The organism is Clostridium sp. L2-50 (assembly GCF_000154245.1).
Lineage (GTDB): Bacteria > Bacillota > Clostridia > Lachnospirales > Lachnospiraceae > Coprococcus.
The window spans coordinates 1-51,020 of sequence record NZ_DS480320.1 but is presented as its reverse complement, the minus strand read 5'-3'; the positions used below and the strand labels follow the sequence as shown (position 1 = coordinate 51,020).

The 51,020-nt window shown below is 42.2% G+C and carries 40 protein-coding genes; 36 read left to right on the top strand and 4 right to left on the bottom strand.

Annotated features, from left to right (window positions below):
- The 11 genes from CLOL250_RS14175 to CLOL250_RS07330 all read left to right on the top strand — a co-directional run.
- Positions 1-2,077 (top strand): hypothetical protein (locus tag CLOL250_RS14175; protein WP_274922258.1); only part of this gene is annotated, 2,077 nt, incomplete at its 5' end.
- A 26-nt stretch (positions 2,078-2,103) separates the two neighbouring features.
- On the top strand, positions 2,104-2,871 hold the full coding sequence (aroD, locus tag CLOL250_RS07375) for a type I 3-dehydroquinate dehydratase (RefSeq protein ID WP_008401660.1): 768 nt from the start codon (positions 2,104-2,106) through the stop codon (positions 2,869-2,871).
- 101 nt (positions 2,872-2,972) lie between these two features.
- A complete protein-coding gene (locus CLOL250_RS07370; RefSeq protein ID WP_274922257.1) occupies positions 2,973-4,508 on the top strand; it encodes an aminotransferase class I/II-fold pyridoxal phosphate-dependent enzyme in 1,536 nt (511 codons plus the stop codon).
- 87 nt (positions 4,509-4,595) lie between these two features.
- Positions 4,596-5,222, top strand: coding sequence for a dTMP kinase (gene tmk / locus CLOL250_RS07365; protein ID WP_044945510.1), 627 nt, complete (start codon positions 4,596-4,598; stop codon positions 5,220-5,222).
- Positions 5,223-5,241: 19 nt separating this feature from the next.
- A complete protein-coding gene (locus CLOL250_RS07360) occupies positions 5,242-6,234 on the top strand; it encodes a DNA polymerase III subunit (RefSeq protein WP_008401656.1) in 993 nt (330 codons plus the stop codon).
- A complete protein-coding gene (locus CLOL250_RS07355; RefSeq protein WP_008401654.1) occupies positions 6,234-7,142 on the top strand; it encodes a PSP1 domain-containing protein in 909 nt (302 codons plus the stop codon). The genes CLOL250_RS07360 and CLOL250_RS07355 overlap by 1 nt, the downstream gene beginning before the upstream one ends.
- Entirely contained in the window at positions 7,135-7,890 is a 756-nt protein-coding gene (locus CLOL250_RS07350; RefSeq protein ID WP_008401653.1) for a tRNA1(Val) (adenine(37)-N6)-methyltransferase, read from the top strand. Before CLOL250_RS07355 ends, CLOL250_RS07350 begins: the two co-directional genes overlap by 8 nt.
- A gap of 24 nt (positions 7,891-7,914) precedes the next feature.
- Entirely contained in the window at positions 7,915-8,754 is an 840-nt protein-coding gene (gene rsmI, locus CLOL250_RS07345; RefSeq protein ID WP_008401651.1) for a 16S rRNA (cytidine(1402)-2'-O)-methyltransferase, read from the top strand.
- Between the two features lie 103 nt (positions 8,755-8,857).
- Positions 8,858-9,610: a prepilin peptidase gene (locus CLOL250_RS07340; protein ID WP_008401650.1), complete on the top strand. Its 753-nt coding sequence runs from the start codon at positions 8,858-8,860 to the stop codon at positions 9,608-9,610.
- A gap of 109 nt (positions 9,611-9,719) precedes the next feature.
- Entirely contained in the window at positions 9,720-11,354 is a 1,635-nt protein-coding gene (locus tag CLOL250_RS07335) for a class I adenylate-forming enzyme family protein (protein WP_044945506.1), read from the top strand.
- A gap of 129 nt (positions 11,355-11,483) precedes the next feature.
- Positions 11,484-12,749 carry a diaminopimelate decarboxylase gene (locus tag CLOL250_RS07330; protein WP_008401646.1) on the top strand — a complete coding sequence of 422 codons (1,266 nt, stop codon included), beginning with the start codon at positions 11,484-11,486 and terminating at the stop codon, positions 12,747-12,749.
- A gap of 118 nt (positions 12,750-12,867) precedes the next feature.
- Here the strand turns inward: CLOL250_RS07330 and CLOL250_RS07325 are convergent, their stop codons facing one another.
- Positions 12,868-13,398: a peptidylprolyl isomerase gene (locus tag CLOL250_RS07325; RefSeq protein WP_008401645.1), complete on the bottom strand. Its 531-nt coding sequence runs from the start codon at positions 13,396-13,398 to the stop codon at positions 12,868-12,870.
- Between the two features lie 132 nt (positions 13,399-13,530).
- On the opposite strand from CLOL250_RS07325, the gene mltG reads away from it, so the two are divergent.
- The 15 genes from mltG (at position 13,531) to CLOL250_RS07250 (ending at position 34,893) form a co-directional block, all read left to right on the top strand.
- Positions 13,531-14,583 (top strand): endolytic transglycosylase MltG, encoded by a 1,053-nt coding sequence (mltG, locus tag CLOL250_RS07320; protein ID WP_044945499.1) that lies wholly within the window; start codon positions 13,531-13,533, stop codon positions 14,581-14,583.
- A gap of 142 nt (positions 14,584-14,725) precedes the next feature.
- Complete coding sequence (locus CLOL250_RS07315) at positions 14,726-16,471, top strand: FHA domain-containing protein (RefSeq protein ID WP_008401642.1); 1,746 nt, start codon at positions 14,726-14,728, stop codon at positions 16,469-16,471.
- Positions 16,472-16,559: 88 nt separating this feature from the next.
- Positions 16,560-18,575, top strand: coding sequence for an FHA domain-containing protein (locus CLOL250_RS07310; RefSeq protein WP_044945496.1), 2,016 nt, complete (start codon positions 16,560-16,562; stop codon positions 18,573-18,575).
- A gap of 29 nt (positions 18,576-18,604) precedes the next feature.
- Positions 18,605-19,375 (top strand): PP2C family protein-serine/threonine phosphatase, encoded by a 771-nt coding sequence (locus CLOL250_RS07305; protein ID WP_044945493.1) that lies wholly within the window; start codon positions 18,605-18,607, stop codon positions 19,373-19,375.
- Between the two features lie 12 nt (positions 19,376-19,387).
- Complete coding sequence (locus CLOL250_RS07300; protein ID WP_008401639.1) at positions 19,388-21,529, top strand: serine/threonine protein kinase; 2,142 nt, start codon at positions 19,388-19,390, stop codon at positions 21,527-21,529.
- 17 nt (positions 21,530-21,546) lie between these two features.
- Complete coding sequence (locus CLOL250_RS07295) at positions 21,547-22,371, top strand: hypothetical protein (RefSeq protein ID WP_008401638.1); 825 nt, start codon at positions 21,547-21,549, stop codon at positions 22,369-22,371.
- A 16-nt stretch (positions 22,372-22,387) separates the two neighbouring features.
- Positions 22,388-28,189, top strand: coding sequence for an Ig-like domain-containing protein (locus tag CLOL250_RS07290; protein ID WP_044945491.1), 5,802 nt, complete (start codon positions 22,388-22,390; stop codon positions 28,187-28,189).
- Positions 28,190-28,253: 64 nt separating this feature from the next.
- Positions 28,254-28,910, top strand: coding sequence for an HAD family hydrolase (locus CLOL250_RS07285; protein ID WP_008401636.1), 657 nt, complete (start codon positions 28,254-28,256; stop codon positions 28,908-28,910).
- A gap of 116 nt (positions 28,911-29,026) precedes the next feature.
- Positions 29,027-29,389: a TIGR04086 family membrane protein gene (locus CLOL250_RS07280; protein WP_008401635.1), complete on the top strand. Its 363-nt coding sequence runs from the start codon at positions 29,027-29,029 to the stop codon at positions 29,387-29,389.
- Between the two features lie 86 nt (positions 29,390-29,475).
- A complete protein-coding gene (scfA, locus tag CLOL250_RS07275; RefSeq protein ID WP_008401634.1) occupies positions 29,476-29,625 on the top strand; it encodes a six-cysteine ranthipeptide SCIFF in 150 nt (49 codons plus the stop codon).
- Positions 29,626-29,728: 103 nt separating this feature from the next.
- Complete coding sequence (gene scfB / locus CLOL250_RS07270; protein ID WP_008401633.1) at positions 29,729-31,093, top strand: thioether cross-link-forming SCIFF peptide maturase; 1,365 nt, start codon at positions 29,729-29,731, stop codon at positions 31,091-31,093.
- Positions 31,094-31,113: 20 nt separating this feature from the next.
- Entirely contained in the window at positions 31,114-33,357 is a 2,244-nt protein-coding gene (locus CLOL250_RS07265) for a protein translocase subunit SecDF (RefSeq protein WP_008401632.1), read from the top strand.
- A 188-nt stretch (positions 33,358-33,545) separates the two neighbouring features.
- A complete protein-coding gene (locus tag CLOL250_RS07260; protein WP_008401631.1) occupies positions 33,546-33,866 on the top strand; it encodes a type II toxin-antitoxin system RelB/DinJ family antitoxin in 321 nt (106 codons plus the stop codon).
- Entirely contained in the window at positions 33,863-34,210 is a 348-nt protein-coding gene (locus CLOL250_RS07255; RefSeq protein ID WP_008401629.1) for a type II toxin-antitoxin system RelE/ParE family toxin, read from the top strand. Before CLOL250_RS07260 ends, CLOL250_RS07255 begins: the two co-directional genes overlap by 4 nt.
- A gap of 26 nt (positions 34,211-34,236) precedes the next feature.
- Entirely contained in the window at positions 34,237-34,893 is a 657-nt protein-coding gene (locus tag CLOL250_RS07250) for an HAD family hydrolase (RefSeq protein WP_008401628.1), read from the top strand.
- On the opposite strand, the gene CLOL250_RS07245 is transcribed toward CLOL250_RS07250, so the two are convergent.
- Positions 34,886-35,755: an AraC family transcriptional regulator gene (locus tag CLOL250_RS07245; protein WP_008401627.1), complete on the bottom strand. Its 870-nt coding sequence runs from the start codon at positions 35,753-35,755 to the stop codon at positions 34,886-34,888. The genes CLOL250_RS07250 and CLOL250_RS07245 overlap by 8 nt on opposite strands.
- 219 nt (positions 35,756-35,974) lie before the next feature.
- Between CLOL250_RS07245 and CLOL250_RS07240 the strand changes: the two genes are divergently transcribed.
- The 5 genes from CLOL250_RS07240 (at position 35,975) to CLOL250_RS07220 (ending at position 43,869) form a co-directional block, all read left to right on the top strand.
- Positions 35,975-39,013: a glycoside hydrolase family 2 TIM barrel-domain containing protein gene (locus CLOL250_RS07240; RefSeq protein WP_044945488.1), complete on the top strand. Its 3,039-nt coding sequence runs from the start codon at positions 35,975-35,977 to the stop codon at positions 39,011-39,013.
- 16 nt (positions 39,014-39,029) lie between these two features.
- Entirely contained in the window at positions 39,030-40,403 is a 1,374-nt protein-coding gene (locus CLOL250_RS07235) for an MFS transporter (RefSeq protein WP_008401624.1), read from the top strand.
- A 214-nt stretch (positions 40,404-40,617) separates the two neighbouring features.
- The gene (locus tag CLOL250_RS07230) at positions 40,618-41,058 is read left to right on the top strand and encodes an Hsp20/alpha crystallin family protein (protein ID WP_008401623.1); all 441 of its coding nucleotides are present in this window, start codon (positions 40,618-40,620) and stop codon (positions 41,056-41,058) included.
- 335 nt (positions 41,059-41,393) lie between these two features.
- Positions 41,394-42,749 (top strand): ATP-binding protein, encoded by a 1,356-nt coding sequence (locus CLOL250_RS07225; protein ID WP_008401621.1) that lies wholly within the window; start codon positions 41,394-41,396, stop codon positions 42,747-42,749.
- A 157-nt stretch (positions 42,750-42,906) separates the two neighbouring features.
- On the top strand, positions 42,907-43,869 hold the full coding sequence (locus tag CLOL250_RS07220) for a beta-ketoacyl-ACP synthase III (RefSeq protein ID WP_008401620.1): 963 nt from the start codon (positions 42,907-42,909) through the stop codon (positions 43,867-43,869).
- A gap of 435 nt (positions 43,870-44,304) precedes the next feature.
- Here CLOL250_RS07220 and CLOL250_RS07215 read toward each other — a convergent pair whose 3' ends face one another.
- Positions 44,305-45,663: a citrate synthase gene (locus tag CLOL250_RS07215; RefSeq protein WP_008401619.1), complete on the bottom strand. Its 1,359-nt coding sequence runs from the start codon at positions 45,661-45,663 to the stop codon at positions 44,305-44,307.
- A 152-nt stretch (positions 45,664-45,815) separates the two neighbouring features.
- Here CLOL250_RS07215 and CLOL250_RS07210 point away from each other — a divergent pair, with 152 nt between their 5' ends.
- From CLOL250_RS07210 to CLOL250_RS07200, 3 genes are read left to right on the top strand one after another with little or no spacing between them, the layout of a single operon-like run.
- Entirely contained in the window at positions 45,816-47,168 is a 1,353-nt protein-coding gene (locus CLOL250_RS07210; protein ID WP_008401618.1) for an esterase/lipase family protein, read from the top strand.
- 28 nt (positions 47,169-47,196) lie between these two features.
- A complete protein-coding gene (locus tag CLOL250_RS07205) occupies positions 47,197-48,105 on the top strand; it encodes a hypothetical protein (RefSeq protein WP_044945485.1) in 909 nt (302 codons plus the stop codon).
- A 46-nt stretch (positions 48,106-48,151) separates the two neighbouring features.
- Positions 48,152-48,847: a hypothetical protein gene (locus tag CLOL250_RS07200; RefSeq protein WP_008401616.1), complete on the top strand. Its 696-nt coding sequence runs from the start codon at positions 48,152-48,154 to the stop codon at positions 48,845-48,847.
- A 229-nt stretch (positions 48,848-49,076) separates the two neighbouring features.
- Here the strand turns inward: CLOL250_RS07200 and CLOL250_RS07195 are convergent, their stop codons facing one another.
- Positions 49,077-49,406 carry a helix-turn-helix transcriptional regulator gene (locus CLOL250_RS07195; RefSeq protein ID WP_008401615.1) on the bottom strand — a complete coding sequence of 110 codons (330 nt, stop codon included), beginning with the start codon at positions 49,404-49,406 and terminating at the stop codon, positions 49,077-49,079.
- 146 nt (positions 49,407-49,552) lie between these two features.
- Here CLOL250_RS07195 and CLOL250_RS07190 point away from each other — a divergent pair, with 146 nt between their 5' ends.
- Positions 49,553-50,275, top strand: coding sequence for a TraX family protein (locus tag CLOL250_RS07190; RefSeq protein WP_044945482.1), 723 nt, complete (start codon positions 49,553-49,555; stop codon positions 50,273-50,275).
- Between the two features lie 39 nt (positions 50,276-50,314).
- Positions 50,315-50,941, top strand: coding sequence for a class I SAM-dependent methyltransferase (locus tag CLOL250_RS07185; RefSeq protein WP_008401613.1), 627 nt, complete (start codon positions 50,315-50,317; stop codon positions 50,939-50,941).
- Positions 50,942-51,020: the final 79 nt, after the last annotated feature.

Below are 51,020 nucleotides of genomic sequence, written 5' to 3'. Positions count from 1 at the left end.
ATATGCACAGCCGGACATGAATGAATTTGGTGACCAGACACCATATCAGGCGACTGTGCCAAAGAAGAAAAAAGGTGGAAAGATCGCATTATTTACATTTATAGGTGTTGTGCTGGTTGCAGCTATTGTTACTGCAGTTTATTTCTTTGTAAGAAAGACTCCTGCCGAGGCAATTAAGGCGGCAATGAAGAATACAGTTACCGAGTCGGTAGATTCATCACCGTTAGAAGATGTAATCGGCGTATCAGAGTTCAGTGAAGATAAGATGGATTTTGATATGAACCTGAAGGTGAACAGTATTTATAAAATGGATGGTTTATCCGGATCTACATACGGAATAAGCGGAGCATTTGAGAAGCAGAAGGATAATTCATATAATCTGAATCTGAATGGTTCCCTGACTATTGCCGGCGAGACCGTAAACGCAAATCTTTATGGCATTGACAAGGTTTTCTATTTTGAGATTCCTGAGCTGTATGATTCTGTGTTCAAGATGGATCTTGCGGCTATGCTGAAATCACTTGATACATCAGATATGGACGAAGCAACCCAGAATGAAGTAAAGGCGCTGTATGAGAAGTATATGGAGCCTGCTACAGAGGATTTGAAGAAAGCAGTTACCTATGACAGAGTAGGGAGCGCAGAGATTGAGAATCACAACGGCGACAAGGAAAAATGTAAGCAGTATACAGTTACACTTCCGACTGCTGATGTAAAGGCATATGTGACAGCACTCTGTAATTATCTGAATGCTTATGCATCTGATTATATTACTGATGATCAATTAGATGAGATCGGAGTTACAAGAGCTGAATTATCACAGGCATTTCAGTACATTCCAACTTATTATGGAATGATGTTCTCAAAAGATTTTGTTGTAAATATATATGTTAAGAAGAATCAGTTAGCAAGAATCAGTATGGATTATAAGTTTACTGCTCTTGGTGGAACTGCATCTGTTGTATGGGATTACATGGGTGAAGAACACCCGGCGGATGATGTTTATTTCTGTGCATCCGTAAAGAAGGACGAGAAGGAACTCGGATCCGTATCATTCAGTAAGAAGAAAGAGAACACAAAGGGCTCTTATGTATATAAATTAACAGACAGCGTTGTTGTAAATGATAAGGCTGTTGCCGGTCTGGAACAGACAGCGACCTTCACAAAATCGACAAATGCATTTGAAAGTCATCTGACATTGACTGCAAATGATGAGGCTGTATTTGCATATGATCTGACAGGAAGCCTGAAGGATGTCCGGAAGGGTAAATCCTTTGGCGCAACAGTTGATTCGTTTAAGGTTACGGATGGTGGCGATACCGTATATGCGGATCTTTCCGGTGATGTACAGTTTGGTGATCTTGGAAAAGAGATCGGGAAGCCGGACGAATCCAAGCAGGTTGTAGATTATACTGAGATGACAGATGAATATATGGAATCAAATATCAATCAGGAAGCAGCACAGAGAATTGTGTCAGCATGGGGTTCGGCACTTGGTTCTGCAGTTGATAACGGAGATATAGACATTGACGATTTTATTACATCGGATGCAACTACTGATGATGGTGACAATGATGATGAATATGTAATTGACAGTTCTTCCATTGATGATGTAGATTATTCCGGTTATGTCATGAAGGGTGAAGGCTATACAGTTGCCCTGAATGATCCGGCAGGTTACGACAGAGGATATGCAGATGATGAAGAGATAGATATCTACAATGACAAATATAATGCATATTATACATTGACACCGAACTGCGACAAAGAGAAGGAATGCGAGAACTTTATGACATATTTTGACTATCTTGGAGAAGATGGCAGCGTTCTTGATAAAAAGATGGAGCAGGTGACCGGAACTGATGGCAAGACAATGGACTGTTATGTAATAGATTCAGATATCTACGATATAAAGGTTCGTGATTATTACTATTTCTATCCGATCAACGATAAAGATTATATAGTTGTAAATGTAAATGTCTGGGCAAACGGAAAGGATCAGGAGGTTGATGCCGATATCACAGCCATCGCCAATGAGCTTGTCAATGGCCAGATCATAAATGTACAGGAGCAATAGGATAAAGGTATTCCGGGAGCACATATATGAATGTTGTAGAAGTAAAAAATGTAAGAATCGGTGAGGGTATGACAAAGATCTGCGTACCTATGGTAGCACCGACTGAGTATGATGTGGATATGCAGATACGAACGATCAAGAAATCTAAGACGGATCTGGTAGAATTCAGAGCAGACTGTTTTGAGGATTGTCTGGATATGGATGTATTGCTAAAAATACTTGAGAAGATTCAGGATGAGTTAGCAGAGTTTCCGATCGTATTCACATTCCGGACCAGAAGTGAAGGCGGAAGTCATGATATTACACCGGATCAGTACAGAGAAATGTTGTTACGAGTGGTTGAAAATGAACTGGTTGATCTGATCGATGTTGAATATTTCTATGATATTCCTTTTGTTACAGAAGTAATTGAAGCAGCGCATGATCATGGTATCAAGGTGGTTGTATCCAATCATGATTTCAAGACGACGATACCGATGGAACAGATTGTGGGCAGATTCAAGGAAATGATAGACACAGGTGCAGATATTGCGAAGATCGCAATGATGCCTGAGGATGGCTCACAGGTTGTCGACATGATGCAGGCTGCAAAGGAATTGCAGGAGTATGGGAATCAGACACCGCTTATCGTTATCTCTATGGGTGAGCTTGGCGTATCAACCAGAACAACCGGAGAAATGTATGGCAACTGCATCTCATTTGCAACTGCGGGTATTCCTTCTGCACCGGGCCAGATCGATGTGGAAGCACTTCGCAGTCAGCTTGAGATGATCCACAATATAATCGGCAGCTAGAGATGAAGGATGGAGACTGGATAGTTTTATTTGCAGAGGACAGAGATTTTCTGCGGATAAGATTCTCCGGTCTTTATTCTTATAGAACAGGAGAGATTGGCTTGAAAGAATATATTAATAAATATCTGGACAGATACAGTAAAAGAGACTATTATCCCTGGCATATGCCGGGACATAAAAGGCAGGATGTATTTGCGGATGATTTCTGGGAGATATTATTCCGTCGGGATTTTACGGAGGCGGAAGGGCTGGACGACCTTCATGAACCGGAGCTGTTCATGAAGGACAGTCTGGAGCAGATGAGACGATTCTACGGCACAAAGAAGACATATATGATGGTGAATGGTGCGACCGGTGGGATACTGGCAGCACTCTTTGCATGTGCACCGGAGCACGCAAGGATTCTGATGGGAAGAAACTGTCACAAATCTGTCTGCCATGCAGTAAGCCTGTTGAATCTGGAACCGGAGTACATTGTGCCGGAGCTTTTGCCGGGAACAGATATATTTGCAGATATTACACCGGAACAGATCGGGCAGAAGATACAGGAGATGAAGCAGAGAGGTGAGCTGCCTGCTGCTGTGGTTATCACTTCGCCGACTTATGAGGGCGTGATCTCGGATATCTGCGGAATTAAGAATGTACTTGTTCCGTATGATATCCCATTGATCGTGGATGAAGCACATGGAGCACATCTTCCGTTTATGCCGAAGCGGAATCTGTCAGCAGTTGCGGCAGGAGCGGATCTGGTTATCCAGAGCACACATAAGACACTTCCGGCATTGACGCAGACCGCACTTCTTCATGTGAATCGGAAAGATCTGATTCCGAGGGTGGAACGCTATCTGCATATTTTTCAGACGTCATCACCATCGTATCTGTTCACACAGAGCATGGAGAAAGCGGTCGTATATGCAGTGAATCACCCGGAAGTATTTGACGCATATCGAAAACGGCTAAAGCATTTTAGAAAAAAATGTAAGGAATTGAAGCATATCAGACTGTTACAACCGAAGCAGACATGTTATGCTTATGATAAATGTAAGCTGGTATTCACAGTGACGGGCATATACCCGGAGAATATGGATAATACAGATGGCAAAAAGTATGAAAAGGCGACCGGCCCATGGCTTGCCCATGTACTGGCAGAGAACTTTCATCAGGTGGTTGAGATGGCAGGAGCACAGCATGTGATCGTCATGACATCATTTGCGGATAAGAGAAAAGCGCTTGATCGTCTGTATGAGGTCTTAAAACAGATAGATTCAGAACTGGAAGAGGCGTCTGATGAAGCGGGAAGAGATGCAATCCGGGAGTATGATACAGATTCGACACTGTCGGAGACGGAGGATGCCGTTTTGTTTAATACAAGGTTTCATCTGCCGGAGCAGATTATGACGCCGGGCAGGGCGTGGACATTTGACAGTAGCAGAAAGAAGCTGACAGAGGCAGAAGGATGCACAGCGGCTGATTATGTGTATGCGTATCCGCCGGGAACTTCGGTTATCGTACCTGGTGAGAGGATTGACGCGCAGGTGATCCGGGATATCATACATATGGTGGAAACCGGGCTTAACATGATCGGAGTGGAATGTCCGCCGGATGGTATATATATACAGGTTATAAAAATGTTATAGTACAATAACATTTGGGGCTGTCAAAAGGGTTCGGTAATTGGATCCGGATTGGCGATATGATAAAACAGATAAAGGAGTATGGAACATATGCAGGGAATATTTATAACGATGGAAGGACCGGACGGAGCCGGCAAGACAACACAGATCGAGCTGTTAAAGGACTATCTGAATAAAAAAGGATATGACGTACTCATAACCAGAGATCCGGGCGGAAATGCGGTTAGCGAAGCGATCCGTGAAGTCATTTTGAATAAAGATTTTACAGAGATGGGATATATGACAGAGTTGTTATTATATGCGGCAGCGAGAGCACAGCTTGTAAAAGAGAATATCAAGCCGGCATTATCTGCAGGCAAGGCAGTTATCGCTGATCGTTTCGTAGATTCGTCAGCTGTATATCAGGGAATCGGACGGGGACTCGGAATTGATACTGTTTATAAGGTGAATGAATTTGCCTTACAGGGTATCCTGCCGGATATGACATTTTTAATGGATCTGGATGCGGAAGCCGGCATTGCCAGAAAGAAAAACCAGGCAGAGCTTGATCGTATGGAGCAGGAAAGTCTGGAGTTCCATAAGAAGGTTGTCGAGGGTTACAGATGCCTTGCTGAGATGAATCCTGACCGTATCGTAAAAGTTGATGCGGCTTTGCCAAAAGAAGCAATACATGATATAATAATTTCGTATGTAGAAAAATGGCTGGCAAGACCATAGCATAAGCAAGGAGAAGAGCATGATAGAATTTTCTGAAATTATCGGACATGAAGATATAATCCAGCATTTTAAGAGAAGTATAGAGATGGGAAAGGTATCCCAGGGCTATATTATAAATGGAGAAGAAGGCAGTGGTAAAAAGACTCTGACGCGTGCCATAATCAAGACTCTGGAGTGTGAAGAAGGCGGAACGGAGCCATGCTGCAAGTGCAAATCATGCAAGCAGATGGATACGGATAATCAGCCGGATGTTACATGGGTCACACATGACAAACCAAATGTGATCTCTGTAGAGGAAATCCGTGATCAGGTAAATAAGGATATAACGATCAAACCGTATAGCAGCCGGTATAAGATCTATGTGATCGACGATGCACAGCTTTTAAATGCAAATGCACAGAATGCTCTGCTTAAGACGATCGAGGAGCCACCGGAGTATGCGATCATTTTCCTGTTGACCAGCAATATTGACAAGATTCTTCCGACGATCATTTCCAGATGTATCGTACTGAATATTAAGCCTGTCAGAGAGCGGGATGTACTGGACTATCTGATGAATGAGCTGAAGCTTCCAAAGGAAAAAGCGGATTTCTGTATGGACTTTGCACAGGGTAATCTGGGTAAGGCGATCCGACTTGCGACCAGTGACGAATACAAGGAAATCATAGAGGATGTAACAGGTGTTCTTCGCAAGATCCCGGATATGACAGTCGACGATATTATGTTTGCGATCAAGAATATGAACCATCACAAGTTAAAGATCGGTGATTATATTGATCTGATGATGATGTGGTATCGCGATATCCTGATGTTAAAGATCACCGGAAATGCCGGACGGCTGATGTTCAAGGAATATTATACGGATATCCGCAAGCAGTCATCCCACATCTCCTATGAGGGAATTGAGGATGTCTTAAAGGCAATGGATAAGGCGAAGATCCGTCTGGAAGCAAATGTTAACTTTGATGTGGCTATGGAACTTATGCTTCTGACTATAAAGGAGAATAAATAATGAAAGAGATCATTGGAGTTCGGTTCAGACCGAATGGTAAGATTTATTTCTTTTCACCGGGAGACCATGATGTTGAGTGTGGACAATTTGTTATCGTAGAAACTGCCCGTGGTGTAGAATTCGGAAAAGTTGTACTGGGTAAGCGGAACATAGACGATGGTAAGATCGTATCCACTTTAAAGACGATCATAAGAGTAGCTACTGATGAAGATAAGAAAAGACACGAAGATAATAAAGAAAAGAGCAAGAAGGCATTTGCTATCTGTAAAGAGAAGATTGCAAAACATAAGCTTGATATGAAGCTGATCGAGGCCGAGTATACATTTGACAATAATAAAGTACTGTTCTACTTTACCGCAGATGGAAGAATTGATTTCCGTGAACTGGTAAAGGATCTGGCATCTGTATTCAAGACAAGGATCGAGCTCCGTCAGATCGGTGTTCGTGATGAGACGAAGATGGTTGGCGGTATCGGTATCTGTGGCAGGGAGCTGTGCTGCCATGAGCATTTGTCAGAGTTCGTTCCGGTATCGATCAAGATGGCAAAGGAACAGAATCTGTCATTGAACCCGACAAAGATATCCGGAGTATGCGGAAGACTGATGTGCTGTCTGAAACATGAACAGGACACATATGAGTATCTGAATGAGAAGCTTCCAAATGTCGGAGATTTTGTTCGGACAGTGGATGGAAATAAGGGTGAAGTCTTATCTGTAAGCGTACTTCGTCAGAAAGTAAGGATCGTGGTTACGGATAAGGATGATAATAAAGAGGTTATGGAGTATCCGGTCAGTGAACTGAAGTTCAAACCGAAGAAACGAAGAAATACAGAGCGTATCAGTGACGAGGAATATAAAGCACTGGAGGCGCTGGAAGATAAGGGAGGAAAATCCAAATTTGATGATTGATCTTCTCCCTGATGAACGTATAGATGATCTGCAATGCAAGGGGTATCAGATCATACAGAATCCCAATATGTTCTGCTTTGGCATGGATGCTGTACTGCTGGCAAATTTTGTAAAGCACAGACGGGATGGCATGTACATGGATCTTGGAACGGGAACCGGTGTTATACCGATCCTGCTGGCAGCAAAGGAACCGCCTGACGGAACCTGTCAGTTTGTCGGTCTGGAGATTCAGGATGCCTGTGCAGAGATGGCAGGAAAGAGTGTCAGATTAAATGATCTGGAACAGAAGGTTCGAATCGATCATGGAGATATCAGAGAGGTCTCCTGTAATTACAGGAAGGCCTCTTTTGATATCGTTACATCGAATCCGCCGTATATCAGCGGGAATCATGGACTGACAAATCCTGACGAGCCGAAGAATATTGCCAGACATGAGATCTGCGTGACGCTTTCAGATGTGATAGAGGCAGCGGCATATCTGCTGAAACCGGGTGGCAGCTTCTATATGATACATAAGCCGTTCCGGCTGGCAGAGATTTTTGAAGGGCTGCTGGCAAATGGACTGGAACCGAAACGGATGCAGCTTATTCATCCATATATTGATAAAGAACCGAATATGGTGATCGTAGAGGGCGTAAAGGGCGGTAATTCCAGAATCAAGATCGAGCCGCCGCTGATCGTCTATAAAGAACCGGGTGTTTACACGGAGCAGCTTCTCGATACATATGAAGGGGAAGCAAAGAAATAAAACAGACAGAACAGGAGAATCTACATGGCAGGTATATTATATCTGGTCGCTACGCCGATCGGGAATCTCGAAGATATGACATTCCGGGCGGTACGCACACTGTCAGAGGTGGATCTGATCGCAGCAGAGGATACGAGAAACAGTATCAAGCTGTTAAATCATTTTGAGATAAAAACACCGATGACCAGTTACCATGAATTTAATAAATATGATAAAGCAAAGGTTCTGGTGGACAAGCTTCTTACAGGAACAAATATTGCAGTTATAACGGATGCCGGAACACCGGGGATCTCAGATCCGGGTGAGGAACTGGTACGGCAGGCACTTGCGGCAGGAGTGACGGTAACAGCAGTACCGGGGGCATGCGCCTGTATCACGGCACTGATCTCATCGGGACTGCCGACCAGACGGTTTGCATTTGAAGCATTTCTGCCACAGGATAAGAAAGAAAAGGCAGAGGTTCTTGCAGAGTTAAAGGATGAGACCAGAACGATGGTGATCTATGAAGCACCACACCGATTACAGAAGACACTTGCGGAATTATTTGATACACTTGGCGACCGGAAGATTACACTTTGCCGGGAACTTACGAAACGGCATGAAACAATCGAGCAGTTCGTGTTGTCAGAGGCAATCAATTATTATGAAGAGCATGAACCGAGGGGCGAATATGTAATGGTGATCGAGGGAATGGATGTGGCTGCGGCAAAAGCAGAGAGGCAGCAGGAGTTCCTTTCGATGACGATAGAGGAACATGTCGCTATGTATGAGAAACAGGGCATGACGAAAAAGGACGCGATCAAACAGGCGGCAGCAGACCGTGGCGTTCCAAAGCGTGAAGTATATAATGTGGTTATGCGATAGAAATAAACAGTTGTAAAGCTCATGCCGGAATTATTCATGAGAGATAGAAATGATGATTTGCAGGCAGTTATAAACAGATGAAAGGTGAAAGGGGTATAAACATATGGCGTGGTTGGAGATATCAGGAACAGTTGGCAGGGTGGCAGTCTGCCTCGGATTTTTTATTGCAGGTATGGCGATTTTCTATCTGTTGACAAAGGTGATCTACCGGATACCGGAGAAGCAGCAGTTAGAGCGGTTGCACGAACCGGGAAAATTCAGAAATGCAGGGATTGTTATATTTGGCGGTGTGGCAGCGGTTTTATTTACCGGATTTTTCGGTATGGGATTACAGGGGATTATTTATTTTCTGTTTCTGGCAGTTCTTACCGTAGTGACCTTTATAGATATGGATACCATGGAGATCCCATTTATGCTGAATGTCATTATCTTTGTGATGGGCGTGGTATCTCTGATCCTTCAGTTCGTGTCGGATGCAGTTCCGGGATCTGAGTTTCTTGCAATGGATGAGGTTACGATCGTATCCAGACTGATCGGAATGATCTGTATCAGCCTTCCTTTATATCTGATCGTTCTGTTTATTCCGGAAGGCTTTGGCGGCGGAGATATCAAGCTGATGTTCGCTGCCGGCTTCTTGCTTGGCTGGAAAGCAACAGTGGTCGGTTTCTTTATCGGTTTGATCCTTGGCGGAATCTATGGTGTGATCTGTCTGGTTCGCAGAAGTCATGGTAAAAACGACCATTTTGCATTTGGCCCGTTCTTAAGCGTGGGGCTTGCGATCGCACTTTTCTGTGGAAATATCATCATGAATCATTACATCGATTTTATAAAAGCGGCTATGAATCCTGAGATATAGAAAAAACTGCTTGTGTATTCAAGGGAGATTGAGTATACTAAAGGGTATGGATGTTTAACGCGTTAAAGCGTTTGAGCGAAAAAGTTACAATGTATGGAGGAATATGGAAATGCCGATTATAGATTATCTGGAAAGAAATGCCAGAGAATTCGGGGATGACGTAGCACTGGTTGAGATTAATCCTGATGTCACAGAGACAAGGAGAGTAACATGGAGAGAATATGAGCTGATCGAGGCGAATCCAACCTGTCAGTATAGAAGAGAGATCACGTGGAATGTATTTAACGAGAAAGCAAATCGTTTTGCAAATCTTCTGGTCTCCAGAGGAATCCGGAAAGGAGATAAGATCGGTATACTGATGATGAACTGTCTGGAATGGCTTCCGATCTATTTTGGAGCATTAAAGACAGGAGCTTTGGCAGTACCGCTTAATTTCCGTTATGATGCAGAGGAGATCAAATACTGTGTAGAGCTTGCAGATGTGGATGTTCTGGTATTCGGTCCGGAATTTATCGGACGAGTAGAAACAGTTGTAGATGAGATTGCAGAGAAGCGTATTTTGTTATACGCAGGCGGTAACTGTCCGACATTTGCAGAGGACTATGATAAGCTTACGGCAAACTGTTCCAGTACCTTTGAGAAAAGAGATATCAAGGACAGCGACGATGCGGCAATTTATTTTTCATCAGGAACTACGGGTTTCCCGAAAGCAATCTTACATAACCATGAGAGCCTGATGCATGCAGCTACGGTGGAACAGAAGCACCATGGACAGACAAAGGATGATGTATTCTTATGTATTCCGCCTTTATATCATACAGGGGCAAAGATGCATTGGTTCGGAAGTCTGATCACAGGCGGAAAAGCAGTTCTGTTAAAGGGCGTTAATGCAAAGACTATTCTTCAGACCGTATCAGATGAACAGTGTACCATTGTATGGCTGTTAGTACCATGGGCACAGGATCTGTTGCTGGCATTAGAATCAGGTGAAGTAAAATTATCGGATTATAAGCTGGATCAGTGGAGACTGATGCATATCGGAGCACAGCCGGTTCCACAGAGCCTGATCAAACGTTGGAAAGAATACTTCCCGCATCATCAGTATGATACGAACTATGGTCTGTCAGAGTCTATCGGACCGGGCGCGGTACATCTGGGTGTTGAGAATATCGATAAAGTCGGTGCGATCGGCGTTCCGGGATATGGATGGCAGGTGCGCATTGTAGATGAAGATGGTAAAGATGTGAAGCAGGGAGATGTCGGAGAACTGATATTAAAAGGTCCCGGTGTTATGACCTGTTATTATAAGAATCCAGAAGCAACGGCTGAGACATTAAAAGACGGATGGCTGTATACCGGAGATATGGCGGAACAGGACGCAGATGGATTTATCTATCTGGTTGACCGTAAGAAGGATGTCATCATCAGCGGTGGTGAGAATATCTACCCGGTACAGATTGAGAATTTCTTAAGTAAATATCCGAAGATCAAGGATGTAGCTGTTATCGGACTTGCGGATCCGAGACTCGGTGAGATTACAGCGGCAATTATTGAGACAAAGGATGGCATGGAATGTACCGAAGATGAAATCAATGAATTTTGTAAGGAACTTCCAAGATATAAGAGACCAAGAAGGATTATTTTTGAGGATGTACCGAGAAATGCAACCGGTAAGATCGAGAAGCCGCTCCTTCGTAAGAAGCATAAGAGCGATAACCTTGTTGCAGCCGAGAATAATGCATAAAGAGATCACAGATCGTGGCATTATACAGATAGAGAAAGCAGAATCTGATATGTGTTCTTTACAAACTCAGATGTGTGTGCTTAAATATATAGTCGGAATCACAAAATACAACAGGAAGGTAAGATAATCATGAAGACACCATTTGTAACAAAAGCACAGGTTGATGAGATGATTAAGAAATACCCAACACCATTTCATCTTTATGACGAAAAAGGAATCAGAGAAAATGCAAGAAAGTTATATCAGGCATTTTCATGGAATAAGGGATTTAAGGAGTTCTTTGCGGTAAAGGCGACTCCAAATCCTACTATTCTTCGTATCTTAAAGGAAGAGGGATGCGGTACGGCCTGCTCATCACTGACAGAGCTTATGATGTCAGATAAACTGGGATTTACCGGAGACGAGATCATGTTTTCATCCAATGATACGCCGGCAGAAGAATTTGTTCTTGCTAAGAAGCTTGGTGCAACGATCAATCTGGATGATTTCACACATATTGACTTCCTTGAAAAGACAGCAGGAATTCCTGAGAAGATCTGCTGCAGATATAATCCGGGTGGAACCTTCTCTATTTCCACAACAATCATGGACAACCCCGGAGATGCCAAGTATGGTATGACCAAGGATCAGATCATTGAGGCGTATCGTATCCTGAAGGGCAAAGGTGTAAAGAGATTTGGAATGCATGCATTTCTTGCAAGCAATACAGTGACGAATGACTACTATCCGGTTCTTGCAAGAACCTTATTTGAGGTAGCGGTTGAGATTAAGGAAAAGACAGGCGTAAAGCTTGACTTTATCAATCTGTCAGGCGGCGTAGGCGTTCCGTATACACCGGATAAAGAGCCGAATGATATCCTTGCGATCGGCGAAGGCGTAAGAAAGGTATATGAGGAGATCCTGGTTCCTGCAGGAATGGGTGACGTAGCTCTTTACACAGAGCTTGGACGATTCATGTTGGCTCCTTATGGCCATTTGATCACAACAGCGATTCATGAGAAACATACACACAAGGAATATATCGGTGTAGATGCATGCGCAGTTAATCTGATGCGGCCTGCCATGTATGGTGCATATCACCATATTACAGTTCTTGGTAAAGAGAATGAACCATGCGACCACAAATACGATGTAACAGGTTCGCTGTGTGAGAATAATGATAAATTTGCGATTGATCGTATGCTTCCAAAGATCGATATGGGAGATATTCTGGTAATTCATGATACAGGTGCACATGGCTTTGCAATGGGATATAACTATAACGGCAAGCTGAAATCCGCAGAGGTTCTCCTCTGTGAAGACGGCAGTACCAAACTGATCCGCAGGGCAGAGACACCGGATGATTATTTTGCTACATTAGACGGCTTCTGGAATGTGGATCTGAACGAAAAATAAGTTCACCTGAGACGGTTGAGAATCGTTGTGCCGGGTTATAGAAAAAAGCAAAAAAAACAGCCATTTTGGAGAAATATTTGTTCCCAAAATGGCTGTTTTAGTTTATACTGAATTTTAGTCAGGCTTTTTCAGGTTCCGGGTAATCAATACCAAATGTGTCAACAGTTACGGAAGCCATTTTCTGTTCTTTTACAGGACGATCACCGTAAGTTGTTCGGGTTGTTGCAATCTTATTTACAACATCCATTCCTTCGATTACTTTGCCAAATGCAGCGTATGCACCGTCTAAATGAGGAGCGGCCTTGTGCATGATAAAAAACTGGGAACCTGCAGAATCCGGTCGCATGGAACGAGCCATGGAGAGAACACCTTCAGTGTGCTTCAGGTCGTTCTTGAAGCCATTCTGTGAGAATTCACCTTTAATGCTATAGTTTGGTCCGCCCATTCCGGTTCCTTCCGGGCATCCGCCCTGAATCATGAAACCATTGATGATACGGTGAAAGTTCAAACCATTGTAAAAGCCTTTTTTTACGAGTGAGATAAAGTTATTAACTGTATTAGGAGCAATGTCCGGGTACAGCTCAGCCTTTATAACATCACCGTTTTCCATTGTAATTGTTACTATTGGATTTGCCAAAATAAATCGCATCCTTTCATTTATGATGAGGCTATCATATCATTACAGGCTTTACAAAGTCAATGTTGGATGCATTGTTTTGGGTTGGGGTATATTTTTTATTGGGGAATAAAAAGTTACAAACAGAAAAAGGAGAAACGCAGAGTGAAGAACGGAAAAGGTATTAAGGTAATTATTGTATTGGTCGTCGTTATTGCCCTTGTTGTGATAGGCGGATTAAAGATTAAAAATGTCTATGATGGCTTTATGGATGAGTACAAGGGGACGGAGAGCGCATCGGGAACAGATGTAACGATCGAGATTCCGGAAGGAGCATCGTCAAAGAAGGTGGCAGCGATCCTGCATGACGCCGGACTGATCAAGTATGAATATGCATTTGTATTACGAGTGAAAGAATCAGAATACAGAGGACGGATCCAGCCCGGTACATTTACACTGAACACCGGAATGAGTACACTCGAGATGATAGAAGAACTTTGTTATGTAGAACCTGTCAAGGAAGTTGTTGATACACTGACGATACCGGAAGGATACAGTATCGAACAGATCGCAGCAAAATGTGAGGAGCAGGATATTTGCAGCTCGGAGGAATTCCTGAATGAAGTAAAGAACGGAAATCATCAGATCCCGTTCAGTACCGGAGACATGAATACAGATGGTGCGAAGTACGACCTTCAGGGATATCTGTTTCCGGCAACCTATGATATTTATGAAGATACGACTGCGGCAAGTCTGATTGATACGATGCTGGAAAAATTCCGGAGCGTTTATACCTCAGAATACAGTGCCAAGGCAGCAGATCTTGGATATACAGATTATCAGATCCTGATCATGGCATCAATCGTGGAACGTGAAGCAAAGATTGACAGTGAGAGACCGATCATTGCAGGTGTTATCTATAATCGTTTAAAGATCGATATGATGCTTCAGATGTGTCCGACGGTTCTGTACCCTCTGACAGACGGAATGTATGATAAGTCAGAGGTTACTTATGATGATCTGGAGATCGAATCACCATACAACACTTATAAAAATACCGGACTTCCGGTAGGACCGATCTGCAATCCGGGTCAGGCATCGATAGAGGCTGTATTATATCCGGATGAGAACGATTATCTGTATTATCATACCAGTGATGCCGGAGATGGAAGCCATATCTTCTCATCCACATATGATGAACATATTAATACGCAGTAATGTATTGGGCAGATTGCCGATTTCTTTTTAAAAAGACTTGCGATATATGGTGAAATTATATATACTTATAGAGTATGCATGAACAATGGGATAATTTGTTACCTTATATGCACAGCAGAACGTGTGATAGGAGGATTGTTTGATGAGAAAAGTGAATTTCAAAGTAAGAAATATAGGCTCTGAAAAGTATTTGTCTTATGTTTTGGATGATGAGACAGATCTGGATGAAGAGTTGCTTGATTACCTTGATGATAATAAAATTGCAGAACTCATTGATATCATTTATGAAGAAGATGATGAGAATGATTATCTTACATACAATATAACGGACAGAACAACAGTTGGAGCACTCCTTTCAGGCACGGTACATGCAGAGATGATGCTGGGTATAATCAGAGGGGTTGCATCAGGAATTATGAATATGCGTGATCTGGGAATCCCTGTTTCATATGTTATTCTGAATAAGGATTTTACATATGTAAATCCTGTAACGTTTGATGTAAAGATGATCTGTATTCCGGTAGGATCGGATGTGGCAGCAAATGCGGAATTTAAGGCTTTTGTAAAAGGCCTGATTCTGAATGCAACATATGCGGACGATGAAGATTGTAATTATGTTGCTAAGCTTATAAATATGCTGAATGTAGAGAAGTTCACGATCAGGGGATTTGTCGGGCAATTGACAGAGTTAATGGAATCTGCAGGTATGCAGGTGGAAGAAGAATTTATGGATGTCGGTGATTCAGGTGTGGAAGTATCACAGTCAGTTGAAGTTCCGCAGTCAGATACATCACTGGATGATCTTCCTGAGTTCAAGGATATTCTGTTTGACGACGATGATGATGGACTTGAGATGTACGATGAAGAACCTACTGAGGAGAATACGATATTCAAGGATCTGGATCTGAATGAGAATACTGACAGTATCGGAAGCTCGGTAAATATGGATGTCTTTGATGAGAGCAATCTTGAGGAGCTTACTTTAGACGAAGATACAGAGATTGAAGACGATGAATCGGAAGAAATTGCAGAGGAGACGGAAGTTGCGGAAGAAGCTGCGGGTGAGATCAAAGCTGCAACAGAGATCAAGATAGAGACTCCTGAGGATGACGGAGAAGCAGAAGGTATGACAGAGATGCTGGCATCCGAAGCTGAGGAGTCAGAACAGGCATTTGACATAAAGGAAGTTGCCCATACAGCAGAGGGTGTAACTGAGATTATGGCAGAAGAAAAGAAGAAGGAAGAAAAACCGGTTCTGATCGATACACAGGATCTTGATAATCTGATCGAGAATCCACCGGTAATAAAGAATATTAGAATCAATCGTGCTAAGATCATACAGAAGGCAGTAGATGAGACGGAAATAGATGAAGCAGTTGATAATCCGACAGAGCAGATCAGAGGCGCAGGTGATGTAGATGAGGCAGATGCAAAAGAACCTGAGACACTCACGACACCGGTTGTGCCTACGGAGAAGCCGGAGGAGGAGAGTTCATCAACCGGAACCACAGTAGAGCTTACAGGTGGAATGAGTGTTATAAAGGATCAGACACCTGAGGAAGAGAAGAAGCCTGCACCGGGCATACCAAAGGCGATGCCATATATTATTAGAGTAAACACGAAAGAACGTGTGATGGTTAACAAAGCGGTATTCAAGCTTGGTAAAGCAAATCGTGGTGTTGATTTCCGAATCGACGGAAATGGTGCGATCAGCAGAGTTCATGCGATCATTTATCAGAGAGATGATGGCTGCTACCTGAAAGACAACAAAGCAACCAATGCTACATTAGTAGATGGTGTGAAGCTTGAGGAAGGTCAGGAAGTAAAACTGAAGAATGATGCTATGATCACGATCGGCGGAGAAGATTTTATTTTCAAATTAAGTTAATAAATTTATCACCTCGGGGAGGGGTGAACACGAGCAGGTAGCAATACCTGCTTTTGGTGTATAACAAGATAGAATGGAGAAAAGGGTTATGAAGAAAAACAAAGTAATACTTACAAGAACCGGCGAGGAATATACATGCAAGTATCTGCTAGATGCTGCAGATGTTGTTGATACAAAAGTGGATATGGGTATGTCCGGAAGATTTCCACAGATCATTCCATATACACTTGAGGAAAAAGAAGGACAGAGAACATTTGTATATCAGATCGGTGAACGGATGCAGATGACAGAGTTTCTGAAAAAAGAGATCAATAAGAAACAGATGCTTACATTGTTGTATAATGTATTGTCTGCGCTTGAAACATTTGGAATGAATATGATATCCCTGAGCTATGTGGCTAAGGATATTCAGTATATATTTGTCAATCCTGAGACATTGGAGGTTTCCTTTATCGTCGCTGCAGTTGATAAAGAGATAACAGATCTGAATGAAGTCCGGGATTTCGTAAAAGCTATTATCTGTGATGCAACTTATTTTGAGATGGATAGAGATAATTATGTTGCACGTTTAATTTCATTCACAAATCGCAGAGGAACATTTTCTATCAGTGATATGAAGAAGTATGTGGATAATCTGTTGCTTGATATGGGTATCCACATCGAAGAAGAGAAAAAACAGGAAGTAAAAGAAAATAAAACGGCAGCTGATAAGGTAAGTCGTGTCGGAGTCATGCAGAATCAGGCTAAGATGTCACAGCCGGTATCTCCGATGTCAAACGGTCAGCCAATGCCGGGACGTCCGATGCCGATGCCGAACGGTCAGCTGATGCCGGGACGTCCGATGCCGATGCCGAATGGTCAGCCGATGCCGGGACGTCCGATGCCGATGCCGAACGGTCAGCCGATGCCGGGACGTCCGATGCCGATGCCAAACGGTCAGCCAATGCCGAATCGCCCAATGCCAATGCAGATGGGACCGGACGGCAAGCCGGTAGCACCGATGCCGAACGGTCAGCCAATGCCGAATCGCCCAATGCCAATGCAGATGGGACCGGACGGCAAGCCGGTAGCACCGATGCCAAACGGTCAGCCGATGCCGAATCGCCCAATGCCAATGCAGATGGGACCGGACGGTAAGCCGGTAGCACCGATGCCGAACGGTCAGCCGATGCCGAATCGCCCGATGCCAATGCAGATGGGACCGGACGGCAAGCCGGTAGCACCGATGCCGAACGGTCAGCCAATGCCGAATCGCCCAATGCCAATGCAGATGGGACCGGACGGCAAGCCGGTAGCACCGATGCCAAACGGTCAGCCAATGCCGAATCGCCCAATGCCAATGCAGATGGGACCGGATGGCAAGCCGGTAGCACCGATGCCAAACGGTCAGCCAATGCCGAATCGCCCAATGCCAATGCAGATGGGACCGGACGGCAAGCCGGTAGCACCGATGCCGAATGGTCAGCCAATGCCGAATCGCCCAATGCCAATGCCGAATCGCCCAATGCCAATGCAGATGGGACCGGACGGCAAGCCGGTAGCACCGATGCCAAACGGTCAGCCGATGCCGAATCGTCCGATGCCAATGCAGATGGGACCGGACGGCAAGCCGATAGTACCGCCGGTATCTTCGATGAATGGTGCAGCACCGATGCCGGAGAAGAAACCGGAGGCAGCACCGGTACCACCGATGCCGGAGAAGAAGCCGGAGGCAGCACCAGTACCACCGATGCCGGAGAAGAAGCCGGAGGCAGCACCGGTACCACCGATGCCGGAACAGAAGACAGATGCGCCGAAGCCACAGGCACCGGTGCCTTATCTGTTAAGAACAGCAACAAATGAAAAAATCTATATAAATAAGCCGGAATTTGCAATCGGAAGATCGACAACAAAGGCAGACTATACTGTAACCGATAATTCAGATGTCAGCAGAATCCATTGTATTATCGAGAGAAAGAATGGTGTCAGCTATATTAAAGACAATCAGTCAACCAATGGTACATATGTAAACGGAAAAAATATAGCAGGGCAGGAAAATGTATTTTTAACAAACAATGCAAAGGTTTCATTGGGAGATGAAGAATTTGTATATCATATAAGATAAGCGTGGGGACAACAGAGCAGGAGAGAAGTATGAAGTATAAAGCAGCGTATTACACAGACGTAGGAATAAAAAAGAAAAATAATCAGGATTCTCTGGCAATTAAGATTGCAGAGACGCCGAAGGGATCTGCGGTATTTGCAATTATCTGTGATGGTATGGGAGGACTTGCAAAAGGCGAGCTTGCCAGTAAAGAAGTGATATGTGCATACTGCGACTGGTTCGAGAAGGATTTTCCGGAACTGGTGATTTCCGGAACATTTAATGCTTCCATATTGAAACAACAGTGGGATATGATAGCAATTAATGAAAATGAGAAATTAAAAGCATACGGAGAAGCACAGGGGATCATGATCGGTACCACTCTGTCTGCAATGTTGATGTATGGAGAACATTACTACATTATCCATGTAGGAGACAGTCGTGTATATGAATTAACAACAGAGGTCACACAGCTTACGAAGGATCAGACGCTTGTAGCGCGTGAGGTTGCTGCCGGAAGACTGACACCGGAGCAGGCAGAGAAGGACAGCAGAAGAAGTATTTTATTACAATGTATCGGTGCATCACCTGTGGTAGAGCCTGATTTTATCAGAGGATATATCGAAGAAAATGCCTGCTACATGTTATGCTCAGACGGATTCCGACATAAGATATCAGAGAATGAGATGCTGGATCGTATCGGACCGAAAGCGGCGCTGGATGAAAATGCCATGCGTGAGGGTTGCGCTTTCCTTACAGAACTGGATAAGTACAGAAAGGAAACTGATAATATCACGGTATTGTTAATTAAGACAGAGTAGTGGGGAGATAAGATGACAGAATTAGGTACAGTATTAGATGGAAAATACGAAATACTGAAAAAAGTTGGTCAGGGTGGAATGTCAATTGTTTATCTGGCGATGGATAATCGACTGAATAAACAGTGGGCGGTTAAGGAGATCAAAAATGATGGTTCCAAAAGCGTTGAGACTCTGTTAAAGGGTCTTGAACGAGAGGCAAATATTCTTAAAAATGTAGATCATCCGGTTTTGCCGCGAATCGTTGACATCATAAATGAAAATGGAACGATTTATGTAATCATGGATTTTGTTGAGGGAAAACCTTTGAATGAAGTCCTGAAGGCAGAGGGAGCGCAGGAGCAGTCGGATGTAATTGAGTGGGGACGCGCACTTGCCAGTGCACTTGATTACCTGCATTCTATGAATCCACCTATTATTTACAGAGATATGAAACCATCCAATGTTATGTTAAAGCCGGATGGATCTGTGAAATTGATTGATTTCGGAACAGCAAAGGAATATGTAATAGAGAATAATGCAGATACGACAGCCCTTGGAACAAGGGGTTATGCTGCACCGGAACAGTTCGGTGATGCACAGGGACATGGTATCTATAATACAGATGCAAGAACAGATATTTATAATCTGGGTGCGACATTATATCATTTGGTAACCGGAAAGAATCCATGTGAACCGCCGTATGAGATCAAGCCGATCAGACAGTGGAATCCGATGCTTTCATCAGGACTTGAGCAGATCATTATCAAATGTTGTCAGCCAAATCCAAATGACAGATATCAGTCCTGTTCAGAGTTACTGTATGCGCTGGATCATTACAATGAATTGGATAATGAGTACCGGGCAAAGGCAAAGAAGAAACTGATCATGTTTTGTACGATGGGTGGATTGTCATTGGCATCTGTTGCATGTGCAGTGATCGGCGGCGTGAAGAAGAATGAGATCAAGGAACAGAATTACAGCAATAAGATCTTAGAGGCAGAGAATGCATTACAGGATAATGATGTAAATAATGCAATCAAAATCTATAAAGATGCGATCGCATTGGATGAGACATCTTCAGATGCATATCTTGGTTTGTTAGATACATATGCTTATTATTACGATGCCACACAAGATGCTGAGAAGACATCATCCGAAGGCATGGACAGTGGAGCTAAGCTTGGTGTGCGGTATGTAACCAAGTATATTGATAAGGTTCAGGATGATGTTGTTTATGAGGTAGCAATCCTTTATTACAATGAAATTCAGGATTACAAAGCTGCAATGCAGTATTTTAATCAGGTAAACGATAAAGAGAACTTCCCGGATGAAGCTGCACAGGCATCTTATTATTCCGCTATCTGTGAGAATAAGATCAAGAAGAATTCCAACTTTGCGAACAGCCAAGAGAACCTGTTTAATTTTGAAGAATATAATAGCAGCAATCTGGAAGATACCAATACAAGTAAATATGTGAATTATCTGAATATCGCTTCAATATATGTTGATAATCTTGGAAGTGAAGCAGACGATATGCCACAACGGACGATTGCCCTGTTGCAGGAAGCAAATGAGAAACTGGACGAGAACAGTACAGCATTATCAAATGCGTTCCCTGAGGATCGAAACGTAAAGTATTATACAGCACAGTACGCAAGGATCCTGTATTCGGTATATTCCTATGAAGCAGAAAATGCAACAACTGATGATCAGAGGGAATCCTTCTATCTGAAAGCAGTTGACGCATTGAATCGTTATCTTGCAAGTATCGATATTACAGACAAGAATATTTCTGACAATACAAAGAAATCTTATGTCAAATATATGAAGGAAGAAGCTGAGACATATATAGCACTTGCAGTTTCTAGCGGTAAGAAAGATTATTATGATTCAGCTGAAAAGATATATAAGACGGCAGAAGACAGCATGGGTACAGAGGATTTTGCGGCAGACATATATGTAAGTCATCTGAATTATCTGTACGACAGATATTCGGGAGAATACGGATCTAATCCAAAGAAGTGGAGAAGTGAAGGAATATCCAAGGTACAGGCAGTTTACAATGCAGGTAAGAAGATTAATATACTTGCAAATCGTGGTAACAATGAATGGAACTCGTTAATCGTGAATTCTGCAATTGCCGGAGTAATTGATGGCACAGCAGCTGCTAAGTGAGAGTGAGGGTGATAACAATGAATGAAACTATATGCAATATAATGTTATTCGGTGGCATAGCTCTTGCAGTTGTATTTGCGGTTGTTGCAGTTATTTTGTTTGTAAAGTTAGATATACCAAAGGTGATCGGTGATCTGTCCGGAAGTACCGCGAGAAAGCAGATCAGGGAGATCCGGGAAAAGGGATATGAGAGTGTTCAGGGAAGCGGTGCTTCCAAGAAGGACGCGATCAAGTCTAAGGATAGTACCGGAAAGATCGAGGTAAGAGATATCAAACGGAAGACCTCCCGTTCAGAAGAACTGGAAAAGAAAGGTAATGAACGGTATCAAAAGGCAGTCAATGAGCTTAAGAAAGAACAGCAGAGCCGGATGGATGAGTTCGAGCGTGAGACAGATATCTTACAGGGACCGGATGATTACGAGAAAGAGACAGATATCTTAACAGAACCGGATGATTACGAGAGAGAAACCGATATATTATCGGCGGATGTAGATTACGATGAGGCAACTGACGTATTGACGCCGGAAGATGATGCAGATGAAGCAACCGATGTTCTGACGATGGAAGATGATACAGAGGGAGCAACCGATGTTCTGACGATGGAAGATGATATGGAGGGAGCAACCGATGTTCTGATGATGGAAGATGATGCAGAAGGAGCAACCGATATTCTGGCAGCGGTGGATGATGAGGAAGCAACTAATGTTCTGACATCGGATGAAGAAGCAACGAACGTTCTTTTAAATGAGGCGGTTCATGGAACGAAGCCGGAAATAAAGGATCGTGCAGGTTTCAAGATAGTAACAGATATCGTCGTAGTACATACAGATGAATCAATATAAGGAGGGAATGACCAATATGAAAAAGAATAAGTATTTGCATCGATTGATCGCGTTGGTCATGACGGCTGTTATGCTGTTGTCACTGGTGGCGATAGATAACAGATTTGGAATAGCGGCGAAAGATGAGTTCTCAAAAGAGGTCATTGATCTGGAAGATTATATTCCAAAGAAAGTAAAGTATAAAGAAGCAAAAGACGGAAGCGTTAAGATTGACAGTGTTAAGGAGATTGAGATTACGGTTCCGTTAGAGTCGGCAGTTACATTTAAGGGCGACTATCTGATGGAAGCACTCGATGCTGACGATGCTAATGAGGATCAGAAGGTAGCAACTTCCTGTGATGCAGATGAGAAGGATGCACCAAAGAAAGCGTCCAAGATCAAAAAAGTAAAGGTTGAAACGGTGGATGATGAGTACCGGTTCGCTGTATATAAGACAACGAAGGAAGAGGGCATATATGACTTTGCCGGTATCGTTGCCGTATATAGTGACGAAGGTAATGATCCGGTTCCGGCAGTACCGGTTCCGACGATTCAGGCGTCTGTAACAGAGAGCGATGAGCTGATCGCTAAAACAGGTTATTATTATGCAAAACCGGGATCATCTGTCAATATTAAGCTGGCGATTGCTGATGGTACAGATGATACATATATCCGTCAGGAATCAGAAGACCCTGCTGATATCACAAAGGTAGCTTATACTGTGGATGGTGGTGCAGAGACGATCATAGATGCAGATGACGATGGTAATTATGCATTAACAGTTAATGAAGCCGGAACTTATGAATTCACGGTTACAAACCGCGGCGGAGAGTCTGGTGTATCGGCTGTAAAGATCCTTTATCCAACGACAGTTCAGATTACAGATGTAACAGCAAGTGAGAATACAACGGTAAAGAAGGTTGGAGACAAGATTCAGGAACTTCTGAATAAGGTAGATGCTTCGATCAAAGTAACTGTCTCTGCAAAGGAGACAGTAGATGGAAGCCTTATGCCGCTGACCCTGAAATACAGACTGGCAAATGGTGCTGTATGGGGAGAATGGCAGAAAGCAGATATGACAGAGGATGTAGATGCAGGCTGCTATAAAGCAAGTGTATCGATTCCGAAGTCTTCAGCAACCGGAGAAGATTATAAAGTTGCGATCAGTGTATGCGATTCAGACTATACAGAAGTCTCTACATATACATTTGACGAAAACGGTGCGATCGTATTTATCGATGATGATGAACCGGATTTCGTAAGTGGTGTTGTAAACACATATCAGGGAACATCAGTATCCGCATCTACAAGCCTTGGTTCATACAGCTATAATTCTGATAGATGGTATAGCAGACTTGCAGTTAAGAATGTAAAGACAGAAGAAAATCATTCACCGATTGACTTTGTTGTAGCAACATTTGATGGCGCACCGTTTGATAGGAATATAGAAGTATCCGCAAATGGAAATAAATATACTTATACATATACAGATTGGGATAGTGATACAGTAGATTTGGAAGATGGTGTACATACAATCTCTTATGCAGTAACGAATCGTATGGAACTGGACAGCATCAAAAATGTCACATTTAATCTGGATGCAACAAAGCCTGTAGTAACAGTAACGAGTGCAGTTAAGAATGCAGCTGTAGCACAGGATGAGAAATATGTAGTAAGCGGGGCAACAGGAGAGACATTGACTGTTACAGCTACAGATCCGGGAAACGATGTCGGAACAGGAAGTGGCGTAGCAAGTACAAAGGTTACAGTAAACGGAAGTGAGAAAGCATTAGCGGCAGACAACACTCTGACACTTGCAGATGCAGGCGTATATGATGTCGTTGTGACTGTCACAGATAAAGCCGGAAATGAAGCTGCACAGAAGTTTACGGTTATCGTAAATAATGAAACACTTACGGACGAAATTACGGCAAATGCGGATGGTACACCGTTAGATCTCTCCGATCTTGTATATACAGGTGGCAATAATGTTACAGTAACATACAAGGTTACAGGACTTGATCTTGATCAGAACGATGTGATCAGTAATGTGGTAAGAAGGGATTCGGATGTAACAGGTACTACAGGTGAACAGATCACACCGACGATTGCGAAGAATAGTTCCGGTATAAATACAACCCTTACTCTTATTTATACATTACAAAAAGAAGGAGTCTATTCTTTCAATATCAAGACAAAGCATCATTATATAGATCTTGAGAGTGATGCAAATACAACAGAAAAGAGCTGTACGATCGCGTACGATAAGAGTGCTCCATCTGTTACAACGATGGAATTTGTAGACTATGAAGCCGGTATCGATAATGTATATTATTATTCAAAAACTACAGTTCCTAAGATCAAGATAGCTGCAAAGGACAGCATTGCAATCAGGAGTTATAAGATTACAGATCAGAACGGACAGGAGATCGTGTCTGAAAACTTATCGACGGATCCGAAAAAAGAGTTAGAGCAGACGTTTGAATTGACAGCAGGTATTCAGGAGAATCAGCCATATACGATCACATTCTATATCGATGATATGGCTGGAAACGGTATATCAAAGAATGTTTCTGATGAAGGTATTCCATATCAGTTTGAGATCGACAGCATTAGCCCTGATCGCGTTGCGATCGCCGATATGGCAGATGACGGAAGTCTGAATCTTAAGAGCTACTGGAATGGTTCGGCGGTTACGGTAAGTGCATCAGCGGAGGATAACCATTTCATTACATCATTTAACGCGGAAGCAATCTGCGATGGAAAGGCAGTTGCTGAGCAGGAACAGCAGGTAACAGCAAGTAAGAATGCATCTGCAGCATTTACATATAGTGAAGCCGGCACGTATGAAGTGACAGTATACGCATATGATGAAGTCGGAAATGTGAATACAGCGACCTGTCATTTTGTGATCGACGGAAAGCCTGCAGATATCAGCTTTACCGGTATTCCTGACAATGGAATATACAGAAATGATTCAAAACATCCGATCACGATCAATGTAAAAGATGATTATGGAATCAGCGCTGATAAGGTAAAGATTACTGAATACTATGAAACTTATGACGGTACAAAGGGACAGCTAACTGTTCTTTCGGAAAATACAGATATTAAGACAACAAAGGCAACTGTTAATTCCTGTGAGGTTATTGACGGTAAGCCGATGAAATATTATTTCAATGTGGAAACAACTGATAATTCAGGGAATGTTTCAAGCACAACAAGTAAGACCTTCTATTACGATGATATGAATCCGGAGATATCAGTAACACCGGATATCGTATCAGAGGAAAAAGATTATTATTACAATGATAAGGTTACATTTAAAGCAAATGTAAAAGAGCAATTTGCACTTGGAACGGTTGTATATCTTCTGAATACAGAAGACTATGATCTTGCAACAAAGGCTTCTGATTATAAGAAGAAAGCGATCAAGACATATACACTTGACGATCTGTGTGAGAAGACATTTGAATTCTCTGCAAGCAAGGCAGGCTTCTATGACTGGACTGTCGTTGCAGTAGACGGAGCAGGCAATGAAGATGCCGTAACCGAGATGCAGTTCACGATCGACAAGGAAAGACCGGAGGCAGAGATTGATGGTGTGCCGGAAGATGGTTTGTCGACAGGTACAGAGGTTGCGATCACAATTACAGATAATGAGGCACTTGATAAGGATGACTTCACTGTTATTCAGCATTATAAATACTACAATGGCACAAAGTATAAGAAGAAAACCGTTAAAGTAAAGCAGACCAGTGCAAATGAGCTGACGGCAACCGCTAATTGTGATGAGATGGATGGCAAGGCATGTTCATATTATTTCACAGTGGTCGGAAAAGATAAGGCCGGAAATGAAGTGATCTATGATCAGAATGCATCCAAATTCAAAGTGGATGGAACAGCACCGGAGATTACGATCACACCTTATCCGGATGAGAATGACGGATATTATAACAAGGGCGTAAGATTCAAGATCAATGTAAAAGAGCAGTTTGAAAAGAAGCATAAGATAACAGTTTCTGATAAGAATAAATCTGTGAACGGAGATGCGGATGATGTATTTGTCTTAAATGGTACAGATGGTACATTCGAGGTTAAGAGAAATGCAGAAGGCATCTATAACCTGAAGATTAAAGCAGAGGATGCATTCGGAAACCTTGCGGAAGATAAGGTTAGCTTCATTGTTGATAAGTCGGCTCCGACGATCGGTATAGCGACCGTAAGCAAGCTGAACAATGGGAATGTAGCCTTAAATGTAAATATTGCAGATAATTATAAAGGAAAAGAATACATCGTACATGTGATAAGGAAGGATGCTTCCGGAGCAGTTGTATATAATAAGGATTACAGAAAAGAAATCTGGAAGACAACTACCGCAAATCCGGATCTTGTATTTACCGATGAAGGTGATTATGAGATTTCCGTATCTGCAGAGGATAAAGCCGGAAATAAGAAGATTGCAGAAAATGTAACCTTCCGAATCGATAAGACCGCACCGGTTCTGTCAATTACAGGTGTTGCGGATTCTCAGACAACGGATTGTACAGCGACTCTTTCCGTAAATGAGGCATTCCCATTTTCTTATGATGGTTCGTCACTTGGCAGTACAGATGTTACGGCAACTATCACAAAGAAGACAGACGGAGCAGGAACAACAAATATAGCTACACTGAATACAGGCAATTTCTCAAGTGGTAATCCACATACAGCTACATATTCCTTTACAGAAGATGGTGAATATACGATCACATTTAATGCAAAGGATATGGTTGGCAATACAGCGGCTGCCGTAACGAAGACATTCAAGGTAGATAAGAATGCGCCTGAGTTATTTGTAACGGCAGTAAACAGCAAGAAGTCAAATATAAGCGAATACCAGATCGTCGGTGGTGCTTCTGATGATTCAAAAGACTATGTAGATATGAATCTGGAAGTAAAGGAGACATTCTTTGCTACAAATAAAGTATCGATCACCGTTCATAAGGATGGTAAAGATGTATCATCCGGCTACTTTAAGAACTTCAGCAGCAGTTCTGAGGTCAGCAGAGGCAGCCAGCGGTTTGAAGATGATGGTGTCTATACAGTTGAGATCTCAGCACAGGATGCGATTGGTAATAAGGCAAAGGATTACAGTATGGCGTTCACGGTAGATAATACCCCGCCATCGGTTGAGAATACAGAGAAGATGGAAGGCTTTGCAGCCCGTAGAAATGAGAATGGAGATCTGTTGCTGAACAGCAAAGATTTCTCGGATATCAAGGATAAAGGCTATGATGCATTCTGGACTGTAAATGATACTTCTGTATTTACAGCAAGTGTTAAGCTGGATGGAATCGACTTCGTTGATTTCTCCGATCTGACAGACGGATATCATACGATGATGATTGAAGTAACAGATGAGGTCGGACATAAGACTACGAATACATTTGATTTCACCTATGACGGAACTGCACCTCGAATCATTATAAGTGGTGTGGACGATAAGAGCGTTGTAAGAAATCCATTTACAATGTCGATCGGACTGGAAGACCCGGATGATACGATCACGGAGATTGTGATCAATGGCAAGACTATTGATCCAACGTTGTATAAGGATACAAATTCATATGACTTCCAGGTATCTGATTATGGAAAATATGAAGTGAAGGTAACAGCAGCAGATGCGGCCGGTAACGTATCATCAACTTTTGATGCTGAGACGGGAGAAGTATTCTCCTTCCAGCTAAGACAGAAGCTTTCACCGGTTGTTATCATTCTGATCATTCTTGCAGTTCTTATTCTTGCAGGAATCATAATCTGGATCATACTCAGAAAGCGCAAGAAAGCACAGCAGTAAATTAAAACATAGAAAGAAAGGGACCACGCCCAAACAGGCGTGGTCTTTCAATGAGGTGACATAAATGGCATTAAGAGCGGTAGCATTTGATATGGATGGAGTCCTGATCGATTCCGAGAAGGTATACAGAATGTGCTGGTTGAAGAATGGATTGTCCATCGGTATCCCGGAGAATGAGATGTCGAAGATCTGTGACCGGATGGCAGGTGGAACCAAGAAGACAAATGCGCATGTGATGAAAGAAAAAATGGGCGAAGATTTTGACTATCTTGCATTCAGACAACGCACAGTGGATATGGTCGAAGCATATCTGAATGAGCATGGCGTTGAATTAAAGCATGGCGTGATCGAGACACTAAAGACTTTAAAGGCAAGAGGAATCAAGATGGCGGTTGCAACCTCGACGGATCGGGAACGGGCAGAGGATAAACTGATTCGAAGCGGATTGCTTCCGTATTTTGATGATGTGATCTGTGGGGATGAGATCGAGCGTGGAAAACCATACCCGGACATCTATCTGAAAGCCTGTGAGAAGCTTGGTACGAAGCCGGAGGAGACAGTTGGAGTAGAGGATTCCATTAATGGTGTGACAGCCTCCCACGATGCAGGACTGTATACCCTTATGGTGATCGATCTGATCCAGCCGGATGAGGAAACAAAGAAGAAAGCAGACCGTATCAGCAACGATATATTTGAACTGACGGAATTATTTGAAGACTGATGAAGCAGTTTGACTTCGAAAATGACATCTGAAAATGATCGATATAGCAGAATAGAGGCTGATCTCTGGAATGAAAGGAAACCTTTCGGCATATAGTAGTGTCAGGAGGTTTTTCTATGATTACAGGACAGAAAATTTTCAGCCTGTTAAAGGCACTTGCGGTATCTTACATAATAACAGCGATCCTGCTGCTTGTAACGGCACTCCTCATGTACAAGCTGGGGCTGGGTGAAACGGCGATTCATCTGAGTATTATCATCATTCATGGCATCTCTGTGTTCCTTGGCGGTTTTCTTACCGGCAAGATGGTGAAGGAGCAAAAGTATATCTGGGGATTGATGCTCGGAGTGTGCTATGTGCTGGTGATCGGTATTGTATCTTTCATTATGAACGGTACGATCCACATCTCTGCCGGAGGAACATTAACGAATGTGATCCTGTGTCTCGCAGCCGGAATGCTTGGCGGAATGCTAGGTTAGAGACAAGTTTTTCGTAAAAATACTTTGACTTTAAAGCATGTTGTGTTATAATTTCGCTATATGACATAAAAAGGAGAAGTGTACCTATGAAGAGAATAAAGACACTCACAAACAGAACAATGAAGAACACAATGGTTAAAGGTGGATGCGGCGAATGCCAGACATCATGTCAGTCAGCTTGTAAGACATCATGCACAGTCGGAAATCAGAGCTGTGAGAATGCTGAGAACAAGTAAGAGATCATTGTAGACAGACAACCACAAAGGGGACCGTCAAACAAATGGCAGTCCTCTTTCGTTGCGTGTCAGAAAAATTAATTCACAAGATGGGAGAATTTGTATGGTACATCAGTACAAAAGTAATGGATATAATATCGTACTCGATGTATGTAGTGGGTCTGTTCACGTAGTGGATGACCTTGTGTATGATATTATTGCAAATTACGAAAATCATACAAAAGAGCAGGTAATGGAATTGCTGCCATCCTATGATAAGGATGAAGTATCGGAAGCCTATGACGAGGTAACCGGCCTGGTAGAAGACGGAACACTATTTACAGAAGACATATTCAAAGATTATATCATTGATTTTAAAAAGAGAAAAACAGTGGTAAAGGCTCTGTGTATCAATATTGCACATGACTGTAATCTTGCATGCAGATATTGTTTTGCAGGAGAAGGTGAGTACAAGGGTGACAGAGGTCTGATGCCACTTGACATAGCAAAGAAATCTCTGGATTTCCTCGTTGCCAATTCCGGTAACCGTGTAAATCTTGAGGTCGATTTCTTCGGCGGTGAGCCACTTATGAACTGGGATGTCGTAAAAGAGACCGTTCGATATGGAAGAAGCCTGGAGGAGAAGCATAATAAGAAATTCCGTTTCACACTGACAACAAACGGTGTGTTGTTAAATGATGAGGTAATGGAATTTGCCAATAAAGAGATGGCAAATGTCGTATTATCCATCGACGGAAGAAAAGAGATTCATGATTACATGCGTCCGACCAGAAATGGAAAGGGAAGCTATGATCTGTTACTTCCAAAGTTCCAGGAATTTGCAAAGAAGCGTGCCGGAAAGAGTTATTATGTAAGAGGCACTTATACGCATAACAATCTGGATTTTTCAAAGGATGTATTACACATGGCAGATCTTGGATTTGACCAGATCTCCATTGAGCCGGTTGTATCTCTGCCGGACGAGCCTTATGCGATAAAGGAAGAGGATATTCCGTATCTGTTAGATCAGTATGATATCCTTGCAAAAGAGATGATCAAAAGACATAAAGAAGGAAGGGGCTTCAATTTCTTCCACTTTATGATAGATTTGACAGGGGGACCATGCGTGGCCAAACGTCTGTCGGGGTGTGGTTCAGGTACAGAATATCTGTCAGTTACACCATGGGGCGACCTTTATCCGTGCCATCAGTTTGTCGGTGAGGATGGGTTCTGCATCGGAAATGTAAATGAAGGTATTACGAAACCGGAACTTGTTGATGAGTTTAAGCTCTGCAATGTCTATGCAAAGGACAAGTGTAAGGACTGTTTTGCAAGATTCTATTGTAGCGGTGGCTGTGCGGCGAACTCATATAAATTCCATGGGAATATATTAGATGCGTATGATATCGGATGTGAACTTCAGAAAAAGCGTATCGAATGTGCGATCATGATCAAAGCCGCATTAGCAGATGAAGAAGAAAATCAATAAGGAGGACAAAGGTAAATAAGATGAAGAAAGCAAGAAAAAAAGCCATATGGGTATTGATCCTGTTCCTGCTTGTGCTTGCGGGTTCCATCTACGTTGCATTGTTTGGTGTAGGCGACAGAGGAAAAGCAAAGTATATCAGCCTTGGACTTGATCTGAAGGGTGGCTTAAGTGTAACCTATGAGATTCAGGATGAGGATTACAGTGATGCAGATGTTCAGGATACGATCTATAAGCTGCAGAAACGTATTGATTCCCATACAACAGAGCATAACGTATATTCAGAGGGAAATGGTAAGATCACTGCCGAGATTCCGGGTGTAACAGATGCAGATGCAATTCTGGAAGACCTGAGTATCGAAGGTAAGTTAGAGTTCTTAGATCCTGAGAATTATGAATTATGGTCACAGGGCAAGGATTATACTCCAGCTCTTACCGGTGATGATATTAAGGGTGCAGATGCCAAGATTGATTCTACAGAGACCGGTGATGACAATGTAGTACAGTTGTCATTCACAACAGCAGGTGCTCAGAAGTTTGCAGATGTAACAACAGCAAATGTAGGAAAGATCGTCTATATCGTATATGATGGTGAAGTTGTAAGTGCACCAACTGTACAGCAGGCAATTACAGACGGAAACGCTGTTATCAACAGCATTTCAACATATGAAGAGGCAGACAGCCTTGCTACTACGATCCGTATCGGTGCATTGCCACTGACACTGAAGCAGGTACGTTCTAATATCGTCGGAGCAACTCTTGGTTCAGAAGCAGTATCAACAACGATCAAAGCAGGTATCATTGGTATTATCTGTATCTTCATTATCATGATCTGCGTATTCAGAATTCCGGGTCTGATCGCATCATTATCATTGACACTTTATACATTTATGATCTTACTTGTTATGAACCTGTTCAATGTTACATTGACACTTCCGGGTCTTGCAGGTATCATCCTTTCTGTAGGTATGGCGGTCGATGCGAACGTCGTTATCTTTACACGTATTAAAGAAGAACTGGCAACAGGTGCTTCTGTTAAGCAGTCTGTAAAAGCCGGATTCCATAATGCGTTATCAGCGATCATCGATGGTAACGTGACAACCCTGATCGCAGCACTTGTGCTTGGTATCTTCGGAACCGGTACGATCAAGGGATTTGCGATCACGCTGGCAATCGGTATCGTATTATCCGTATTCACAGCACTTGTTGTTTCACAGCTTGTATTAAATGCACTTGTTACACTTGGTGTAAATGATGTGAAGTTCTTTGGCAAGGCAAAAGAGCCAGGCAAGGTCAACTTCGTAAAGGGTGGTAAATATTGTATTATCGCTTCTGTTCTTGTCATCGTGATCGGCTTCTGTTTTATGCCGATCTTTGCAAAGACAAAGGGAAGTGCATTGAATTTAAGTATTGATTTTGCAGGTGGTACATCAATCACAGCAGAATTTGACAAAGCATATTCATTATCTGAGGCAGAGAAGGACATTGTTCCTGTTATCGCTGAGGCAGCAGGCATCAGTGAGGCAGATATCTCTGTTCAGACTGTTTCCGGTACAAATGAGATCGTATTCAAGACCACAGAGCTTACGACTCAGGGTGATGATTCTCAGTTGACAAAGGTAACAGCTGCACTCAGCGAGAAGCTCGGTGCGACAGTAACAAATTCCGATAATATCAGTGGTTCAGCCAGCAGCGATATGACAAGGGATGCATTCCTTTCTGTAGCACTTGCAGCCGTTCTGATGCTGATCTACATTGTAATCCGTTTCAAGGATGTGAAGTTTGGTGTAAGTGCGGTATTAGCCCTTTGCCATGATGTAGCTATGGTATTTGTTCTGTATATCTTACTTCGGTTATCCGTTGGTAATACCTGTATCGCATGTATGCTGACAATCTTCGGTTACTCGATCAATGCGACGATCATCGTATTCGACCGTATCCGTGAGAATATCGCAAATGCAGGAACAAAGAAAGATTACAAGCAGATTGTTAATTTAAGTATTAATCAGACGATCACCAGAAATATCTATACATCCTTAACAACATTTGTTACGATCTTCGTATTATATGTAATGGGTGTAGCAGCGATCAAAGAGTTCGCATTTACTCTGATGGCCGGTGTCGTAATCGGTGCTTATTCTTCTATCTGTGTAACTGGTCCATTGTGGTACTACTTCAAGACCGGATTTGGTAAGAAGAAGGATGCTGCGAATGGCAAGAACAATAAGAAAGCAGTAGAGAAGAAGAAAACAGCAAAGGCGCAGTAATTATCTGTTGCCGATCGAATGAAAAACAGACAAGTATGTAGGATTTACATATTTGTCTGTTTTTTTTGTTGTGTTATAGGAAAAATTACATCGTGTATTATAAAACTTAATCTGCAATGATGACGTAATGACAATGTATTGACAGATGATAAAAGCTGTGATATGTTGAAACAAAGGAGGTGTATGATATGAACACAAATTTAAATGTTGCAATGGCACCAAAGGATTCGACCTTTCAGGTGAGAATGAATTCTGAGATAAAGAGAGCCGTTGAAGATATTTATGCAAAAACAGGTATGACACTGACAGATGCTTTTAATACATTTATTCAACAGTCCTTGAATGTCGAGGGTTTGCCATTTATCGTGACTACGAACAGTAAGGAAGCACTAAAAGAACAGGCATTGGCTATGGTAATGCTTGATTTGAAACGTGCAGAAGCTCGTGCGGATGCGGAAGGCTGGATTGATGCAGATGATCTTGAGAAAGAATTGGGGGTGCGTGATTGAAAAAAATAAAATATACGCCGGACGCAGCAGACAAGCTGAGAGAATTAAAAAAGGCTATTACACAAAGTTATGGGGCGGACAAAGCAATAGAAATAGTTAAGAAAATAACAGATGCTATAAGGGAGCTTGGCACGAATGAAAAAAAGGGACCGGCAGTTTCACAGATGTTTGGTGTAGATACAGATTATCGGTTCCTTTTTATTTCTCATAATTATGTATTTTATCGTATAGAGGATGAATGTATTCGTATAGTTAATCTTTATCATGAAAGAGAAGATTTTATGTGGAAATTGTTTGGGATTGAGACTGTGCAGCAGGAAACATTAGATTACTGGAATGAGTAAAATATTGAAAAGGTTTGGTGAGAACAATGAAACGATTTGAAGCGGTTATATTTGATATGGATGGGGTTATATTCGACTCGGAGCTGCTGGTTATAAAGTGCTGGCAGGTCGTTGCAGATAAATATGGAATCAAAAACATAGAAGACACCTGTCACAAATGTCTGGGACTGAATAAGGATGCGACAAAGGAACTGATGCTTGGGGTGTATGGAGCAGATTTCCCTTATGATGAGTATAAGGCAGAGATGTCGGCACTGTTCCATGAACAGGCGGCGGGAGGAAAGCTTCCGATGAAGCCGGGAGTTACCGGTCTGTTGCAGACATTAAAGAAGAATGGAAGAAAGGTTGCGCTGGCATCGTCTACCAGAAAGGCAGTTGTCGAACAGGAGCTTCGGGATGCAGGTATCCTTCCGTATTTCGATCGGGTAATCTGCGGGGATATGGTAAAGCGGAGCAAACCGGAGCCAGATATCTATCTGGAAGCATGCAGACAGATCCATGTGATGCCGGAGCAGGCATACGCCATAGAGGATTCTTATAATGGTATCCGTTCTGCACATGCAGCGGGACTGCATCCGATCATGGTGCCGGATCTTGCACCGGTCACGGAAGAAATGCAGGAGCTGTCGGATGTCATTCTGGATTCCCTGACCGAAGTAGAGAAATATTTGTTTTTTATTTAATAGCTTCTATCCCTCTTTTCCGATATTGAGAGGGAGAGAAGCCTTTCTGTTTCCGGAACAGCCGGCTGAAATATAACTGATCATCATATCCTACGATCCTGGCTATTTCATTTATGGAATAGTTCGTCTGTTCTAAGAGAAGCTGGGCGTTGTTGATCCGGCGGGACACGATGAACTGCATTGGGGTCATGCCGGTGTATTTCTTGAAATTCCGTATGAACCAGCTCACGCTCATTCCTCTTGATTCGGCATATTGTTCTATGCTGATGTCTTTATTATAGTTTTCATTAAAGTAGGAAACTGCATAGTCCATTTCACGATCCAGATATTCATTTTTCAGGATATGTTCGCGTGACAGCTCCCGTTTGAATACGATTAAAAGGCGGGTCAGCAGTAAAGCCAGCATTTCTTCATAATCATCCTGACAACGCTGCAGCTCCAGGATGATCTGTTTAAATATATGTTCATATTCCAGAGAGGAACCGACAGGGAATACTCTCCGGTTATCTTTAAATCCATATTTCCTCAGAAGATTCTTCACATCGGAGCCGGTGAAATGAATCCAGTAAACCTCTGTTTTATCTGCACCGTAATATTCATATTTCTGTAGTTCCTTCGGGCGGTAGAGTACCATATTGCCAGCAGGAACGATCGTCTCATTCTCAGCTTTATCAAAATGAAAATGTCCAAGCCCGGATGCGATATAGATGATCTGGTAGTCCTGTCTGCCCTTAGGACGATAGGTAGGCATCTTCGGGTCGCCACTTAAGCGGTATGTTCCGCAGCTTCCGACAATAAGCGGTCTGCGCTTGTCCTTGAAATCAAGATAGGAATGATTCAGGTATCCGGTATTTATATACATGATGAAGCTCTCCTTTATTTGTAGGATTGTAGTATAAAAAGATTTATTGATATTGTATCATTTTGTCCATATTCTGTCCATTCCGGTTCATAGACAGAAATGCTGTTAAAGTGTATGATAAATACAGACAAAACGAAATAACAAGATAATATTTGCAAATAATATCAAAAACATAAGAATAGTTGAAAACAAAAAAGTACATATAAGGGAGGATTACTTATGATAGTGCCACGTTATTATGAGAATTTGAATGTATTACATGAAAATACACAGCCTGCAAGGGCATACTATGTACCGGCTTCCTGTAGGATGGATGATCTGGTCGAGCACAGAGAAGGATCAGATCGGTTACAGTTATTAAATGGAAAATGGAAATTCCAATATTTTAAAAGTATTTATGATGTGAAGGATGCTTTTTATGAGATGGGATATGACACCGGAGCATTTGACGAGATCGAGGTTCCGGGCGTATGGCAGATGGCAGGATATGATACACACCAGTATACAAATATCCGCTATCCATTTCCATTTGACCCACCATATGTCCCACAGGATATACCGTGTGGAGCTTATGTGCATACCTTTTCTTATGCAAAGGATGTGGATGCGGCAAAGGCATTTCTGAATTTTGAAGGTGTGGATAGCTGCTTCTATGTGTGGATAAATGGGGAATATGTCGGATACAGTCAGGTATCCCATATGACCGGTGAGTTTGATGTGACAGACATTTTAAAAGAGGGAGAAAATACGATCGCTGTCCTTGTTATGAAATGGTGTGACGGTTCTTATCTGGAGGATCAGGATAAATTTCGGATGAGTGGAATTTTCCATGATGTATATATTCTGAAAAGACCGGAGTGCGCCATTCGCGACTACCGTATCACGACCTCTGTTTTAAAGGAAAAGGCTGAGGTGAAGCTCGATCTGAGCTTTTATCAGGAGACAGCGGTTAAGGTTACGATCGAAGACAGGAATGGTGTGGTTGTAGCGGAAGAACAGGCAGAGCATGACGGAGCTTTCACATTTGAGATTATACAGCCGACACTTTGGAACACCGAGAATCCATATCTGTATACCCTCATTTTGCAGAGTGAAAATGAGACGATCGTTGATCATATCGCTGTCAGAACGATAGAGATAAAGGATAAAGTTATTTACTTCAATGGACAGAAGATCAAATTCCGCGGTGTCAACCGGCACGATTCTGATCCGGTAACCGGCTTTACAGTGGATGTGGAGAAGATAAAAAAGGATCTTACCCTTATGAAACAGCACAACTTCAATGCGATCCGTTCCAGTCATTATCCAAATGCACCGTATTTTTATCAGATGTGTGACAAATATGGCTTCATGGTATGCGACGAGGCGGATATAGAAGCACATGGCCCATATATGTTATATCGCAAAGAGGATACTGACTACAACCGGTTCAAAAAGTGGAATGAGAAGATTGCAGACAATCCGGAATGGGAGGCGGCTATTCTTGACCGGGTGAAGCGGATGGTCGAGAGAGATAAGAACCGTTTCTGTATCGTGATGTGGTCGATGGGAAATGAAAGTGCATATGGCTGCAATTTTGAAAAGGCACTTGCATGGACGAAGCAGTATGATCCATCCCGTATTACCCAGTATGAAAGTGCAAGATACAGAAATTATGATGTGACCTATAATTATGAGAATCTGGATCTGTACAGCCGTATGTACCCAGCGCTGTCAGAGATCGAGGAATATCTGGAAAAGGACGGAAGCAAACCATTTCTGCTGGTTGAATACTGCCACAGCATGGGAAATGGTCCCGGAGATTTTGAAGATTATTTCCAAATGATCCACAGTGATGACCGCATGTGCGGTGGATTTGTATGGGAATGGTGCGACCATGCAGTTGCGCATGATCAAGCGGAAAACGGAAAGACGAAGTATTACTATGGCGGAGATCATGGAGAGGCGATACATGATGGTAATTTCTGTATGGATGGTCTTGTGTATCCGGACAGAACCCCGCATACCGGACTGCTCGAATACAAAAATGTCTACCGCCCGGTCAGAGTTCGGTCATTTGATCAGGAGAGAGGAACGCTTACCCTTCATAACTATATGGATTTTGATGATATTCAGGATTTTGTGGATATCTGTTATGAGGTAACTCAGGATGGCTTAAGTGTTCAGAAGGGCAAGGTAGTGGGTGCTTCGGCTGCTCCGCACAGTGATTGCACCGTGGGGCTTGATATCGATGTTCCTACGGCAGGCAGAGTATATCTGAAGCTTTCTTATCAGTTAAAGAAAGAGCTTCCGTTAGTTTCTGCGGGTCATGTATTGGGCTTTGATGAACTTCTGCTTGAGAATAAAGATGGAAGAAACCAGACAGCTGCCAAATGGACGGCTTCGGATGTGGCAGTATCCGATATCAGGGTAGAGGAAGACGATGCATGGATCGTGTTAAATGGTGATGGCTTCACATATCGGCTGGATAAGCGTACCGGCTTGTTCAGCGGACTTCAGTATGCAGGCAGGGAATATCTGAATCATCCAATGGAGCTTAACATCTGGCGTGCGCCTACAGATAACGATATGTATATCCGGGCAGAATGGGAGAAGGCTCATTATGATGAGGCATACACAAGAGCATATAGTGAACAGATCCTTCAGAACAAATTCGGAGTAATGATTATGTGCCATGCAGGTGTGGTAGCTCCAACCGTTCAAAAGCTGATCGATGTAGAGATTATGTGGAAAATAGATGGCGCAGGCAGAATTGCTGCGGGAATAACAGCAGTAAAAGATGAAGAACTCCCGGATCTTCCAAGATTTGGTATAAGAATGTTTCTGGATAAGAAGCTTTCTGAGGCTGCCTATTATGGCATGGGACCACAGGAAAGCTACCGCGACAAGCACAGGGCTGCCAGCCACGGCTTGTTCAGAAGTTCTGTGCAGGAGCTTCATGAGGACTATATCATGCCGCAGGAGAATGGAAGCCACTATGACTGTGATTATGTGGAACTGACAAATCAACGATATGGAATGGCTGTTGCAGCAGAACATACATTTTCATTTAATGCCTCTTATTACACTCAGGAAGTGCTTACGCAGACGAAACACAATTATGAGCTTACGGAAGCCGACAGTACGGTGCTCTGTATTGATCATGCACAGAATGGAATCGGTTCGAACAGCTGTGGCCCGGTTGTTTCGGATGAATACAGGTTCAGTGAAAATGAGTTCCGGTTTGATTTCGCGCTGGTACCGTTTGTGAGGGGTTAATTAGGAGGAGATACGGATGGAAGAGAAGAAATATTTAAAATGGTATAATAAAGTAGGTTATGGTTCGGGAGATATCGCGGGAAATGTGGTATATGCGTTTCTGACATCCTTTGTCATGGTATACCTGACGGATACGGTCGGACTTGCTTCAGGCATTGTCGGCACACTGATCGCGGTATCCAAATTATTCGATGGATTTACGGATGTATTTTTCGGATCCCTGATTGATAAGACACACAGCAGACTGGGAAAGGCAAGACCATGGATGATCTATGGATATATTGGCTGTGCAATCACGCTGGTTGCATGTTTTGCAGTTCCAGCCGGTATGGGTAAGGCTGCACAGTATACATGGTTTTTCATTGCATACACATTGTTAAATGGTGTGTTTTACACGGCAAATAATATTGCGTATTCGGCACTTACCTCACTGATCACAAAGAACAGCAAAGAACGAGTTCAGATGGGTTCTTATCGGTTTATATTTGCATTTTCAACAAGCCTTTTGATCCAGACGATCACGGTCGGATTCGTGGACTGGTGCGGTGGAGATGCGGCGGCATGGAGATTAGTAGCAATCATCTATGCGATAGTTGGTCTTGTGGTAAATACGATCTCCGGTCTGTCTGTGAAGGAGCTTCCGGAGGAAGAATTAAACGATGGAGAGCCGAAGAAAACCGAGGAGAAGTATAGTCTGGTTCAGGCATTTAAGCTCCTTATTAAGAACAAATATTATATTATGATCTGTGGAACTTACATCTTGCAGCAGCTTTACAGTGCCATGATCGGTGCGGGTCTGTTCTATATGACATGGGTTCTTAAGAATAAGAATCTGTTCGGGCAGTTTGCCTGGGCAGTAAATATTCCCCTCATTATAGCACTGATATTTACACCGACGCTGGTTGGCAAATGGAAGGGCATGTATAAGCTGAACCTTAGAGGATATATCATAGCGGTTATTGGCAGAGCCTTGGTTGTTGTTGCCGGCTATATTGGAAACATCCCGCTTATGCTGGCATTTACAGCTCTTGCAGCGCTAGGCCAGGGACCTTGGCAGGGAGATATGAATGCGGTTATTGCTTCCTGTTCCGAATATACCTACCTGACACAGGGAAAGCGGGTTGACGGAACTATGTACTCCTGTACTTCGCTTGGTGTAAAGATCGGAGGAGGAATCGGAACGGCGGTTGTCGGCTGGCTCCTTGAACTGTCCGGTTATAAAGGAACGATGGCGGTTCAGCCACAGTCGGCTCTTGATATGATGCAGTTCATGTATCTGTGGCTGCCGTTGATATTTGATATACTAATCCTGCTTATACTTTCCAGAATGAATGTGGAAGCGGCAAATGAAAAGCTTAAGGCAGAGCGGGGAATGTGTGCAGGAGAATAATCTACAAGACTTCACAGATTTTTCACAAAAATTATTAGCACTCGCTATTGACGAGTGCTAATACAAGTGGTATAACATAATCAGAACGAAGGAGAGGACATCAGATAGAGACTGATGGAGGTTCTGGAGTTCCGGAAAAATAACAATTACGTGTTCTGACAATGGTCAGCACACAAAAGAATAAAATGTATGTATTTGAATGGAGGAATGACTTATGTTGATGCCTAGTATTTTTGGAGAAAATTTATTTGATGATTTATTTGATGATTTTGCACGTCCTTATAAAGTGACAACAGGTTATACACAGCCTGCTAATATTATGAAGACAGATGTAAAAGAGACCGAAGGTTCATTTGAACTGGATATTGATATGCCTGGTTACAAGAAAGAAGATGTAAAGGCAGAATTGAAGGATGGTTATCTGACCATCACAGGTACAACGAAGAAAGAAACAGGCGATCAGGACAAGAAAGGCAAATATGTCCGCCGTGAAAGATATTGTGGTTCTTGCAGCCGTAGCTTCTATGTTGGTAAGGCAGTTGAAAAGGAAGACATCAAGGCAAAATTTGAAGATGGTGTTTTAAAGATCAGCGTACCAAAGAAAGAAGAGAAGCCAAAGGTTGAAGAAAGTAAATATATTTCAATCGAAGGATAAAATGCTCTATTCTCTGTACAGACGGAATAGCAAAGTAACACACGCATTCCTCTGAAAGGAAATGTTAATCATATAAGACCCCAAAAAAGCCGGTGCTTTTGCGTAACTGCGTAAAAGCACCGGTTTTTTAATTTATAGAGTAATTTTGCAAATGAAGAAAAGCGTTACAAATCGACCTGTAAAAATGAGAAAAATGTTACCGAAATATACAAATGAATGCGAAATATGTTATATAAACATGTAAAAAATAAAGAAAAACGTTACAAATTGCCTTGCAAAAACAAAGAAAAACGTTACAATAATATATATAATGTTTATTTTATGGAGAGAAAGAAATGTTACAAAGAAAAGTATATCAGGAACTGTTGAAGTGGAAAAATAGTAAAAAAGGAAAAGCATTATGTGTAATTGGTGCAAGGCAAATTGGAAAAACAACATTAATTCGTGAATTTGGAGCAAATGAGTATGAATATTTTGCAGAAATTAATTTTGTAACCGATAAAAATGCTTTTAAAATATTTGATGGAAAGCTGACTGTCAAAACAATCATAACGAATATGACAGCTTATCTACAGACACGTCTGGAACCGGGAAAGACATTGATTTTATTTGACGAGGTGCAGGAATGCCCACAGGTAAGAGCCGCAATAAAATTTCTTGTGGAGGATGGAAGATTTGATTATATAGAATCAGGTTCGCTGTTGGGAGTCCGGTATAAAGAAATCAGTTCATATCCGGTTGGTTTTGAACAGATATTACAGATGTATCCTCTTGATTTTGAGGAGTACATGTGGGCAAATGGTATACAGTCATCAACATTTGAATATTTGAAAGGGTGTTATGATAATACAACGAAGGTTTCAGATTCCATACATGAAACATTAAGCAAGCTGTTTTATAGTTATCTTGTGGTAGGTGGAATGCCGGAGAATGTACAGATTTATGTAGATACACATGATATAGCAAAGGTTGTTATGAACCAGAGAAGTATTTTGGATTTATATCGATTGGATATTGCAAAATACGCATCAGAGAATGAGAAAGCAAAGATCAAAGCAATATATGATGGCATTCCATCCCAGTTAAATGAAAAAAATCGCAGATTTAAACTTAGTAGTATCCATCCGGATGCCAGAATGTTACGATACGAGGATTGCTTTAACTGGCTGACAGATGCAGGAGTCGCACTGGCATGTTATAACGTAGCAGAACCTCAGCCGCCATTGCAGTTAAGCGAAAAGAGAAATCTTTTCAAATTGTATATGGGTGATGTCGGGTTGCTGTGTGCGGCTTGTATGGAAAATGTTCAGTTCGATCTGCTAATGGGAAACGTGGATGTTAATATGGGGAGTATTCTTGAAAATGCGTTTGCACAGAACCTTCAGGCAGGTGGCTTTCATTTGAATTATTATGATTCAAAAAAGATTGGAGAGTTAGATTTTGTATTACAAAGAGGTTTGTCGGTTGAGCTTGTAGAAGTAAAATCTGGAAATGATTACCATAAACATAAAGCGTTGGATCGTGCATTACAGGTTGAAAACTGGAAATTTAAAGAGTCGGTTGTCTTTTCAAAAGGAAATATAGAGTCAGAGAATGGGATCACATATCTGCCCTGGTATATGGTCATCTTTTTTCATCAGGAAAAAGAGCCAGATCAGATGATATATGAAATAGACCTAAGCGACTTATAAAAGGAATGCACATAGATTCTTTACAGGGAATTGCTGGAATTGGTATGTTATGTTATACTAAGCGGGATTAAACAATGCAGGAAGATATATAGACCGAATGAAAACAAGCCTAAAATGAGGGATATATAACAATAAAAAAATACAAAGGGGAAAACCTATGCCAATAAGAATAATGGGAACCGGAAGCTTTTTACCGGAAAAAAATGTGTCAAATACAGACCTTGAGAAATATGTAGATACTTCGGACGAGTGGATCTCCAGCCGAACCGGAATTAAGAATAGAAGAATCGCAGTACATGAAACGACTGCAGGAATGGCAGCAGAGGCTGCAAAGAAAGCCTTGGAGATGGCAGGAAAAGAAGCAATTGATGTAGAACTGATCGTGCTTGCAACAGTAACACCGGATTATTATACACCGAGTGCCGCATGTCAGGTTCAGGCGGAACTTGGTGCAGACAATGCCATTGCATTTGATGTAAATGCTGCATGTTCAGGATTTGTATTTGCACTCAATGTGGCAAAAATGTACATCGAGACAGGCTTTGTTAAGAATGCACTGGTAATTGGTGCGGAGACATTATCCAAGATCCTCGACTGGAACGATCGTGGGACCTGCGTGTTGTTTGGAGATGGAGCAGGTGCAGCGTATCTGGAAGAATCCGACAAGGGAATTATCAGTGTAGTACAGGGATCGATCGGTAAGAAGGGAATGGTTCTGAACTGCGAGAGCAGACGTACTCACAATATATTTACGGAAGCCGGGATCGAACATGATTATCTGCATATGGATGGACAGGAAGTATACAAATTCGCAGTCAGACAGTGCCCGAAGTGCCTGCTCGAAGCATTGGAAAAGGCAGATATGACAGCCGATGATATTGATTATTTCGTTCTTCATCAGGCAAATGTCCGTATCATCGAATCAGTAGCAAAGCGGTTAAAAGCGCCGATCGAGAAGTTCCCGATGACACTTGGATATACCGGAAATATGAGTGCTGCCAGTGTACCTGTCATGCTCGACAGTCTGGTGCGTGATGGCGGCTTAAAACGTGGTGACAAGGTTGCAATGTCAGCATTTGGCGCCGGCTTAACCTATGGCGCGATCGTCCTCGAGTGGTAGGGCTTGCGTCTAACTATCTCGATCCTATACTTGTTATTCCGCAAAACGCTTTCGCTCTATTCCTCAACGCAGCGGTACATAAGGTTGCAAAAGACGCAACCTAAGTACCGGCGTTCGGAAAGGTTTGCTTCATAACAATATAGGATCGAGATAGATGAACGACAGAGAGAAAAGGCTGTAGCAGCATACAATTAATAAAGTCCTGTCCAGATAATGCCAGATTAAGCAGAAATGGAAAATAGCATTACTGTTATGTAGCAAGCCTTTTCTCACGTCAGTCGTTAATGAGCCACCGTTAGGTGGGGAATTTAGGACTGCTACGTGAGAATAGAGTGCAAACGCCTTGCGGAATAATATGTAATGCTATTTTCCATTTCGTTTCAAAGTCACCTGGACAGGACTGATTAGCTGTAAGCTGCTACAGTCTCTTTTATATTATCGTTCGTTGATAGGAACGTACTCTTTAATCTCTGCAATGCTGGTGTAGGCAGGACGGATGATCTTGTAGGAATTAACAAGCTCTTCCATACGGTGTGCGCTCCAACCGACTACTCGTGCGATTGCAAATAACGGAGTAAACATCTCAGCAGGAATCTTTAACATTTTGTAGAGAAGTCCGCTGTAATAATCAATATTGATACAAACACCTTTGTAGATCTTACGTTCTTCGGCAATGATCTCAGGTGCAATACGCTCGATCATCTCATAAAGGGCATATTCTTCGTCCATACCCTTTTCGGCTGCCAAAAGCTTTACATATTTCTTGAATTCCAGAGCACGGGGATCGGATATGGAATAGAATGGATGTCCCATACCATATACGATACCGGTCTTGTCATATGCTTCCCGGTTGACGATCTTACGAATGTACTCGCCAACTTCTTCCTCATCTGTGATATCGGATACATTGTCACGGATATTTTTCATCATACCCATAACCTGATAGTCACCGCCACCGTTTAAAGGTCCCTTTAAGGAACAGAGGGCAGCAGCCATTGTTGCATATGTATCGGAACCGGAAGAGGTTACAACACGCGTTGTAAAGGTTGAGTTGCTTCCACCGCCGTGTTCCATATGAAGTACCAGTGCCAGATCCAGTACACGGGCTTCCAGACGGGTGTATTTCCGATTGGAACGCAGGGTACTTAATATATTTTCGGCAAACGATAATTCAGGAAGCGGCTTATGGATATAACAGCTCTTGCCAAGTTCGTAATGGCGGTATCCCTGATAGGAATAAACAGCCAGACGAGGGAACATACTGATCAACTGGATACACTGCTGTAATACATTTTCCAGAGAGTTGTCACCCATCTTTTTATCGTATGAACCAAGAGCCAGTGTACTCTTTGTCATATTTGCAATAATATCGGCAGTCGGACTTTTCATGATCACATCCTGGATGAAATGATGCGGCAGATCATAACTGATATTTAAAACCTGCTTGAAGTTCTGAAGCTCCTTTTCATCCGGCAAAACGCCGAATAACAGGAGATATGTACATTCCTCAAAACCAAAACGATTATCCAGAAAAAATCCTTTGATCAGATCATGAATTTCGTAACCACGATAGTAGAGCTCTCCAGCACATGGAACACGATTGCCGTTTTCATCTGTTGTAAATGATTTACTGAGAGAGACATTCGTGATTCCGGCATTGATACCGATACCGTTTAAATCACGGAGACTACGTTTTACACCATATTTTTCATATAAGGCATCGTCAATGCTATTGTTTTTGATACACATATCCAGATGGCTCTTTGTGAAAGGGCCGATATTATTAATTGACATTTCAATTTCCTCCTGTGAATAGGATAATACTAAAAGTCATTATCGCATTTTTTTATAGAGAATGCAATGAAATAATTGTAGCAAGGCAGCACATGCTTTGGTATAATTAGTATGGTTACAAAAAAGGAGAGTGTATAAAACGGAGGATATACATGAGAAAAGGGAGATTGGCGGTTGTTACAGTCTTTGGAAGCCTTGCAGTCGGGCTTGCTGCCTGTACGGTATTGTCAGGCAGAGTTTATAATAGCGTGTTGTACGATATTGTTCCATGGCTTGTTACGGGGATGGTCTGTGTAATACCGACGGTATTGTGCGGAAAACTGGAAACACCAAGACTTAGCAAATGCAGAAACGGCTGTATGCAGCTATTTGTATTCTGTGTATCCACAGTGCTTACAATTATATATACCGTTTTATGTATGGCAAAAGTTCTTCCGGCTGAATATATACCGACAAATGGGAAAATGTGGGTATTTCATATATTGACAGCGATTCTTGTGGAAGCAGTTGTGTTCTGGAATGGAATGATCCGGATATATCTGACGTCAGAACAGCTTGGTATCAAATGGAGAGGGATCGGAGCTGTATGTGGCATGATACCGGTTGTAAATCTGGTCGTACTTGGGAAGATACTTCGCTTGACGATAGGAGAGGTTTCATTTGAAAATGATAAGGTTCGATTGAATCGGGAACGGAATAAAGAGCAGATCTGCAAAACAAAATACCCGATTCTGCTGGTGCATGGTATCTTCTTCCGGGATTTCAAATTGTTAAATTACTGGGGAAGAATTCCAAAGGAACTGGAGACAAATGGTGCAGTTCTTTTTTATGGCAATCACCAGTCGGCAGCATCGGTTCCGGCATGTGCGCAGGAGCTGGATGCAAGAATCCGGGAGATCGTAACTGAAACGGGCTGTGAAAAAGTAAATGTGATCGCACATTCAAAAGGTGGTCTGGATATGCGCTATGCCTTATCAGAACTTGGTACAGATCGGTATGTTGCATCACTAACAACGATAAATACACCGCACCGGGGATGTGAATTTGCAGATTATCTGTTAAATATTGTTCCGGAAAAAGAGCAGCAGAGCGTGGCAAAAGCGTATAATGCAGTATTTAAAAAACTGGGCGATGATTCGCCGGATTTTCTGTTGGGAGTAAAAGATCTGACAGCTTCGGCATGTAAAGCCCTAAATGATAAATTACATGATGCACAGGGCGTGTTATATCAGAGCGTTGGTTCGAGGCAGAATGTGGCAGGAAATGGCAGATTTCCGCTGAATTATACATATCGATTGGTAAAATATTTTGATGGAGCAAATGATGGACTGGTAGGCGAAAAATCATTCCCATGGGGAGCAGATTTCAAATACCTGACAGTGGAGGGGAAGCGTGGAATCTCGCATGGAGATGTGATCGATCTAAACCGGGAAAATATTCCGGGATTTGATGTCCGGGAATTTTATGTGAAGCTGGTTCATGATTTAAAAACAAAGGGATATTGATGTATAAAAGAAAAGGAGCAGTATGATAATGGGAGAAAAAAAGCGAGTTTCAAATGCAGCAGGAAAAAAGAAAGCAAATCAAAACACTGCAAAAAACGGCAGGCGGCCATCCTCGGGTAGAAAAAGACGCAGAGGCATGACGGCAAATCAGTTTATAGTGATAATGGCAGTTGTTGTCGGAATCATTCTGGTATTTACAGTCAGTAAGATCATGCAGAATCGCTATATGAAGGTGACAAAGATAGGAAGTGAATATGCACTTGGAACACCGTTTGATATAAAGAATTATGTGCAGCCGGTAAATGATAAAGCAACAGTAGAATGTGATGAAGCTGATTTTCAGCCGGATAAGGTCGGACCTTATAAGGTGAAATATACAGTTAGATGCGGCAGGCTAAAGAAACATAATATAGTTACGATAGAGGTTGTGGATCATGATTTCCCGGATATAACGGGACCTGAGAAAATTGGCGTGCTCAAAGGGGAGATGGTCGATCTGTTGAAATATTATAATGTAAATGATTCTGAACCGAATCTGGCAGAAAAGCTCACGATCGATCAGGAAATAGACACCAGTGAAGGCGGATATGCAGAGTATACTCTCCGCGTGATTGACTGGGGAAATAATTCAGCATCCAAGACGATTACGATCGGTGTATTTGATTTTACAGATGATCAGAGGGCTGTGGCGCTGGCGGTAAGGGAATATAACCGGGAATTTAGCAGTGCTGTAACAGACAGCGGTGTATATTATATGGAAAAAGATGATACAACCGGTTATGTGTTGATCGGAAGTGATAATGTATATGAAGCAGGTGCTGATAACAGCTGCACCAGAATCGAGGCAGATGAGAATCTGATCCAGTCAATCCAGAGCAATGGTTCATGGATGGAGATAGGCGGCTATTCCTACTTCAATTACAATATACAGGAATAATCATTGGTGGCAGAGACGCTATAGTATTCTTTTGGAGGGGTATCGTATGGATAATACAGAGTTATTTTTAGACAAATATAAGGAACTTGAGAATGCGGCAATCAATGAATTCAAGCTTCCGCCGGATGGTTCGGCGGTTGCAAAGCTGGAAAAGAGAAGTGAGTTCAAAGATATTCGATTTGAACTTAACTACTGTCGAGAGGTTCGAAATCTTCTGCAGCATAACCAACGCTTGGATGAGGAATTCGCCGTGCAGCCGGGGAAGAAAATGATTGAGCTTCTGGATATGGTTCTGGATCGCATCAAGAATCCTGTACGGTGTATGGATATCGCAGTACCATTTAATGATCTGGTATGGCGATCTCTGGATGATCCGGTTATGCCGGTTATACGGATCATGAATGACAGAAATATTTCCCATGTGCCAATCTTAAAGGATAAAAGAGTGGTGGGAGATTTCAGTGATAACTGTATCTTTCCTTATCTGCTGGGTGATACAAACTGCCACATCGATGAGAAAACTCGGTTTCGAGATCTGCAGGAATATATCGAATTGGAGAAACACCCATCAGAACGCTTCCGATTTGTCGCATATGACGAAAAGGTATCCAATATTAAAAAATACTATGAAGAAAGCAGGAGAGATCATGAACGTATCGGATTGATCTTCCTGACCGAGACAGGACACCCGGACGAACGTCTGCTGGGAATTCTGACTTCATGGTTAATTATAGGAAATTAAAAAGATATCAGGAGCGCAGGGCTACAGCCACAACCAGCCTGATGGTATATTGACGTACTACAATTTCTATTCAATGTGTATTGCCGGTAAATACTTTTGTGCAAACTCGTCCTTCGGACTCAAACATGCACCCGTATCTACCGGCAATATGCATTTCATAACGAAATTTTCGTTAATGTCAATATACCATCAGGCTGGTTGCGGCTGTAGCCCCACGCTCCTGATTTTTTTATTCTATAGATGACATATAGATGTTCAGCAGCTTAAGTGCGGTATCCTGCACTTTAGGCGGGCTGTCATTTAACTGCGATAGAATCTCATCTTTATATTCTTGAAATGCCGGCGGTTCTTCTGTCAAAATATCATTTGGCGTTATATGAAGTACGCTGCATATTCTCAGCAAAGTATCAAGTCTCATATTTACATTTCCACGTTCAATATCAGCATAGGTTCGATCTGACAATCCTGCTAATTCAGCAACTTCTATCTGTGTCAAATGTACTTTCTTTCTGAATTGAAGCAGTTTGTTTCCTATCACATGAAAATCGGATATTATCACAGAATTACCTCCTTGTAATCTATATATAGGAATTATACTTCTTATTTAAATTGACAAACAGGAACTATAACTGTATAATGGCAGGAAGAAAAGTTCCTGTATATGTGTAGTATTACAACATATAAGTGAAAAATGCGGAGGAGAAAATGAAAGCAGATAATTTACAAAAGAATACCGGATTGAATGCAAATACCCTGAAACTGATCGCGGTAATAGCCATGGTCATACAGCATGCGACGATTGTGTTCTATCCAACAGAGAACGCACTACATTGGACCTTGTATGCGGTAGGAAGAATAACAGCGCCTGTTATGTGTTTCATGATAGTAGAAGGATACTATCACACATCAAATATCAAAAAGTATTTGATGCGTTTGTTTGTAGCAACCTTGATCTCACATATACCTCATGCACTGGCATTTGGATATTCACCATATGAGTTCTGGAAAGTGACAAGTATTATGTGGTGTCTGTTTTTAGGTTTGCTGGCATTAGTGATATTTAATAAGAAAGAAATACCACTGATCTTAAGACTGTTCGGTGTCGGTATTTGCTGCATTTTGTCATTCCCCGGCAATCTGAATTGTATTATCGTTCTGTGGATAATGGCATTTGGTGTATTCAGAGATAGTAACCGGAAGAAATATACAGCGTTTTTTATCGTTACGTTGTGTTACCTTGCAGAGTTCTGGGTTATAAGTTCACACGGAATACCATGGATCAGACTGGTATCGTTATTGGCAATCCCATTGTTGCTGATGTACAACGGCAAGCTTGGTAAGAAAAGCAAATGGATACAGTATGGATATTATCTTTTTTACCCGCTTCACCTTTTGGTGTTATACGGTCTGAAGATGTTGATCGGATAAATGGATGATAAATAAAAAGCAAAACAAAGGAGAATTAAAATGAGTAACTATAGTTTTGGAGTGCGCACTAAGAGATGGATCAGATTTTCAATTAACTATATAAAAGAAAGAATGCGTGGTCTCGATTTCAGTATGGTCTATGTCGGAGATATCCAGAAAAATGTAGCAGAATTTCATGGCTACAGTATGACAGATGAGAAAGACATGAAACGTATGCTGAAGGCCATCCCGGTCAATCCAAGTGAATGTTCATTCCTTGATGTAGGATGCGGAAAAGGAATCTGTATGAAATGTGCGGTTGAAAGCGGATATGGCAAGGTTGCCGGTCTGGATCTGGATAAGCACTTGTTAGGTATCGCAAAGAAGAATATGTCTATTTTAAAAATGGATGTAAGATTGATAAATGCAAATGCTGTGGATTTTGACGGATATGCTGATTTCGATGTTTTCTATTTCTACAATCCTTTTGGTAGAAGCGTTTTTGAGCAGGTTATAGAGAAAATCAAGGAAAGTCAGAAGACAAGAAACCGTGATATCTGGATCGCATATTATCATCCGGTATTTAGTGAATTATTTGATAAGGCAGGCTTTGAATTGAAAAATGAAGTAAAAGATAAGACCAGAGATACAACTACAAAATTCTACTATATGCCAAAGTTGAAATAAAAAAGATATCAGGAGCGCAGAGCAATGGTCACAACCAGCCTGATGGTATATTGACGTACTGCAATTTCTATTCAATATA

Excerpts from the sequence above, each read along its gene's own strand:
- aroD (WP_008401660.1), top strand. The coding sequence starts at position 2,104 with ATGAATGTTGTAGAAGTAAAAAATGTAAGAATCGGTGAGGGTATGACA.
- tmk (WP_044945510.1), top strand. The coding sequence starts at position 4,596 with ATGCAGGGAATATTTATAACGATGGAAGGACCGGACGGAGCCGGCAAG.
- CLOL250_RS07360 (WP_008401656.1), top strand. The coding sequence starts at position 5,242 with ATGATAGAATTTTCTGAAATTATCGGACATGAAGATATAATCCAGCAT.
- CLOL250_RS07355 (WP_008401654.1), top strand. The coding sequence starts at position 6,234 with ATGAAAGAGATCATTGGAGTTCGGTTCAGACCGAATGGTAAGATTTAT.
- CLOL250_RS07350 (WP_008401653.1), top strand. The coding sequence starts at position 7,135 with ATGATTGATCTTCTCCCTGATGAACGTATAGATGATCTGCAATGCAAG.
- rsmI (WP_008401651.1), top strand. The coding sequence starts at position 7,915 with ATGGCAGGTATATTATATCTGGTCGCTACGCCGATCGGGAATCTCGAA.
- CLOL250_RS07340 (WP_008401650.1), top strand. The coding sequence starts at position 8,858 with ATGGCGTGGTTGGAGATATCAGGAACAGTTGGCAGGGTGGCAGTCTGC.
- CLOL250_RS07335 (WP_044945506.1), top strand. The coding sequence starts at position 9,720 with ATGCCGATTATAGATTATCTGGAAAGAAATGCCAGAGAATTCGGGGAT.
- CLOL250_RS07330 (WP_008401646.1), top strand. The coding sequence starts at position 11,484 with ATGAAGACACCATTTGTAACAAAAGCACAGGTTGATGAGATGATTAAG.
- CLOL250_RS07325 (WP_008401645.1), bottom strand. The coding sequence starts at position 13,398 with ATGCGATTTATTTTGGCAAATCCAATAGTAACAATTACAATGGAAAAC.
- CLOL250_RS07315 (WP_008401642.1), top strand. The coding sequence starts at position 14,726 with ATGAGAAAAGTGAATTTCAAAGTAAGAAATATAGGCTCTGAAAAGTAT.
- CLOL250_RS07310 (WP_044945496.1), top strand. The coding sequence starts at position 16,560 with ATGAAGAAAAACAAAGTAATACTTACAAGAACCGGCGAGGAATATACA.
- CLOL250_RS07305 (WP_044945493.1), top strand. The coding sequence starts at position 18,605 with ATGAAGTATAAAGCAGCGTATTACACAGACGTAGGAATAAAAAAGAAA.
- CLOL250_RS07300 (WP_008401639.1), top strand. The coding sequence starts at position 19,388 with ATGACAGAATTAGGTACAGTATTAGATGGAAAATACGAAATACTGAAA.
- CLOL250_RS07295 (WP_008401638.1), top strand. The coding sequence starts at position 21,547 with ATGAATGAAACTATATGCAATATAATGTTATTCGGTGGCATAGCTCTT.
- CLOL250_RS07290 (WP_044945491.1), top strand. The coding sequence starts at position 22,388 with ATGAAAAAGAATAAGTATTTGCATCGATTGATCGCGTTGGTCATGACG.
- CLOL250_RS07285 (WP_008401636.1), top strand. The coding sequence starts at position 28,254 with ATGGCATTAAGAGCGGTAGCATTTGATATGGATGGAGTCCTGATCGAT.
- CLOL250_RS07280 (WP_008401635.1), top strand. The coding sequence starts at position 29,027 with ATGATTACAGGACAGAAAATTTTCAGCCTGTTAAAGGCACTTGCGGTA.
- scfA (WP_008401634.1), top strand. The coding sequence starts at position 29,476 with ATGAAGAGAATAAAGACACTCACAAACAGAACAATGAAGAACACAATG.
- scfB (WP_008401633.1), top strand. The coding sequence starts at position 29,729 with ATGGTACATCAGTACAAAAGTAATGGATATAATATCGTACTCGATGTA.
- CLOL250_RS07265 (WP_008401632.1), top strand. The coding sequence starts at position 31,114 with ATGAAGAAAGCAAGAAAAAAAGCCATATGGGTATTGATCCTGTTCCTG.
- CLOL250_RS07260 (WP_008401631.1), top strand. The coding sequence starts at position 33,546 with ATGAACACAAATTTAAATGTTGCAATGGCACCAAAGGATTCGACCTTT.
- CLOL250_RS07250 (WP_008401628.1), top strand. The coding sequence starts at position 34,237 with ATGAAACGATTTGAAGCGGTTATATTTGATATGGATGGGGTTATATTC.
- CLOL250_RS07245 (WP_008401627.1), bottom strand. The coding sequence starts at position 35,755 with ATGTATATAAATACCGGATACCTGAATCATTCCTATCTTGATTTCAAG.
- CLOL250_RS07240 (WP_044945488.1), top strand. The coding sequence starts at position 35,975 with ATGATAGTGCCACGTTATTATGAGAATTTGAATGTATTACATGAAAAT.
- CLOL250_RS07235 (WP_008401624.1), top strand. The coding sequence starts at position 39,030 with ATGGAAGAGAAGAAATATTTAAAATGGTATAATAAAGTAGGTTATGGT.
- CLOL250_RS07230 (WP_008401623.1), top strand. The coding sequence starts at position 40,618 with ATGTTGATGCCTAGTATTTTTGGAGAAAATTTATTTGATGATTTATTT.
- CLOL250_RS07225 (WP_008401621.1), top strand. The coding sequence starts at position 41,394 with ATGTTACAAAGAAAAGTATATCAGGAACTGTTGAAGTGGAAAAATAGT.
- CLOL250_RS07220 (WP_008401620.1), top strand. The coding sequence starts at position 42,907 with ATGCCAATAAGAATAATGGGAACCGGAAGCTTTTTACCGGAAAAAAAT.
- CLOL250_RS07215 (WP_008401619.1), bottom strand. The coding sequence starts at position 45,663 with ATGTCAATTAATAATATCGGCCCTTTCACAAAGAGCCATCTGGATATG.
- CLOL250_RS07210 (WP_008401618.1), top strand. The coding sequence starts at position 45,816 with ATGAGAAAAGGGAGATTGGCGGTTGTTACAGTCTTTGGAAGCCTTGCA.
- CLOL250_RS07205 (WP_044945485.1), top strand. The coding sequence starts at position 47,197 with ATGGGAGAAAAAAAGCGAGTTTCAAATGCAGCAGGAAAAAAGAAAGCA.
- CLOL250_RS07200 (WP_008401616.1), top strand. The coding sequence starts at position 48,152 with ATGGATAATACAGAGTTATTTTTAGACAAATATAAGGAACTTGAGAAT.
- CLOL250_RS07190 (WP_044945482.1), top strand. The coding sequence starts at position 49,553 with ATGAAAGCAGATAATTTACAAAAGAATACCGGATTGAATGCAAATACC.
- CLOL250_RS07185 (WP_008401613.1), top strand. The coding sequence starts at position 50,315 with ATGAGTAACTATAGTTTTGGAGTGCGCACTAAGAGATGGATCAGATTT.